Source organism: Actinomadura sp. NPDC048394 (assembly GCF_040651755.1).
Taxonomy (GTDB): Bacteria; Actinomycetota; Actinomycetes; order Streptosporangiales; family Streptosporangiaceae; genus Spirillospora; species Spirillospora montaniterrae.
This window is the reverse complement of record NZ_JBEZJL010000090.1, coordinates 1-44,828: the sequence shown is the minus strand read 5'-3', so window position 1 is coordinate 44,828 and position 44,828 is coordinate 1. Positions and strand designations below refer to the sequence as shown.

Here is a 44,828-nt window from a genome sequence, read left to right as displayed (position 1 = left end):
CTTGCCCCGGCGGGGGGCGCGGGCGCGTCCCCGGATCGCGTAATCCCGGCCGCGGACACGGGACGGGCCCGTTTCCGCGGACGTTCGGTGATCGCTTTCCGGCCCGGCCGGCGCGGGCGGCGCCGGCCGTGCGGGGGGCGGGGTCAGCGGCCCTTGCGGACGCCCTCGGCCAGTTCCCCGGTGAGGGCGCGGACGCCGGCGAGGCCGGCGGCGAGGTCCGGGGCGTCCAGCAGCCGCCGGACGAACGCCGAGCCGACGATCACGCCGTCGGCGAAGCCGGCGACCTCGGCGGCCTGGGCGCCGTTGCCCACCCCGAGCCCGAGCCCGATCGGCAGGTCCCGGCCGGACCGCCCGATGGTCTCCCGGGTGCGCTCGACGAGCCGCGGCGCGCCGGTGTCGACGGCGTTGCGGGCGCCGGTGACGCCCATCAGCGACGCGGCGTAGACGAACCCGCGGGACGCGCGGGTGATCGTCTCGATGCGCTCGTCGGTGGAGCTGAGCGCGACGAGGAACACCCGGTCGAGACCGTGCTCGTCGGCCGCCTCGATCCACGCGCCGCCCTCCTCGGGCGTGAGGTCGGGGGTGATCAGCCCGGCGCCGCCGGCGTTGGCGAGGTCGCGCGCGAACGCGCCGACGCCGTGCCGGTCGACGGGGTTCCAGTACGTCATCACCAGCGTCGGGGCTCCGGTGGCGGCGATCGCCTCGACGGTGCGGAACACGTCGGCGACGCGGACGCCCCCGACGAGGGCCCGGTGCACGGCGTCCTGGATGACGGGGCCGTCCATCATCGGGTCGGTGTAGGGCAGCCCGATCTCGATGACGTCGCAGCCGGCGTCGACCATGGTCTTGGCGGCCTCGATCGCGCCGTCGACGGTCGGGAACCCGGCCGGCAGGTAGCCGACGAGCGCGGCGCGGTTCTCGGCCTTGGCCTTGTCGTAGGCGTCCTTGGCGGTCACTGCGGGTCTCCTTCGGGCATCAGGCCGAAGAAGGACGCGGCCGTGTGCATGTCCTTGTCGCCGCGGCCGGACAGGCACACCGCGATCGTGGCGTCCGGGCCCAGTTCCTTGCCGACCTTGAGCGCGCCGGCGAGGGCGTGCGCGGACTCGATCGCCGGGATGATGCCCTCGGTGCGGCACAGCAGCGAGAACGCCTCCATCGCCTCGGCATCGGTGATCTCGCGGTACTCGGCGCGGCCGGAGTCGTGCAGCCAGGAGTGCTCGGGGCCGACTCCGGGGTAGTCGAGGCCCGCGGAGATCGAGTGGGTCTCCATGGTCTGGCCGTCGTCGTCCTGCAGCAGGTAGGTGCGCATGCCGTGGATGACGCCGAGCGAGCCGCCGACGAGGGTCGCGGCGTGCTTGCCGGACGCGACGCCGTCGCCGCCCGCCTCGAACCCGTACAGCCGGACGGACTCGTCCGGCACGAAGGCGTGGAACATGCCGATGGCGTTGGAGCCGCCGCCGACGCAGGCGACGACGGCGTCCGGCAGGGCGCCGGTCAGCTCGAGGCACTGCCGCCGCGCCTCCACGCCGATGATCCGCTGGAAGTCGCGGACCATCATCGGGAACGGGTGCGGGCCCATCACCGAGCCGATGCAGTAGTGGGTGTTCCCGACGCTGGCGACCCAGTCGCGGAACGCCTCGTTGCAGGCGTCCTTGAGGGTGCGGCTGCCGGTCCGCACGGGGACGACCTCGGCGCCGAGCATCCGCATCCGGGCGACGTTGAGGGCCTGCCGCTCGGTGTCGACCTCGCCCATGTAGACGGTGCAGTCGAGGCCGAGCAGCGCCGCGGCGGTGGCCGTGGCGACGCCGTGCTGGCCGGCGCCGGTCTCGGCGATCACCCGGGTCTTGCCCATCCGCTTGGTGAGCAGCGCCTGCCCGAGCACATTGTTGATCTTGTGGGAGCCGGTGTGGTTGAGGTCCTCGCGCTTCAGCAGCACCCGGGCGCCGCCCGCGTGCTCGCCGAACCGCTTCGCCTCGGTCAGCAGGCTCGGCCGGCCCGCGTAGTTCGCGAGCAGGTCGTCGAGCTCGGCGGTGAAGGCCGGGTCCTTCTTGGCGGTCTCGAACTCGCGGGTGAGCTCGTCCAGGGCCGCCATCAGCGCCTCGGGGGCGAACCGGCCGCCGAAGCGGCCGAAGTGGCCGGTGGCGTCGGGGACGGCGGCAGCGCGCGCCGCACTGTCGATGGTCATGGGAAAACGCGTCCTGTCAATGCGTAAGGGGCCTGTCGGTCATCAGAGGGATGCGCTGAGGCCCCGCCATCGCTCGTGGAGCGGCTCTGCGGGCATGACCGTAGCCTACCGAGTCCCCGCCGGCGCCGGTCAGCCGCTCTGCCGCAGCGCCGGGTGCGCTCCGGCGGCGACCAGGTCGGCGACCGCGGTCCGCGGGTCGCGGCCGATCACCAGGCTCTCCCCCACCAGCACGGCGTCGGCGCCGCTGGAGGCGTAGGCGAGCAGGTCGTGCGGGCCGCGCACGCCGGACTCGGCGATCTTCACGACGGGCTTGGGGATCGCGGGCGCGACCCGGGCGAACACGCCCCGGTCGACCTTCAGGGTGCGCAGGTCGCGCGCGTTCACGCCGATGACCTTGGCGCCCGCGTCCACCGCGCGGGCGGCCTCCTCCTCGGTGTGCACCTCGACGAGCGGGAGCAGCCCGATCGACTCGGCCCGCTCGACCAGCGAGACCAGCGCGTCCTGCTCCAGCGCGGCGACGATCAGCAGCGCCATGTCGGCGCCGTACGCGCGCGCCTCCCACAGCTGGTAGGAGGTGACGATGAAGTCCTTGCGCAGGACGGAGACGTCGACGTTGGCGCGGACGTCCGCGAGGTCCTGCAGGCTGCCGCCGAAGCGGCGCCGCTCGGTCAGCACGCTGATCACCTTGGCGCCGCCGGCCTCGTAGTCGCGGGCGAGGGCGGCGGGGTCGGCGATCGCGGCGAGCGCGCCCTTGGACGGGCTGCTGCGCTTGACCTCGGCGATGACCGAGACGCCGGGCCCGCGCAGCGCGGCGAGCGCGTCGCGGGGGGCCGGGGCGGCGGCGGCCTTCTCCTTCAGCGCGCCGAGCGGCACCTCCCGCTGCCGTTCGGCGAGATCGGCCCGGACGCCGTCGATGATCTCGTCCAAGACGCTCAAGTGGTAGGCCCCCTATTTCAGGTCGATCCGTGCACCGATCGTAGCCGCCCCCGCCGACGGTCCTCGCACCCGGGAGGGGTCCGGGACGTCCGCGGGGCGCGGCGGTCCGGGCGGCCGGCGGGGCCGTCCGCGGGTCAGGGCGCCAGGGCGTGCGCGAACGGCAGGTTCCGCACGACCCAGTACACGGCCACGACCCCGACGAAGCCGTACACCGCGACCGGCCGGAACAGCGCCGACCACATCGGCCGCCCCTTGAGGCTCAGCACCGTCCAGCGGACGTACAGGTAGCCGAAGACGGGCAGCAGCAGGAACAGCAGCGGGTTGAACCCGAACGCGGTGCCCACGTGCCCGTGCGCGAGGGCGTTGACCAGCCGCATCGCGCCGCAGCCGGGGCAGTAGTAGCCGGTCATGGCGAGGAAGGGGCAGGTCGGGTAGTGGCCGGGCTGGTTCGGGTCGACGACCGCGACCAGCACCGTCGCCGCCGCGGCACCGCCCAGGACGATCCCGTGCGGCATCAGCGCCCGCAGCGGCCCCTTCCGCACCGCACGGCTCGTCGTCTGCGGAGGCATTGGCACGGCTGCACGGCTCATCCCACCCACCCTAGGCGCACCCAAGGAGCTTGAACCTCAGCCAGGGCGCCCCAGCGCCCGATGCCGAGGGCTATGCATCCAACACGTATCCGACGCCGCGGACGGTGCGGATGGGGTTGTCGTGGCCGAGCTTGGCGCGGAGCTGGGCGACGTGGACGTCGACGGTGCGGCTGCCCGCGCCGGCGCCGGGACCCCAGGCGGCGTCGAGGAGCTGCTCGCGGGTGAAGACGCGGCCGGGGTTGGCCATGAGGAACTCAAGGAGGTCGAACTCGGTGACGGTGAGCGCGACGCGGTGCTCGCCGACGGCGGCGGTGCGGCGGTCCGGGTCGAGGGCGACGGGCCCGGCGCGCAGCGGGCCGGGGACCGGCAGGGGGCCGCGGCGGCGCAGGGCGTCGGCGACGGCGGCGACCAGCACGCGGGGCCCGAACGGGCGGTCCACGCGGTGCTCGCCGAGATGGCGGGCGAGTGCCGGGTCGAGGGGGCCGGTGACGGCGACGACGGGCGCGGGTCGGGCCGCCTCGGCGACGCGGCGGTACAGGTCGGCGGGCAGCGCGCTGGTGGACAGGTCGAGGACGACGACGTCGGGGCGGGCGCGCTCGGCGGCGGCGGGCGCGCGGCCGGGGTCGGTCTCGATCCGCACGTCGTAGCCCTCGCGGGCCAGGTAGCGGCGCTGGAGTTCGGCGACGGCGGGATCGTGCTCGGCGACCAGGACGAGGCCGTCGGCGGTCACGGCCGGCCGTTCCGGGGCGCGGCGCGCTCACCGGCCCTCGAGCCGTCCGGCTCCCCGTCCGCGTCGGCGGGAGTCTCCTGGGCCGCGTCCTGGGCCGTCGGGTCCTCGCCGCGGTCGAGGGACTTCCACAGGGCGGACGGGTCCTCCGCGGGGGCGGCGGCGGGCGTGCGCGCGGCGGGACGGGACGCCGGCGCGCCGGACCGTTCGTAGCGGGCGGACATGCCGGGCCAGCGGCCGCTGCGGACGGCGGCGATCAGGCCGCCGGCGACGAGCAGGACGCCGCCGGTCACCGACGCCATCCACCACAGGTTCACCGCGAGCGAGGGATGCGCGCCGATCTTCAGCAGGGCGCTCTTGTCCCCGGCGGCCGACAGCACGTGGGCGCGCTGGACGGCGGCGGCGGAGGCGTAGACGACGCCGGCGCCGAACAGGGCGATGAGGACGCCGACGGCGGACCGGACGCGGCCGCGGGTGGCGAACAGGGCGGCGAGGCCGGCGAGCCCGGCCCAGGCGAGCGCGGTCGCGGTGCCGCCGAGGTCGTGGCCGGTCAGGTGCTCGGAGAACGGGGTGATGGCGTCCTCGGCCTTGACGGTGGCCCAGGGGCGGCCGCCGGCGAGCAGGGCCAGGCCCGCGCCGGCGGCGCACAGCAGCGCGGTGAGGCCGCGCTCACGCCCGGGGGTCATGAGCGGGCGTCAGGGCGTTCCCCGACCACGGCGTCGAGCACGTCGGCGTCCCAGCAGGTGCGGTCGCCGGTGTGGCAGGCCGCGCCGACCTGGTCGACCTTGACCAGGATCGCGTCGGCGTCGCAGTCGAGCGCGACGGACTTGACCCACTGCTGGTGGCCGGAGGTCTCGCCCTTCACCCAGTACTCCCGCCGGCTGCGCGACCAGTAGGTGCAGCGGCCGGTGGTGAGGGTGCGGTGCAGGGCCTCGTCGTCCATCCAGCCGAGCATGAGCACCTCGCCGGTGTCGTACTGCTGGGCGATCGCGGGCACCAGGCCGTTCGCGTCGCGCTTCAGCCGCTCGGCGATCTTGGGGTCCAGGTTGGACGAGGGAACGGACATGACGTCCATTGTGCCGGGTGGCGCCCGGTACCCGCGACGGCCCCCGCGCGGGGGCGGCGCCGGACACGAAAGGGCCCGCCTCCCCTGGCGGGGGGAGACCGGGCCCAGACGTACGACTGCGGGTCTTACAGGGGGACGACCTGGTCGGCCTGCGGACCCCGGTTACCCTGCGTCACCTCGAACTGGACGCGCTGGTTCTCGTCCAGCGTGCGGTACCCGGAGGTCTGGATCGCCGAGTAGTGCACGAAGACGTCCGGCCCGCCGCCGTCCACGGCGATGAAGCCGAAGCCCTTCTCGGCGTTGAACCACTTCACGGTGCCCTGCTGGGGCATGTCTTTCTCCTTGCGGCAAAACACGGGCCCACACCTCGCGGGCCCGGCGCGGTCGCTGCGGAACGCTCTCGCCCCCGGTACGGTCCCGGAAAAGCCAAAACGCCCGCTGCCATCAGTCCGCGGGCGTCTGGACAAACGATCGAGAACCACGACTGCAACCGACCGCCCCACCGTATCACCGGTTCCGCGTAAAACGCAGGAGCGGGAAGGCCTGCGTTTCTCCTCTCGGCGAACCCTGCCGTTACCTGCCCGTTAAAGACTCCAACCGGTCTCGGTCAGGGTCTTGACAGAGTCCGTGGGCCCCGTGAGGCGGACCTTCGCGACGTCGGTACGGCCGAGCGCCCACAGGACCAACTCCCCGACGGGCCCGTGCACCCGCACGGGGCCGGAGCCGCCGCCGGGGCCGCTCCGGCCCCGCGCGCGGCCGCCGCCGGAGACCCGGGCGCTGCGCCCGTCGGGCCGGACCAGCGTTACCTCGACGTGAACTTTTCTTAGGACAAAGCGGGCAATTTTTATCCGTCGCCAGAGAAGTTCCTCGAGTTCACCGGACAGGTCCCTGGGCTCCCAGTCGGGCCCGGCCCGGCGGATGTCCTCATGGTGAACAAAGAACTCGACACCGTTGGCGATTTTGTCCACGCCCGGAACCGCGTACGGCGAGAACTTCGGCGGACCCTCCCGGAACCGTTCCACCAGGCGCTCGAACGGGACGGCCCGCGCGGTGCGGCGCCGGACGCGCTCGGTGTAGAAGGCCAGCGGGGACAGCAGTATTCCGGGCGCGGCGTCCGGGCGCCCCTCCCGGACGACCAGGTGCGCGGCCAGGTCGCGGGCGTCCCATCCGCCGCAGCGGGTGGGCGCGTCGGGACCCGCCTCGGCCAGGGCGCCGGCCAGCAGGCCGCGCTCCCGCCGGACGGGGTCGTCCTCGCCTTCGACGGCGCTGGGCGTGCTCATTGGATGATCGTAGGCCGCCCGGGGCGAGTCGGGAATAAGCGTCAGGGCGGCATGGTAGGGACTAGTCAGGCCCGCGAAACCCCCACATCCCCACACGCAGGGGGCATCACCGCGGGTCGCCGTGCCGTGATCGAGGAGTAACCGTGCCGCCTGCGTCCAGACGCGTGTCCCCCCATGTCCTGCGCGAGGGACTGCGGGTGCTGTGGGTCGCCGTCCGCGCCGAGCCGCGGGTGTTCACCGTCTCGGTGGTCGCCAGCGCGGTGTACGCGGCGATGACCGTGGCGACCGCCCAGGTGCTCGGCTGGGCGACCCAGACCGTCGTCCTGCCCGCGTTCCGGGAGGGGCGCACCACCGCCGGGGCGCTGTCCGGCGCCGCGGCGGCGATCATCGGCGTCGCGCTGCTGAAGGCGCTCGGCGTCGCCGGCCGCCGCTTCTACGCGGGCCTGATGCAGTACCGGATGCAGGCCGCCTACCGCCGGTCGGTGACCCGGCAGTACCTGCGGCTGCCGCTCGCCTGGCACCACCGGCACCCGACCGGGCAGCTGCTGTCGAACGCCAACGCCGACGTCGAGGCGGTGTGGGCGCCGATCGCGCCGCTGCCGATGGCGGTCGGCGTGGTGTTCATGCTGCTGATCGCGGCCGTGTCGATCCTGGTCACCGACGTCGCGGTCGCCGCCGTCGGGTTCCTGATCTTCCCGGCGATCGCGCTGATCAACGTCGTGTACCAGCGCCGGCTCGCGCCGGTCGCGACCCGGGCGCAGCAGCTGCGCGCCGAGGTCAGCGAGGTCGCGCACGAGAGCTTCGAGGGCGGCCTCGTCGTCAAGACCCTCGGCCGCGAGGAGGCGGAGACCGAGCGGTTCCGGGAGCGGGCGCACGAGCTGCGCGACGCCAACATCGCGGTCGGCCGGATCCGCGGGCTGTTCGACCCGGTGCTGGAGGCGCTGCCGAACCTCGGCGTGCTCGCCGTCCTGCTGATCGGGTCGGTGCGGCTGGAGTCCGGCGCGATGACGGCCGGCGACCTGGTCCACGTCGCCTACCTGTTCACGCTGCTGTCGTGGCCGATCCGCGCGCTCGGCTGGGTGCTGGCGGAGGTGCCGCGCAGCGTCGTCGGCTGGGAGCGGGTCCGCGGCGTCCTCGACGCGACGGGGTCGCTGCCGTTCGGCGACGCGGCGCTCGGCGAGGACAAGGCCGCCGCGCTGGAGGTCCGCGACGTCCGGTTCGCCTACGAGGGCGCCGACGGCGACCGCGAGGTCCTGCACGACGTGTCGTTCACCGTGTCCCCCGGCCGGACCGTCGCCCTGGTCGGGCCGACCGGGTCCGGCAAGTCCACGCTCACCTCGCTCCTGGTCCGGCTGGTCGACCCGGCCGACGGGTCCGTCCTGCTGGACGGCGTGGACCTGCGGGACGTCCGCAGGGGCGGCGTCGCGGAGACCGCCGCGCTCGTCCCGCAGCAGACGTTCCTGTTCGACGACACCGTCCGCGGGAACGTGACGCTCGGCCTGGACGTCCCCGACGAGCGCGTCTGGGAGGCGCTGCGGCTCGCGCAGGCCGACGGGTTCGTCGCGGCCCTCGCCGACGGGCTCGACACGAGGGTCGGCGAGCGGGGCGCGTCGCTGTCCGGCGGGCAGCGGCAGCGGCTCGCGCTGGCGCGCGCGCTGGTGCGGCGGCCCCGGCTGCTCGTCCTGGACGACGCGACGTCCAGCGTCGACCCGCAGGTCGAGGCGCGGATCCTGCAGAGCCTGCGGGAGGCCCAGTCCCTGCGCGACGACGACGGCGGGGGCGCGACCGTCGTGGTCGTCGCCTACCGCAAGGCCACGATCGCCCTGGCCGACGAGGTCGTGTACCTCGACCACGGCCGGGTCACCGGGCGCGGCTCCCACGCGGAGCTGCTGGAGACGTCCGAGGGGTACCGCAACCTCGTCAACGCCTACGAGCGGGCGGAAGCGGAACAGGAAGCGCTCGACGGCGGCGAGGAGGCCCTGGCGTGACGGTCATCGACGAGGCGGCGGCCACCGAGGGCGGCCTCAGCACCCTGCGGCGCGGCCTGCGGCTCAGCCCCGAGTTCCGGGCCGGGCTGGCGGGCACGCTGGTGCTGGCGCTGCTGTCCACAGCGGGCCGGGTGGTGGTGCCGATCGCCGTCCAGCAGACCATGGACAAGGGCCTGGACCGCGCCGGCGGCCCCGACATCGGCTTCATCCGCTCGGCCGTGCTGCTGTGCGCGGTCGCGGTGCTGCTGACGGCGCTGTGCGCGTACGCGATGAACGTCCGGCTGTACAAGACGTCCGAGGGCGGGCTCGCGGGACTGCGCGTCAAGGCGTTCCGGCACGTCCACGACCTGTCGATGCTGACGCAGAGCGGCGAGCGGCGCGGCTCGCTGGTGTCGCGGGTGACGACGGACGTCGACCAGATCAGCAACTTCATGCAGTCCGGCGGGCTGATGTTCATCGTGTCCATCGGGCAGCTGCTCGTCGCGAGCGTGCTGATGCTCGTCTACTCGTGGCAGCTCGCGCTGCTGGTGTGGGCGGCGTTCCTGCCGCTGGCGTTCGCGCTGCGCCGCTTCCAGCGGATCGTGTCCGCCCGGTACATGCAGGTCCGCGAGCGCATGGGCGACCTGCTCGCCGCGGTCAGCGAGTCGGTGGTGGGCGCCGCGGTCATCCGCGCGCACGCCTCCGAGGAGCGCACGGGGCGCCGCGTCGACGAGACCGTCGACGCGTTCCGCAGCACCCAGACGCGCGCGCAGGCGATGGTCGCGCTGACGTTCCCGGTCAGCGAGCTGGTCGCGGCCATCGCGACCGGCGGCGTGGTCGTCGTCGGGACGCTGCTCGGCATCGGCGGCCACCTCACGGCCGGTGAGCTGGTGGCGTTCCTGTTCTTGGTCACCCTGTTCGTCAGCCCGATGCAGACGGCGACGGAGGTCCTCAACGACGCGCAGAACGCGATCGCCGGGTGGCGCCGCGTCCTCGGCGTCCTCGACACCGTCCCGGACGTCGCCGACCCCGGCGACGCCGGCGAGACCCTGCCGCGCGGCCCGATCGAGGTGCGGTTCGAGTCCGTCGGGTTCGCCTACCCGGGCGGCCCGCCCGTCCTGCACGACGTGAACGCGACGATCGCGCCGCGCAGCCGCGTCGCGATCGTCGGGCAGACCGGGTCGGGCAAGACGACGTTCGCCAAGCTCCTCACCCGCCTCATGGACCCGGTGTCGGGGCGCGTCCTCGTCGACGGCGTGCCGCTGGACCGCGTTCGGTTCTCCTCGCTGCGCGAGCGGATCGTCATGGTGCCGCAGGACGGGTTCCTGTTCGACGCGTCCCTCGCCGACAACGTCCGCTACGGCCGCCCGGACGCCACCGACGAGGACCTCGTCCTCGCGCTGACGGAACTGGGCCTCGCCGACTGGCTCGACGGCCTCCCCCAGGGCCTCGCCACCCCGGTCGGGCAGCGCGGCGAGTCCCTGTCGGCGGGCGAGCGGCAGCTCGTCGCGCTGGCCCGCGCCTACATCGCCGACCCGGACCTGCTCGTCCTGGACGAGGCGACGTCCGCGGTCGACCCGGCCACGGAGGTCCGCATCCAGCGGGCCCTGGACGGGGTGACCCGCGGCCGCACCGCGATCTCCATCGCGCACCGCCTGTCCACCGCCGAGGCCGCCGACGAGGTGATCGTCTTCGACGCGGGCCGCATCGTCCAGCGCGGCCCGCACGCCGAACTGGTCGCCCGGCCCGGCGTCTACGCCGACCTCCACGCCTCCTGGATGGCCCAACGCGACATGTGACCCCCGCTGGGAAAACACAGCTAAAGCACTTGCCCGTTATCTGGTCTGGTGCGCATTCTGCTGGGGTGAGCAACGAGGTCGTGTTGGAATCGGCGGGCACGCTGCGGGGTCAGCTGCAGCGGGGGCTCGGGAGGGCCGCGCGGCGCGCGGCGGACAGGCCCGGCGCGGGCGAGTACGTCTATGACTGCATCCGCAGGGACCCGCGGTGGGATCGGCAATGCGAGGCGAGAGGCCTGTACTACGCCCGGTTGATGGTGGATCTCGAGTTGCCGGTGTGGCCGGTCGCGGAGCATCTCGCGGACCCGTCCGACCATGCGGACGGCGACGAGTGGCGGGTGCGGCTGGCGCTCGAGGTGCTGGGGCATCTGGTGCGGTTGAGCCGGCGGGAGGCGGCGGTGCCGCTGCGCCGGTACGCCGAGGAGGGCGCGCACTGGTTCGACGCGCTCGACGAGCTGGTGGAGCTGGGCGATCCGCGGTTGGCGGAGGGGCTGGACGAGCTGGTGGCCGCGCGGTGCGATGACGGTGACCTTGGGTTGCTGGTGGCGGGCGGTGCTAATCCGGTGCTGGAGAGCTGGGCGGTGCGGCAGCCGCGGATAGCGGAGGCGCTGGCGCGGCGGCGGGAGGCGGGGCGGCCGCGGCGGCCGGTCGGCGCGGTGCCGGGCGGGGCGGAGCGGACCGACGCGGAGTTGCTGGAGCTGGCGCGGCGCCGCGACGACGGCGCCATCGCGGCGATCTTCGAGCTGGGGCGGCGGCGGACGCCGGCGCTGCTGGACCTGGCGGAGGAGCTGCTGCCGCAGCGGCCGAGCAGGTTCGGCGGGGCGGTGTGCCGGGCGCTGCGGGAGTACGGGCCGGAGGCGCTGCCGTGGGCGCGGGCGTGGGCCGCGGAACGCGGCGGGTGCGCGTTCATGGGGATCAGCATGCTGGCGAGATACGGCACCCGGCAGGACGTCCCACTGCTGATGGAGGAGTTGCGGGAGGCGCTGGAGAAGCAGGACTGGCAGGGCGCCGCGGGCCCGATCGAGGGGCTCGGGAGGCTCCGCGCCGGCGAGGCCGTCCCGCTGTTGAAGACCGCTTGGACCGAATCACCCTACGCTTTCCTCAGACCCCGGATTGTGACCGCTTTGACCCGTACCGCCCCGCACACCGCCGAGGCGTACACGATCGAGGGCCTCTGGGACTGCCAGGAGGGCGTCCGGACGGAGGCCGCCCGGTTCGCGCCGCTGACCCAGGAGACCCGCATCCGGCTGCAGCGGCTGCACCACGACGACGCGGAGGATCCCGGCGTGCGGGCGGCGGCCGGCGCCCGCCTGGCCGCCTGAGCCCCGCCTGAGCCCCGGCTGAGCCCCGGCTGAGCCCCCGCCTGAGCCACGGCTGAACCCTTCCGGGCCGGCGCGCGTACCGCCCGTCGTACCGCGCATCTCACCCCGGGAGGACGGGCCATGGGCTCCACGCATCACCTCGGACGCGCAGCGGGGGTTCCCCGCGCCGGCCTGGCGCTGGCGGTCGCCGCCGTGCTGGCGCTGCCGCTGGCGGCCGGCTGCAGCGCCGCCGGGAAGTCCGGCGGGTCCGGCGACGCCGACCGGGCCGCGGCGCCGGCGAACCTCGACGAGCTGGCCGCGCGGACGGGCTGCACCCTCGCCGGCCGCCGCAAGGCGCAGCAGCTGCAGCAGGGCAACTGCCGCAACTCGCGCGGCCAGTACGTGCTGGTCAGCTTCGACAGCGACCAGGACATGACGTCGTGGCTGAACGAGGCGAAGCCGTGGGGCGGGACGTACCTGGTCGGGACGCGCTGGGTGGCGGTGAGCACGCCCGCCACCCTGCAGTCGCTCCGCAAGGACCTGGGCGGGCACATCCTGTCCGGCGAGATGCACGGGATGAGCCACTCCTGACCCGCGGGCGGCATAGGCGAGCGCGGCTCAGGCGAGCGCGGCGGCCCAGCGTTCCAGCGCGGGGCCGGTGCGCGCGAGGACGCGCCGGGCGGCGAGGCCGCGGGTGACGGTGCCGGGACGCAGCAGCGGGTGCCCGGGGCCGTCCACAACGACGCGGAGAGCCGCGACCGGGACGCCGTCGGGGAGCGCGGCGGCGACGTGCGCCGACTCCATGTCGACCGCGCGGGAGCCGTCCGCGCCCCACACCCGCCGCTCCCCCTCGCGGACGATCCGGTCCGCGGTGACGAGCGGCCCGACGTGGGCGCGCAGGCCGTCGCCGGCGAGGGCGGCGGCCAGCGTCCGCGCGCCGGGGCAGGGCACGGGCTTGCCGCCGCCGCGGATCTCGTCGGCCACCAGGACGTCGCCGGGCGCGAGCCGGTCGTCGAGCGCGCCGCCGAACCCGACGACGGCGACGGCCGCGCAGTCCGGCAGCCGGGCGGCGCGCCGCGCGCGGTAGCCGACGACCACGGCGGGCGCACGGGTGAGGCCGCGCGCGACGGCGCGGGCCTCTAGCCGCAGCGCCGCGCACACGACCAGGCTGGGCGCCTCGTCACCGGTCATCCGCCCAGTGCAGCACGGGCCGGGCCGGAGATCCAGCTCCGTGGTGCGCCGGGCGCTGCGCGGCCCTATGATTCGTTCATGCGTTCGATCAGCACGGCGGAGCGGCGGGCCCGGCTCGTCCGGCGGCACCGGCTGGCCGCGGCGGACCGCACCGGCGACGTCGCGGAGATCGCCCGGTCGCTGGTCGTGCTGCACGCCACCGACCCGGCCACGGTGTTCCTGTCCGTCGCGGCCCGCAGCGACACGGCCGGGCCGGCCGACGTGGAGCGCGCCCTCTACGAGGACCGGACGCTGCTGCGGATGCTGGCGATGCGCCGGACGATGTTCGTCGCGCCGGTCGACCTCGTCCCGGCGCTGCAGGCGTCCACCGCGACGGCGCTCGCCGCCAAGCAGCGCCGCCGGTACGGGACGCTGATCGAGCGCGGCAGCGACATCCCGGACGTCCCGGCCTGGTTCCGCCGGGTCGAGGACGCGACGCACCGGACGCTGCTGGAGCGCGGCGAGGCCACCGGCGCGCAGCTGAGCGCGGCCGTGCCGGAGCTGCGCACCCAGGTCGACCCCGCGCCCGGCAAGCCGTACTCGCGGCCGACGGGCGTGACGACGTGGGTGCTGGTGACGCTCGGCTGCGAGGGGCTGATCGTGCGGGGCCGCCCGAACGGCGGCTGGACGAGCAGCCAGTACCGGTGGGCGCCGATCGAGACGTGGCTGCCCGGCGGCATCGCGGCCGTCCCGGCGGACGAGGCGCGCGCCGAGGTCGTGCGGCGGTGGCTGCGCGCGTTCGGCCCCGCCCCCGTCGCCGACCTCAAGTGGTGGACGGGCTGGACGGCCGGGGAGGTCGGCAAGGCCCTCGCCCTCCTCGACACCGTGGAGGTCGACCTCGGCGGCGCGACCGGGATCGTCCTCGCCGACGACCTGGAGCCCGATCCCCCGGCGGAGCCGTCGGCGGCGCTGCTGCCCGCGCTCGACGCGACCCCGATGGGCTGGCAGGAGCGGAGCTGGTTCCTCGGCGGCCACGGCCCGCTGCTGTTCGACCGCAGCGGCAACATCGGCCCGTCCGTCTGGTGGGACGGGCGGATCATCGGCGGGTGGGCGCAGCGCAAGGACGGCGAGATCGCGGTGCGGCTGCTGGAGGACGCCGGCGCGGACGCGGAGGCGGCCGTCGCGCGGGAGGCCGAGCGGATCGGCGCCTGGTACGGCGACGTCCGCGCGATCCCGAGGTTCCGCACCCCGCTGGAGAAGGAACTCACCGCCTGACCGCCGCGCGCGACGAGGCGCGCGAGGAACGCGTCGGCCTCGGAGGGGCCGCTCGCGGCGCCCGCCGCCGGGGCCGCGGTCACCGGACGCGTCCCAGCCGGTAGGCGGCGCCGTCGCGCCACAGCAGCCAGCCGCCCGCCGCGAACACCGGTCCCTGCACGACCGTCCAGCGGATGCCGGCCGGGTGCTCGCGTCGGCTCTCCAGTGTCCTCGTGTCGATCACGCTGGAGGCGCCCGCGCTCGTGTAGGCGATCAGGCGGTCGCCCGCGGTGAGCCGCGTGCCGCCGTCCGCCTTCGTGCCGCGCCGCGCCCTCCCCACGTCGAGGGGGCTGAGGGACTTCCAGCCGTCGCGGGCGACGATCCGGAGCGTCCCGTCCACGAGCGAGGCGAAGTAGTCCGCGTTGGCCGCCGCCTGCCACTTCTGGTCGGGCCCGGTGCCGGGGACGGCCCGGCGCGCGCCGCCCTTGTCGGGCTTCCCGGTGAGCTTCAGCGGCCGGACGCCGGGTGGCAGCGGATGCTCCCGGACGATCGCGTCGGTCCGGACGTCGATCTCGCGGACGACGTCGTCGTTCGAGGTGTCCGCGACGAACAGCGTCGGGTACGCGAACGCCAGTGCCGAGCCCAGCACGCCCTTGCCGTGGTTGTCGACGGTGCGGCCGGTGTCGCCGCAGCCGGTCGCGACGAACGGCTGGTTCATCGGGTCGTCGCCGATGACCGCGCCACCGCCGGTGAGGACGGGATCGGCGGGCGTGGCACCCTGCGGGCCGATGACGCCGGTGCGGCCGCCGGTCGTGCGGCAGCTCAGCTTCCAGGAGCCCGGCGCGATCCAGGTGACGAAGCCGTTCCCGGCCGCCAGGCCGCCCTCGGCGCGGACGCCGAGGGGCTTCGGCCGGCCGCCCTTCGGCCCGGCGGTGTAGACGCGGCCGTCGGCGGTGCGGCCGACGACCGTGCCGTCGGCGCCGAGCGCGTCCGGGGTGAACCTCGCGCCGCCCGGAAGGGCCGCGGGGATCGTGACGATGGTCGAGGGGTCCACCAGGTTCCCCGGCGAGCGGACGCCCGCCGCCGCGTGCCGGCCGTCTCCGCCGTCTCCGCCGTGGACGCCGGTCAGGGCCACCGGGACCGCCACCGCGGCGGCGGTCCCCAGCACCGCCGCCAGCGCGACCGTCCGCCGCCGGGTCCGCGACCGGCGGAGCCGGCGGGCGTTCTCCGCGTGGGCTCCCGGATGCGGCCGGACGGTCTCCGCCCGCGCGCCGAACGCGTCCCTCAGCTTTTCCTCGATGTCGTTCATGTCGCCTCCTCGTCCTTCAGGCGCCTGCCGAGCGCCGCGATGGCGCGGGAGGCGTGGGCCTTCACCGTGCCCGGGGCGATGCCCAGGGTCGCGGCGGTCTCGCGCTCGCTCAGGTCGAGCCAGTAGCGCAGCACCAGCACCTCGCGCTGCCGGCCGGGCAGGTCCGCGACCGCGGCGAGCAGCGCGCGGACGTCCTCGTCCCGCACGACCTCGTGCTCGGCGGACCCGGCGTCCTGCGGCGCCGCGAGCTGCGCGTGCCTGCGCCGCGCCATCCGCAGGTGCCGCAGCCGGCTGCGGGACGCGTTGCACACGGTCGAGCGCAGGTAGGCGAGCGCGGCGTTCTGGTCGCGCAGGGCGCGGCGCCTGCGGTGCAGCCGGACGAACGCGTCCTGGACCACGTCCTCGGCGTCGTCGGCGCCGAGGAGGGTCGCGAGCCTGACCAGTCCCCAGAAATGGGCGGTGAACAGTTCCTCGTACCCGTCGCCGGGTCGCGCGAGCGGCACCGTGACGGCCCCTGTCGTCTGCTGGTGGATCACGGAGCAGAGACGAACGCGGGCGCGGAAGGTTTACCACGCTCGGGCGTTTTTGTTCCCGGAACCAAACCGAACAAAGCGGAGACCATTTCCGCTCCGCCCGCGACAAGGGCTCTGATCAGCCATGATGTGGGCATGCCCGCAGATCGCATGCTCCCCTCGCCCGAGGCGGCGGACGTGGTCGCGCTCGCCCGCGACATCGCCCGCCGCGAGCTGGCTCCGCGCGCCGCGCCCGCCGAGGAGGCCGGGACGTTCCCGCGCGAGATCTTCCGGATGCTGGGCCGCGCCGGGCTGCTCGGCCTGCCCTACCCGCCCGACCTCGGCGGCGGCGGACAGCCGTACGAGGTGTACCTCCAGGTGCTGGAGGAGATCGCGGCGGTGTGGGCGTCGGTCGCGGTCGGCGTCAGCGTGCACACGCTGTCGTGCTTCCCGCTGTACGCCTGCGGCACCGACGTGCAGCGCAAGCAGCTGCCCGAGCTGCTGGAGGGCGACCTGCTCGGCGGGTACGCGCTCGCCGAGGAGCACGCCGGGCCGGACGCGGCGGGTCTCAGCACGCTCGCGGTCCCGGACGGCGACGGCTACCGCATCACCGGCACCAAGACGTGGATCACGCACGGCGGCGAGGCCGACTTCTACGTGCTGTTCGCCCGCGCGTCCGGCGAGCCAGGCGGGCTGACCTGCTTCCTCGTGGAGGGCCGCATGGACGGCCTGGAGTTCGGGCCGCCGGAGCGGAAGATGGCGCTCACCGCGTCCACGACGGCGCGGCTGCACTTCGACGGCGCGTGGGTGCCCGAGGACTGGCGGATCGCCGACGAGGGCTGCGGCTACCCGATCGCGGCGGCGGCGCTGGACGCCGGGCGGCTCGGCATCGCCGCGTGCGCCGTAGGCCTCGCGCAGGGCGCGCTGGACCACGCCGTCCGGTACGCGGCGGGGCGCGGCCAGTTCGGCCGCCCGGTCATCGCCAACCAGGGGATCGCGTTCCTGCTCGCCGACATGGCCGCCGCCGTGGAGACGGCCCGCGCCGGGTACCTGGAGGCCGCCCGGCGCAAGGACCGCGGGCTGCCGTTCGCGCGGCAGGCGTCCATCGCCAAGCTCGCCGCGACCGACGCGGCGATGCGGGTGACGGCGGACGCGGTGCAGGTGCTCGGCGGCGACGGCTACACCCGCGACCATCCCGTGGAACGGTACATGCGGGAGGCGAAGGTGATGCAGATCTTCGAGGGCGCCAACCAGATCCAGCGGATGGTGATCGGCCGCCACCTCGCCCGCGACGCCGGCTACGCCTGCTGACCCGGCCGCTCCGTCACGCCCGCCGGCCCGTCACGCCCGCCGGTCCGTCACCCCCGCGGTCCGTCACGCCCGCCGGCCGGGCCGGACCGGGGTGCCGAGCCGCGCCCGCTGGTCGGCGCGGCTGCGGCGGGTCAGCGTGAGGACGAACCCGCCCGCGGCGGCGACGCAGGCGGCGAGCGCGGCGAGGAACGCCAGGCCGAGGTAGAAGCCGGCGGTGCCGTCCGGCGCCACCAGCAGCGGCCCGTCGGTGCCCCGGCAGGTCAGCACGGCCGTCCCGGTGACCGGTGCCGTCATCGAGGCGGTGTAGCGGTAGCCGGGGCGGTCGGCGGCGCTCCACGAGTTCTTGCGGGTCAGCCGGACGCGCTGACCGGCGCCGCCGTCCTCGACGGCGCACCCGAACGGCGCGGAGCCGTCCCGCCGCACATAGAGGAAGTAGGTGCGGCCCTCGGCGAGCCGCACGCCGATCCCGGCCGCCGCGTCGCCGGTCACGGCCGGTCCGGCGGCGGTGCCGGCGTCGTCCCGGGTCAGCGCCAGCGCGGTGAGCAGGCCCGCGGCCGCCAGCACGACCAGCGCGACGGGAACGGCGTACCAGCCCGCGGCGGGACGGACGGGCGGCGGGCTCCAGACCGGGGCCGGCGGCGCCGGCTCCTCCGGAGCGTTCACTCGCGGCCACATCCCGGTCCCCCCGATCCGAACGTCACCGTGCCGTGCCGCCACCCTTCCAGACCGCGGACCCGCACGTCAGGGACTTGGCGAGGGCGCGGAGGTGTCGTCCGGGCGCGAGCGGTTACCTTACTAGGTAGTAGCAATCTTGGAGGTCGCATGGCCCTCAGGGACCGCCTGCCCGCCTCGCCGATCCGGGTGCGCCGCCCGCGCGGGCTGCCCCGCCCGCCGCTGCCGCGGTACACGGTCGAGCGGGACCTGCCCGTGACGATGCCGGACGGCGTGACATTGCTCGCCGACCGCTACGTCCCGGCCGGGACGCGCCGCCCGCCGGCCACCATCCTGGTGCGCACGCCCTACGGGCGGCGCGGGCCCGCCGCACTGGCGAACGGCCTGCTGTTCGTCCCGTTCGGATTCCAGCTGGTCGTGCAGAGCGCGCGCGGGACGTTCGGGTCCGGGGGCGAGTTCGACCCGCTCGGCAGCGAGCGCGACGACGGCCTCGCCACCGTCGCGTGGCTGAAGGAGCAGCCGTGGTTCGGCGGGACGTTCGCGACCTACGGCGCCAGCTACCTCGGCTACTCCGCGTGGGCGATCGCCGCCGAGGCCGGGCCGGAGCTGAAGGCGATGTCGCTGCAGATCACCGCGTCGTCGTTCCGGGACGCCGCCTACGTCGGCGGATCGTTCGCGCTGGAGTCCACGCTCACGTGGACCGACCTCACCCACCGGCAGCAGCAGCCGCTCGGGCTGCTCGCCGCGACGCTGCTGTCGCGCCGCCGCGCCGTCCGCGCCGCCCGGTCCGGCCTGCCCCTCGGCGAGCTGGACGTGGCGACCGGCGGCGAGCAGATGCGGTTCTACCAGGACCTCCTCACCAACCACGGCACGGACGCCGGCTACTGGGACGGGCGCGACTTCAGCGGCACCGTCGGCGACGTCGAGGCGCCCGTCACCCTGCTCGGCGGCTGGTACGACGTGTTCCTGCCGTGGGAGATCAGGGACTACCTCGCGCTGCGCGCCGCCGGGCGGCGGCCGTACCTCACCATCGGCCCCTGGTGGCACACCGACGCCCGGCACGGGCTGGTGTCGTTCCGCGAGACGCTCGCCTGGTTCCGCGCGCACCTGCTCGGCGACCCGTCCGGGCTGCGCGCCGAACCCGTCCGGCTGTACGTCACCGGCGCCGGCGAGTGGCGGCACTACCGCGACTGGCCGCCGCCCGGCACGCGGCAGGAGCGCTGGCACCTGCATCCCGGCGGCGGTCTCGGCGAGGACGGCCCGCTCCCGTCGAAGCCGAGCGCCTACCGGTTCGATCCCGCCCGGCCGACGCCCGCGCTCGGCGGCCCGACGCTGCTCGGCAGCTCCCGCCCCGTCGACAACCGGCCGCTGGAGCGCCGCCCGGACGTGCTGGTGTTCACCTCGCCGCCGCTCGCCGAGCCGCTCGACGTGATCGGCCCGGTCGGCGCCGACCTGTTCGTCCGGTCCGACCGCGAGCACACCGACTTCGTCGTCCGGCTCTGCGACGTCGCCCCGGACGGGACCTCCCGGAACGTCTGCGAGGGCGGGCTGCGGCTCCCGGCGTTCGCCGAGAAGCCGGTCGGGACGGCGGGCGTCCGCCGCATCGCCGTCGACCTGTGGCCGACCGGGCACCGCTTCGCGCGCGGCCACCGCGTCCGGGTGCACGTGGCCAGCGGCGCCCACCCGAAGGTCGCGGCGAACCCCGGGACCGGCGAGCCGCTCGCCACCGCCCGCCGGATGGTCCCGGCGGACCAGGAGGTCTTCCACGACCCGGACCACCCGTCCGCGATCATCCTGCCGATCGCCGGCGCGTCGCCCGAGTCCGCGACCCCGGCCCCCGGCGAGGAGCCCGCCTAGGGGGTCACAGCAGCCCGGCGACCACCTTGGCGAAGCGGGTCTCGCTGCCCGGGGCGTGTTCGAGGTAGAGGGCCGGCTCGGTGAGTTCGAGCTCGATCAGCAACGGGTCGCCGCCGGGGCCCGGGACCAGGTCGACGCGGGCGTAGAGCAGGTCGCCGCCGCCCGGGACGGCGGCGAGGACGCGGTGGGCGAGGTCCAGCTCGACGGTGGTCGCGGTGGTCGCGGTGACCTTGCCGCGGGTCTCGCCGAGGCCGGCGAGGCCCTCGATGCCGGCGCGGGGGTTGAGGACACGCGCCTTGCGGCCCGCGTGGCTGTACTCGCCGCCGATGAACACCAGGGCGGTCTCGCCCGCGGCGTCGACGGCGTCCAGGTACGGCTGGAGCATCACCGTGCGGCCGGCGTCGCGCAGGGCGCGCAGGTGGGCGCGGGCGGCGTCCTCCTCGCCGGCGCCCCAGCGGGCGGTGTCGCGGGAGCCGGACGACACCGACGGCTTGAGCACGAACTCCGGCCAGTCGGCGGGGATGCTGTCGGGGTCCCAGCGGGTCGGGACGATCGGGACGCCCGCGGCCTCCAGGTCGCGCAGATAGACCTTGTCGGTGTTCCAGCGCAGCACGTCCGCCGGGTTGAGGACGCGCGGGAGGCTCTCCGCCCAGGCGAGGAACGCGTCCCGCCGGTCGGTGTAGTCCCAGGTGGAGCGGATGACGACGAGGTCGTAGGCGGACCAGTCGACGGCCGGGTCGTCCCAGACGGCGATATCGGCGGCGACGCCGAGGCCGGCGAGGGCGGCGGCCAGCATCCGCGCGTCGTCGCTGCCTTCGGGCAGCCGGTCGCAGGTGGCGAGGGCGCACCGGGGTGAAGCGGTCACGGGGGGGGTTCCTTCTCGCGGCGGGGGGTGCCGGGTTCGGCGGACGGGGGTCAGCGGACGGGGTTGCCCGCGGCGCGGAGCGCGTCCTTCACTTCGGAGATCTTCATCTCGCCGAAGTGGAAGACGCTCGCGGCGAGCACCGCGTCGGCGCCGGCGGCGACGGCCGGGGCGAAGTGGCCGACGGCGCCCGCCCCGCCGCTGGCGATGACGGGCACGGTGACGGTCTCCCGGACGCGGCGCAGCATCTCCAGGTCGAAGCCCGTCTTGGTGCCGTCGGCGTCCATCGAGTTCAGCAGGATCTCGCCGACGCCGAGCTCCTGCCCGCGCCGCGCCCACTCGACCGCGTCGATGCCGGTGCCCTTGCGGCCGCCGTGCGTCGTCACCTCAAACCCGGACTCGGTGCCCTCGGCCCGGCGGGCGTCCACCGACAGGACGACGCACTGCGAGCCGAACCGGTGCGCGGCCTCTCGCAGGAACTCCGGGCGCGCGATCGCCGCCGTGTTGATCGACACCTTGTCGGCGCCCGCGCGCAGCAGCCGGTCGACGTCGTCGACGGTGCGGACGCCGCCGCCGACCGTCAGCGGGATGAACACCTGCTCGGCGGTGCGGCGCACCACGTCGTAGGTGGTGGAGCGGTCGCCGCTGGACGCGGTGATGTCGAGGAACGTCAGCTCGTCGGCGCCCTCGGCGTCGTAGCGGCGGGCCAGCTCGACGGGGTCGCCGGCGTCCCGCAGGTTCTGGAAGTTGACGCCCTTGACGACGCGCCCGGCGTCGACGTCCAGGCACGGAATGACCCGTACGGCAACGGTCACTTTACGGCCTCCAGGGCCTCCTGCAGCGTGAACGCCTGCGCGTACAGCGCCTTGCCGACGATGGCGCCCTCGACGCCGACCTCCACCAGCTTGGCGAGTTCGCGCAGGTCGTCCAGGGACGAGACGCCGCCGGACGCGACGACCGGCTTGTCGGTGCGGGAGCAGACCTCGCGCAGCAGCTCGGTGTTGGGGCCGCGGAGCGTGCCGTCCTTGGTGACGTCCGTGACGACGTAACGCGGGCAGCCGTCGGCCTCCAGCCGGGCGAGGACCTCCCACAGGTCGCCGCCCTCGCGCGTCCAGCCGCGCGCCGCGAGCGTCGTGCCGCGCACGTCCAGACCGACCGCGATCTTGTCGCCGTGCGACGCGATGATCTTGCGGCACCAGTCCGGGTTCTCCAGCGCGGCGGTGCCGATGTTCACCCGCGCGCAGCCGGTGGACAGCGCCGCCTCCAGCGACGCGTCGTCGCGGATGCCGCCCGACAGCTCCACCTTCACGTCCAGCCGGCCGGTCACCTCGGCGAGCAGCTCCCGGTTGGAGCCGCGCCCGAACGCCGCGTCCAGGTCGACCAGATGGATCCACTCCGCACCCGCGTCCTGCCAGGCCAGCGCGGCGTCGAGGGGCGCGCCGTAGGAGGTCTCGGTGCCGGCCTCGCCCTGCACCAGGCGGACCGCCCGGCCGTCGGCGACGTCAACGGCGGGAAGGAGCGTCAGAGTCATGCGGAAAACCCTATCGATACAGGTGGAGACCTCGGACCAGGGGGACGGCCGTTCAGAAACGCTCCGGCCCGAATGGCGGGTGCTCGCCGGCGAACAGAAGCCGCGCCACCGAACCGCGGAGTTCGGCGGTCGCACGGACGATCTCCTCGTGGACGGCGATCTTCTCGTCCAGCAGCCCGAGCACCTCACCCAGCGCCCGCTGCTCGCCGATCGGCGGTACCGCCACCGGCATCTCCGCAAGTGTCCTGATGCTCAGGTTGGGGATCACCGACCCGGTGGACGAGGCCCTGAGCCACAGCCGCACCGCCGGTTGCTCGAAGTAGTGGACGAGATAGCAGGGCAGGACCGCGGGTCCCGGGCGCAGCCGCAAGCAGCCGCTGCCGACGAGCCAGCCGGCGTTCTCCGCGGCCGCCACGGCGCTGCGACCAAGGTCACCAGTGCGCGCGCAGACGACGTCGTCTGGCCGCAGCTGGTAGCGATCCATCCCGGCATCGCCGGGGAGAACGATACGGGTGAGGCCGTCGCGCACGATCCGGCCCCGCGCGATGTTCCCGATCATGACGATCGGCGTGCCGTCCGGAGACTCCCGCCCGGTTCGTTTCGAGAGTCCCGCCTGGATGCGGCACACCTCGGCGAGCGGCACGGTGTCCCAGCCCGGAGGGGTGGGGACGAGCAGGCCATCCGTCATCGTCCACCGCCGAGCAGCCGGTCGACGGCCTCGTCGAGGTCGGCCAAACGCACATGCAGCCGGGCCAGGTCGGCCCGGAGCCGCTCCACGTCGCCTTTCGCGGCGTTCATATCGGCCTCGACCGCGGTGGAGGTCATGTAGGTCGGCGGAGACAGCGAATGACCGCGCGCCCGGAGTTCGTCAAGGCCGACGCCGCGGGCGAAGCCCGGCTCGTCTCGGAACCGGCCCTCCCGCCACGCGCGGTAGGTTCCGCTTATCTTGCCGACGTCGTCGTCGGTGAGCGTCCGCACCGCACGCGACCGTTTGTCTCCGAGTTCTCCGGCATCGATCAGCAGGATCCTGCCGTTCCCGGCCCCGTCCTTCCGGAGTATCCACAGACTGACCGGGATGCCCGTAGACGCGAAGAGCCGCGGGGGCAGGGCGACGACACAGTCGACCACGCCGTCCTCGATCATCGCGGCGCGAATCATGTGTTCGGACCGGTGTCGCGAGAACGTGGCCCCATTCGCGGTGACCAGGGCCGCCCGGCCGCGGTCGGACAGCATCGCGAGCACCGATTGGAGCCACGCGAAGCTCACGTTGCGCGCCGGTGGCTCACCGTAGCGCCAGTGAAGCCCGCCGAGGTCCGCGGGTGCCAGCGTGAGAGTGAAGGGCGGATTGGTGACAATCGCGTCGAATCGCCTGCCCTCGGGTCGCGCTCCCACCTCAGCCAACGCGTCGGAGCGAACATCGGCCCGGACTCCGTGGACCAGAAGGTTCATCGCCGCGAGCCGCCGCCCTCGCTCGGTGAGCGAGGCTCCTGACACGTCCGGTGGCGGCGCGGTCGGTGGAGCGTTCCCCCGCGCGTGCCTGATGACTCCGGCGAGCATCCCGCCCGTGCCGCAGCAGGGGTCGTGGACGCGCTCCCCCACAGCGGGGTCGACCATCTCGACCATGGTCCGGACGACCGAGCGGGGTGTGTGGAACTCCCCGCCGCGGTGCCCCTCCAGGACCGCGATCCGTCCGAGCACCGCCTCGTACACCCCTGCCATCTCGGACGGGCCCCACCACGGGTTTCCGCGGTCATCCTCCGCCGGCGGTTCCATGTCGTAAAGAATCTCGGCGACCGCCGCCAGCGCCTTGCCGCCGCCGACGTCCCGGAGAACGGGAGGGTCGTCGAGCCGCATCGCCGTTCTGCGGGAGACGCCCGCCCACGCGGAGAGGAAGAGATCTCCCGCCCCCGATGGAGGAACGCTTCTCACAGCGTCCCGGAACCATTCGAAGCCGCGCGGATCGACGGCACGGCAGCACACGAGCGCGAGCACCGACTCGGTGAAGTCGCCCAGATCGGCGAAGCCGCGTACACCGTCGAACACCTTCCAGATCCGGGCCGCGGCATCAGCCCGCTCCGTCACCGGAGGCTTCCTGGCCTCCTGCTCGGCAACCGCGGTACCGGCAGCCCCTCGGAAACGGTCGCCGAACGTCGTGCCGGGCCGCTCGCCGGGACGCAACGCGTTGACCGGTATCCTTCGGCAGTCCAGCCATGCGGCGACCTCGGCGGCGTCGAAGAGTTCGCCGCTCGTGCCCTCCAGAGGATCCGGGAAGTCGTGGTGGCGCCGCTTCCAGTTGGACGCGGCAGGACGCTGGACGCCCGCTCTGCGCGCGATATCGGCCAGTGAGACTCGCTTCGCGTTCATCCGGTTCGCGCCCTTCAGAAACTGGCCTCGGCGCGACCGGCGCACACGTCCTCGCGACGCGCGAGCACCTCGGGGACGCGGTCCAGCCTTGCCGCGTGCGCCGCGCACTCCGGGGAGAGGTAACCGAGAAGCCGGAAGACCCGTTCATGGTCCTTCTCTAGGGCTCGGCGGTGAATCGGCTCGTGGTGCATAACTCGGTTGCGGAACTTGAGGACCTCGTACATTTCGGCGTGCAACTCCCTACGCGGCCCCGAGTACCCGGGGAAGGCGCGGTGCAGGGCCGGCACCCAGAAATACCGGTCGGCGCTCCGGCTGAGAAGCGAGACCCAGAACCCAAAGGTGAGTTCGGCGACGACCGCGTCGGCGCTCGGACGCAGGATGCCGTGCCGCTCCAACTTCTCCTCGGCTCGTGCTATGCTGCGCCGCCCCTCTTCCGTGAGCCGTGCGGGCGTCCACCAGTCCGAACGCCGGAACCGCCGGCAGAGTTCGGCATGGGCGGCGTTCCGGAGCGTCACCTCAAGGCACTGGAGCGGGCCGTAGAACGCGGCGGACACCTCGATATTCCAGCAGTACAGCCGCATCGCCGCCGACCGGTCACCTTGGGCCGCGGCCAGGTAGGGCGCCAGCCTCGCGGGCGAAAAGGCGGCATGCGTCCAGCCGAACTCATCCATGATCAATCGGCCTCCCGCCTGTTCGGACGCCCGGTCCGGCGAATCCCCTGTGATAGCCTGAGCACGTAAGCGTTGGGTACGCCTCTGCTCAGCACGCCGCCCAGGGCACAGGAATCTCGCATCGGCGGTCGCCTCTCACAGAGGCGACCGCCGATCCCTTTTCTCAGGCTTCACTGTAGGCCGCGGCGGCGCGGAGCGCCACCGCATTGCCGATATTCTTTTTGTTAACCCATCCTCCAGGTCCGACTCTGGGCACGGTGATGACTCGGAAGCGTTAACAGATCACTGCTAGTGCCAGCAGCGCGGTCAGGAGAGGGTGGACAGCCAGTTGCGCAGGAGCCGCGCCCCCGCGTCGCCGGACTTCTCCGGGTGGAACTGGGTCGCGCACAGCGGGCCGTTCTCGACCGCCGCGACGAACCGGTCGCCGTGCTCGGCCCAGGTGACCAGCGGCGGCTCGATGGTGCCGGTCGGGTCGGGCTCCAGCTCCCAGCGGCGCGCCGCGTAGGAGTGGACGAAGTAGAACCGGGCGTCCGCGAGCCCCTCGAACAGGACGGAGCCCTCCGGGGCGTCCACGGTGTTCCAGCCCATGTGCGGGACGACCGGCGCCTCCAGCCCGTCGACCGTGCCGGGCCACTCGTCGCAGCCCTCGGTGGTGACGCCGTGCTCGATGCCCTTGGAGAACAGGATCTGCATGCCGACGCAGATGCCGAGGACGGGCCGGCCCCCGGCGAGGCGGCGGCCGATGATCTGCTCGCCGCGCACCTCCCGCAGCCCCTTCATGCAGGCGGCGAACGCGCCGACGCCCGGCACGACCAGGCCGTCGGCGGCGAGCGCCGCGTCCCGGTCGGCGGTGACGGTGACGTCCGCGCCCGCGCGGGCCACGGCGCGCTCGGCGGAGCGCAGGTTGCCCGACCCGTAGTCGAGCACGACGACGTTCGGGCTCACAGCCACATCACTCCCCCGGCGAACGCCAGCCCCGCGAGGAACAGCACGATCAGCGCGGCGGCCTTCAGGCCCTGCTTGATGAAGCTGTACACGCCGGCGAGCAGGAACAGCGCGACCGCGAAGACGGCGATGTTGAAGAAGGTGAAGTGGAGACCGCCGATATCCACGGCTACAGCGCTCCCTTGGTGGACGGGATGCCGTGCACCTTCGGGTCGAACGCCACGGCGTCGCGCAGCGCGCGCGCCAGCGCCTTGAACTGCGCCTCGACGATGTGGTGCGCGTTGCGCCCGTACGGAACGTGGACGTGCAGCGCGATCTGCGCGTTCGACACGAACGACTCGAAGACGTGCCGCGTCATCGTGGTGTCGTACTCGGGGCCGATCATCGGCGCCATGCCGTCCGGCTCCACGTGCACCAGGTAGGGGCGGCCCGACACGTCCACGGTGACCTGCGCGAGCGCCTCGTCCAGCGGGATGGACGCGTCGGCGAAGCGGCGGATGCCGGCCTTGTCGCCGAGCGCCTCGCGGAACGCCTGGCCGAGCGCGATCGCGGTGTCCTCGATCGTGTGGTGGCTGTCGATGTGCAGGTCGCCGGCCGTCTTGACGGTCAGGTCGAACGACCCGTGCTTGCCGAGCTGCGCCAGCATGTGGTCGAAGAACCCGACGCCGGTCGCCACGTCGACCCGGCCGGTCCCGTCCAGGTCGATCTCGACGAGGACCTGCGTCTCCTTGGTCCCGCGCTCGACTCGTCCCTTGCGCGTCACACGCTCTCCTTCAGTACGTCCTTGAGGGCCGTGCGGAAGGCGGCCATCTCGTCGGGGGTGCCGACGCTCACCCGCAGCCACTCGGGCGGGCCGACCTCGCGGATCAGCACGCCGTGCTCCAGCAGCCCCTCCCAGATCCGCCGGCGGTCCGGGAACGTCCCGAACAGCACGAAGTTGGCGTCGGAGTCGGCCACCCGGAACCCCTCGGCGCGCAGCCAGGCGACCAGGTCGTCGCGCTCGCGGCGCAGCGCCTCGACGGTGCCGAGCAGCTCCTCGCCGTGCGCGAGGGCGGTGCGCGCCACCGCCTGGGTGACGGCCGACAGGTGGTACGGCAGCCGGACCAGCAGCAGCGCGTCGATCACGGCGGGGTCGGCGGCGAGGTAGCCGAGCCGGGTGCCCGCCATCGCGAACGCCTTCGACATCGTCCGGGTGACGATGAGCCGGGGGTGGCCGTCCAGCAGCGTCAGCGCCGACGGCGTGCCGGCCCGGCGGAACTCGCCGTAGGCCTCGTCGACGACGACCATGCCGGGCGCGGCCTCCAGCACGGCCTCGATCGCCGCCAGCGGCAGCGCGGTGCCGGTCGGGTTGTTCGGCGAGGTGAGGAACACGATGTCGGGCCGGTACTCCTCGACGGCCGCGATCGCGCGGGCCGGCTCCAGGCCGAAGTCCTCGTCGCGGAACGCGTCGATCCAGCGGGTCCCGGACACCCCGGTGATGATCGGGTGCATCGAGTACGACGGCTCGAAGCCGAGCGCGCTGCGGCCCGGCCCGCCGAACGCCTGCAGGATCTGCTGGATGATCTCGTTGGAGCCGTTCGCCGCCCACACCCGCCCGGCGGTGAGGCCGACGCCGGGGGTGTCGGCGTTCAGGAACGCGGCGAGGTCCTCGCGGAGCGCGACCGCGTCGCGGTCGGGGTAGCGGTTCAGCGACCCGGCGACGTCCATGACGGCCTCGCCGAGCGCCTTCACCAGCCGCTCGGACGGCGGGTACGGGTTCTCGTTGGTGTTCAGCGCGTATGGCACGTCCAGCTGCGGGGCGCCATAGGGCTCCCGGCCGCGCAGGTCGTCCCGCAGCGGCAGGTCGTTGAGCGAGGTCACGAAGGGATCTCCCAGTCGAAGCGGGCCTTCAGGGCGGCCCCGTGCGCGGGCAGGTCCTCGGCCTCCGCGAGCGCGACGACGCGCCCGGTGGCCTCGGCGAGGGCGTCGCGGTCGTACTCCACGACATGGACGCCGCGCAGGAACGACTGCACCGACAGCCCGGACGAGTGGCACGCGCACCCGCCGGTCGGCAGCACGTGGTTGGACCCGGCGAGGTAGTCGCCGAGCGACACCGGCGCGTACGGGCCGACGAAGATCGCGCCGGCGTTGCGGACGCGGGCGGCGACGGCGGGCGCGTCGGCGGTCTGGATCTCCAGGTGCTCGGCGGCGTAGGCGTCGACGACCTTCAGGCCGTCGTCGATCCCGTCCACCAGCACGATGCCGGACTGCCGCCCGGCCAGCGCCTCGGTGATCCGCTCGGTGTGCTTGGTGCGCGCGACCTGCGCCTTCAGCTCCCGCTCGACCTCGTCGGCGAGCCGCACCGAGTCGGTGACCAGCACGGCGGCGGCGAGCGTGTCGTGCTCGGCCTGGCTGATCAGGTCGGCGGCGACGTCGACCGCGTCGGCGGTGTCGTCGGCGAGGATCGCGATCTCCGTCGGGCCGGCCTCGGCGTCGATGCCGATCACGCCCTTGAGCAGCCGCTTCGCGGCGGCGACGTACACGTTGCCGGGCCCGGTGACGAGGTCGGCGCGCGGGCACTCGTCGGTGCCGTAGGCGAACATCGCGATCGCCTGCGCGCCGCCGACGGCGTACACCTCCTCGACGCCGAGCAGCGCGCACGCCGCCAGGATCGTCGGGTGCGGCAGGCCGCCGTGCTCCTTCTGCGCGGGCGAGGTGACCGCGAGGGACGCGACACCCGCCTCCTGCGCCGGGACGACGTTCATCACCACGCTGGACGGGTACACGGCGCGGCCGCCCGGCACGTACAGGCCGACGCGGCCCACCGGGATCCACCGCTCGGTGACGGTGCCGCCGGGCACGACCCGCGTGGTCGTGTCGGTGCGGCGCTGGTCGCGGTGCACGGCGCGGGCGCGGCGGATGCTCTCCTCCAGCGCCTCGCGGACGGCGGCGTCGAGCCCCGCGAGGGCCTGGTGGACGGCCCTGACCGGGACCCGGGAGCTCTCCAGCTCGACCCCGTCGAACGCCTTGGTGTACTCCCGTACCGCCTGCGAGCCCCTATGGCGCACGTCCTCGCAGATCGGCCGCACCTTGTCCAGGGCGGCCTCGACGTCGAGCTCGGCGCGGGGCAGCACGGAGCGCGGGTCGCCGGGAAGCGAGCCGCGCAGGTCGATACGGGAAATCACGCGCCCAGTCTACGGAGTGCCCCCGGTCCCCCGCGCACCGTCTCACGTGCCGAGACGCCCGTGTCGCCGGGGTCCGGGGACGTGCCGCGGGTCACACCCGCAGCGTCCCGTCCAGCACGGTGACGGCCGCCCCGGAGATGATCACGCGGCCGTCGCGCAGCGCGGTCCGGACCCGGCCGCCGCGCTCGGAGGCCTGGTAGCCGGTCAGGTCGCCGCGGCCGAGGCGCTCCGCCCAGAACGGGGCGAGCGCGCAGTGCGCCGACCCGGTCACCGGGTCCTCGCCGTCGCCGAGCAGGACCCGCGCGCCGAAGAACCGGGACACGAAGTCGTACCCGCCGTCCGGCCCCTCCGCCCGCGCGGTGGTGATCACTCCGCGGGCGTCGATCTCGCCGAGCGCCGCCATGTCGGGCGCCAGGGCTCGGACTGCCTTCTCGTCCGCGAGCTCGACGACCAGGTCGTTCTGGACGTTGCGGCCCGTCCAGCCGATCTCGGTGCCGAGCGCCGCGGCCAGCCCCGCGGGAGGCACGACGGGCTCGGGCGGGCAGGACGGGAAGTCCATCGCCAGCCCGCCGTCCCCGTCCCGGGTGACGGTGAGGACGCCGCTCTCCAGCGTCCGGAAGCGGATGGGCCGGCCTGCGGGGACCGTCCCGGTGTCGTAGAGGGCGTGGGCGGCGCCCATGGTGGCGTGCCCGCAGAGCGCCACCTCGACCAGCGGCGTGAACCAGCGCAGTTCGAAGTCCGCGCCGGGCTCGTCGACGGGGCGGACGAACGCGGTCTCGGAGTGCTTCATCTCGGCCGCGACCCGCTGCATCCACGCCGCGTCGGCGGGGCCGTCCAGCAGGCAGACGCCGGCGGGGTTGCCGGCGAACGGGCGGTCGGTGAAGGCGTCCACGACGAGGATCCTCATGCCGCCGACGCTACCCGCGGCGGCTCCGGCGGCGGTACGGCCAATCGGACGCAAGTGGCCCGGCGGCCCCGGACTGGACGTCGGCGTGACACACGCTTCACACTGTGAAAAATCACCCCTTACCAAGATCATCGGCCGGGGCGTACGCTGGCGCCGAGGGCGTCCCCGGCCGGCGCGGGAAAGAGGCGACATGACGGAGCGGCTCCCCCTGTTCCCGCTGGGCACCGTGCTGTTCCCCGGCCTGGTGCTCCCGCTGCACCTGTTCGAGGAGCGGTACCGGCTGCTCATCGGCGACCTGCTGGAACGGCCCGAGCCGCGCGGCTTCGGCGTGGTCGGCATCGAGCTCGGCCACGAGGTCGGCGAGGACGCGGCGCGCCGCCTCGCCGGCATCGGCTGCCTGGCGGAGCTGCGCGAGGCGAGGCGCCACCCGGACGGCCGCTACGACATCGTCACCACCGGGACGCGCCGCTTCCGCGTCAAGGAGCTGGACCGGTCCCGCCCCTACCTGCAGGGCGAGGTCGAGTTCCTCCCGGAGGAGCCCGGCGCCGAGCCCGGGCCCGCCGCCCGGCGGGTGCGGCGGCTGTTCCGGCTGTACCGGGAGCGGCTGTCGGCCACCGGCGCCGGCCCGGTCGACGACCCGGACCTGCCGGACGACCCGGTCGCCCTGTCCTACCTGATCGCGGCGTCGGTCGTGCTGGACGGGCACGAGAAGCAGCGGCTGCTGGAGTGCGAGGACGCGGCGCTGCGGCTGGCGGCCGAGCGCGAGCTGCTGGTCCGCGAGAACCGGATCCTGGACGCGCTCCCGATGATCCCCGCCGGCCAGTTCCTCGACGGCTCGTTCACCCTGAACTGACCGGGAAGTCGGAGGGGTCGCCCCCTCAGCAGGACACCGAGCGCGCCCTGGCGCGGGGCCGCCGGAGATCACGGCAGACTGTCCCCATGAGCAAGCGGGCAGGGGGCGGGAAGGCGGGCGGCCAGGGGACGCCCGCCACGGTCGCCGCGGCCAAGGCCGGGATCGAGTTCACCGTGCACGCCTACGAGCCGGACCCGGACGCCGAGTCCTACGGCGAGGCGGCCGCGGACGCGCTCGGCGTCCCGTACGACCGGATCTTCAAGACGCTGCTGGCGGAGGTGGACGGGCGGCTGACCGTCGGGATCGTCCCGGTGTCGGGGTCGCTGGACCTGAAGGCGCTGGCCGCGGCGGCGGGCGGCAAGAAGGCGGCGATGGCGCACCCGCGCGACGCCGAGCGCGCCACCGGCTACGTCGTCGGCGGGATCAGCCCGCTCGGGCAGCGGCGCCGGCTGCCGACGGTAATCGACGCGTCGGTGTCAGCGCTCGCGACCGTCTACGTCTCGGCCGGTCGGCGCGGACTCCAGATCGAGCTCGCCCCCGCCGACCTCGTCGCCCTCACCGGCGCCACCGTCGCGGCGATCGCCCGGGGGTAGCCGGCGGACGACGACCTCCAGCAGCGCGTACGCGGCGACCGCGGCCACCGGCCAGAACACCAGCACGCCCTTGGCGCGCAGGTCGGCGACGCCGGTGACGGTGGCGCCGTCGCGGCCGTGCCGGACGACGTCCTGGTAGTGGCCGAGCCCGATCAGGTGGCCGGTCCGCCAGGCGAGCAGGGACGCGGCGGCGCCGCCGGCGGCGAGCCCGAGGATCAGCGCGATGTCGTTGCGGCGGCCGCGCAGGGCGTAGCCGGCGATGCCGCAGAGCAGGCCCGCCGCGAGGCCGATCAGCGCGAACCGGCCGTCGACCCCGACCGGGCCCTCGCCTTCCGGATCGGCGATCAGCGCCTCACCTTGGATGATCACATATGTGACCTTGGGGATGGTGTTCCCCCACAGCAGCCCCGCGAGCGGCCCGAGCAGCGTCACGATGGCGGTGGTGACCAGCCAGGTCGTCAACTGCCTGCCGGTCGGTGGCCGCACTGCGTACGCTCCTCGGTGGAAGTGTCCTCTGACAGCGAAAGCCTAGCCTGCCCAGGTCAGCCGATCGACAATCGAATGGTGTCCGATTCCCGTCTTGATTCACGCCCGCGACCGCCCCGGTTACTGGGATAATGTGCCCGACATGTCCGGATTCAGTCCCGCGTTCGAACGCCTCGGCGCCGCCCTGGCGGCCGTCGTCCTGCAGCAGCAGGAGACGCTCGCCGAGTTCCTCCCGCGCGAGGACTGGAGCGCCGACCTCACCGCCCGCACCTACGCCAGCGGCGGCGTGACCGTCCGCGTCTCGCTGCTCGGCTCCTACGCCGCGCGCGAGCGCACCTGGCTGTGGGGGTGGGCGAACCCGCAGTTCGGCGACGCCCATCCCGCGGTCGTCCCGACGCTGGTGATCCGCACGCTCGGCGAGCGGCTCGGCATCACCGAGTTCACCACGCCCGAGGTCGACCTGTCCTGGTACGACGGGCCGGCCGGGCACGGCGGCGAGCTGATCGCGATGGCGGCGGGCGGGGTGCTGCGCGGCGCCGGCTACATCGGCGCCGGCTACGACGGCGGCTCGGCGTACCTGCACGTCGACGACCCGCAGGTGCCGGCGGCCGGCTGGGACCCGATCCCGGTGCCGCGGCTGCTGACCGGGGCGGCGAGCCTGTTCCCGCACGAGCCGCGGCTCACCCTCGCCGGGCTGCTGTCGCACCACCGGGTCGCCTACCGGCAGAGCGACGAGCTGACGGAGATGCGGCTGCCCGGCGGCGGCACCGCCCGCGCGCTGTTCGACGGCCTCGGCCGCTTCGTCGACTGGCAGGCCGACCTCGCGCCCGCGGCGCCCGCCGCGCTCGGCCGCTGACCCCGGCACCGGGGCGGGGCGAGCGATGCCCGCGTCCCGACCGGTAACGGTACTGATTCGGGGCCGGCACCGGCCTCGGTAGCGTCGCCTTCATGATCTACCGATTCGGAGTCCAGCTCGCGCCGTCGGCGTCCCGCCTCGACGAGCTGCTGTCCCTCGCCCGCCTCGCCGACCGCGACGGCCTCGACCTGCTCGGCGTCCAGGACCACCCGTACGCCGCCGACCTCGCCGACACCTTCGCCGTCATCGCCGCGGCCCTCGCCGGCACCGAGCGGCTGCGGGTGTTCCCGGACGTGGCGAGCCTGCCGCTGCGCGGCCCCGCGATGCTCGGCAAGCAGGCCGCCACCCTCGACCTGCTGAGCGGCGGCCGCTTCGAGCTGGCGCTCGGCGCCGGGGCGTACTGGCCCGCGATCGCCGCGATGGGCGGCCCGCACCGCACGAACCCGCAGGCCCTGCACGCCCTGGAGGAGGCCATCGAGATCATCCGGGCGATGTGGCGGCCCGGCGAGACCGTCCGGGTCACCGGCGAGCACTACACCGTCAACGGGGTCCACGCCGGGCCCGCGCCCGCGCACCCGGTCGGGATCTGGATCGGCTCCGTCGGCCCGAAGGCGCTGGCCCTCACCGGCCGCGCCGGCGACGGATGGGCCGCCCCCATCCCGCACTACCTCCCGTACGAGGCGTGGCGCGAGGCGCAGGACACCATCACCCGCGCCGCCCGCGACGCCGGCCGCGACCCGTCCGCGATCACCCGGATGGCGCAGCTCGTCGGCGACGTCACCGACGCGCCCGGCACCGTCCGGCTCCAGGGCGAGGAACCGATCCGCACCGACGCGGCCGGCTGGGCCCGCGTCATCGCCGGCCTCGCCACCGAGACCGGCTTCGACACCTTCGTGTACTGGCCCGAGAACCCCGGCGAGGTCCAGCTGCGCCGCTGGACGCAGGAGGTGGTCCCCGCCGCCCGCGCCCTCCTCGGCGCGTGACCGCGGCGGTCGGCTAGCCGAGGCAGGACGGGCCGAGGAGCTGCTTCAGATCCCCCATCAGCGCCGGCGACGGCGCGACGCGCAGCCGGTCGTCCAGCCGGACGACCGTGGTGCGCGGCCCGTTCTGCAGGTGCAGGTGCACCTCCGACGTGCCCGGATGGGTGATCAGCACCTCCTTCAGCCGCGACACCGTCGGCGGCGTGCAGCGGCCGAGCGGCAGCGTCACCGACAGCGGGCCGGTGCCCTCGGTGATGGTCAGGTCCGGCTGGGTGACCTCCATCGCGATGATCTTCGCGACGTCCTCGCGGCGGTCCAGCTTGCCCTTGACGATCAGGATCGCGTCCTCGGCGAGCAGCGTGGAGCACAGCTGGTACGACGACGGGAAGCACAGCACCTCGATGGAGCCGGCGAGGTCCTCCAGCTGGAACATCGCCCACGAGTTGCCCTGCTTGGTGACCTTGCGCTGCAGGCCCGACAGCAGCCCCGCGATGATCACGATCTGGCCGTCCGGCCGCTCGCCCTCGTTCAGCGCCGCGATCGTGCAGTCGGCCTCCCGCTCCAGGATGTGCTCGACGCCCAGCAGCGGATGGTCGGAGACGTACAGGCCGAGCATCTCCCGCTCGAAGGCCAGCAGCGTGGTCTTGTCCCACTCCTCGCCCTCGGGGATCGCGACGGCGAACGCGTCCTCGCCGCCCTCGTCCTCCAGCGCGCCGAACAGCGAGTCCTGCCCGACGGCCTCCTTGCGCTTGATGTCGATGACCGAGTCGATCGCCTGCTCGTGCACCATCAGCAGCGCCTTGCGCTGGTGCCCGAGCTCGTCGAACGCGCCCGCCTTGATCAGCGACTCCACGACCCGCTTGTTGCAGACCTGCGAGGGGACCTTGTTGAGGAAGTCGTTGAAGTCGGTGTAGGCGCCCTTCTCCTTGCGCGCCGCGACGATCCCGTCCACCACGTTGTGGCCGACGTTGCGGACCGCCGACAGGCCGAAGCGGATCTCGGTGTCGCCGAGCGGGGTGAAGTCGGCCTCGGAGGTGTTGACGTCCGGCGGCAGGACCTTCAGGCCCATGCGGCGGCACTCCGACAGGTAGAGCGCGCTCTTGTCCTTGTCGTCGCCGACGGACGTCAGCAGGCCCGCCATGTACTCGGCCGGGTAGTTCGCCTTGAGGTACGCGGTCCAGTAGGAGACCAGGCCGTACGCGGCGGAGTGCGCCTTGTTGAACGCGTAGTCGGAGAACGGGACGAGGATGTCCCACAGCGTCTTGACGGCCTCCTTGGAGAAGCCGTTGTCGAGCATGCCCTTCTCGAACCCGACGTACTGGGCGTCCAGCTCGGCCTTCTTCTTCTTGCCCATGACGCGGCGGAGCAGGTCCGCTTTGCCGAGCGTGTAGCCCGCCACCTTCTGCGCGATCGCCATGACCTGCTCCTGGTAGACGATCAGGCCGTAGGTGGTGTCGAGGATCTCCTTGAGCGGCTCCTCCAGCTCCGGGTGGATCGGGGTGATCTCCTGCTGGCCGTTCTTGCGCAGCGCGTAGTTGGTGTGGGAGTTCGCGCCCATCGGGCCCGGCCGGTACAGGGCGCCGACGGCGGAGATGTCCTCGAAGTTGTCCGGCTTCATCAGCCGCAGCAGCGAGCGCATCGGGCCGCCGTCGAACTGGAACACCCCGAGCGTGTCGCCGCGGGCGAGCAGGTCGTAGGTCTTCTGGTCGTCCAGCGGGAGCGCGAGCAGGTCGACGTCGACGCCCTTGTTCTTCTTGATCCCCTTGAGCGCGTCGTCGATGATCGTCAGGTTCCGCAGGCCCAGGAAGTCCATCTTCAGCAGGCCGAGCGTCTCGCAGGTCGGGTAGTCGAACTGCGTGATGATCGCGCCGTCGGCGTCCCGGCGCATGATCGGCACGTGGTCGGTGATCGTCTCACCGGACATGATGATCCCGGCGGCGTGCACGCCGGTCTGCCGGATCAGCCCCTCCAGGCCCTGCGCCAGATCCATGATCTGCTTGACGTCGGTCTCTTCCTCGTACAGCTTGCGCAGCTCGCCGGCCTCGCCGTAGCGCGGGTGCTTGTCGTCGAAGATGCCCGACAGCGGGATGTCCTTGCCCATGACGGCGGGCGGGAACGCCTTGGAGATCCGGTCGCCGAGCGCGTACGGGAAGCCGAGCACGCGGCCGGCGTCCTTGATGGCGGCCTTCGCCTTGATGGTGCCGAACGTCGCGATGAAGGAGACCTTGTCGGCGCCCCACTTCTCCGTCGTGTACTTGATGACCTCGGCGCGCCGGTCTTCAGGGAAGTCGATGTCGATGTCGGGCATGGACGCGCGCTCGGGGTTCAGGAACCGCTCGAAGATCAGCCCGTGCGGGATCGGGTCGAGGTCGGTGATGCCCATCGCGTAGGCGATCAGCGAGCCCGCCGCGGAGCCTCGTCCAGGCCCGACCAGGATGCCGTTCTGCTTGGCCCACATGATGAAGTCGGCGACGACGAGGAAGTAGGACGGGTACCCCTTGCCGAGGATGACGCCCATCTCGTACTCGGCCTGCTCCCTGTACCCCTCGGGCAGGCCGTCGGGGAAGCGCCGCTCCAGGCCCGCCCAGACCTCCTTGCGGAACCAGCTCTCCTCCGTCTCGCCCTCGGGGACGGGGAAGCGCGGGCTGAGGTCGCGGTGCTCGAACATCCCCGCCGGGTCGACCTTCTCGGCGAGCAGCAGCGTGTTGCGGCAGCCCTCGGCCCAGATGTCGGACGAGTCGATGGCGCGCATCTCGTCGGCGGTCTTGAGGTAGTAGCCGGACCCGTCGAACCGGAACCGGTCGGGGTCGGCGAGCTGCTTGCCGACCTGCACGCACAGCAGCGCGTCGTGCGCGGTCGCCTCGGACTCGTGGGTGTAGTGGGAGTCGTTGGTGACGAGCGGCGGGATGTTCAGCTTCTTGCTGATCTCGATGAGGCCGTCGCGGACGCGGCGCTCGATGTCGAGCCCGTGGTCCATCAGCTCGAGGTAGTAGTTGTCCTTGCCGAGGATGTCCTGGAAGGTGGCGGCGGCCTTGAGCGCCTCGTCGAACTGGCCGAGCCGCAGCCGGGTCTGGATCTTGCCGGACGGGCAGCCCGTCGTGCCCATCACGCCCTCGGCGTGCTCGGCGAGCAGCTCCTCGTCCATGCGGGCGTACTTGAAGACGAAGCCCTCGGTGTAGGCGCGGCTCGACAGCTTGAACAGGTTGTGCAGACCGGCCTTGTTGCGCGCCCACAGCGTCATGTGGTTGATCAGGCCGCCGCCGGACACGTCGTCGCGCTTCTGGCTCGGCTCGCCCCACTGGACCTTCTTCTTGTGGAAGCGGGACTCGGGCGCCATGTAGGCCTCGATGCCGATGATCGGGGTGACGCCGGCGGCGGTGGCCTGCTTGTGGAAGTCGTAGGCGCCGTGCATGTTGCCGTGGTCGGTCATCGCGATCGCCGGCATCTTCTGCCGCCCGACCTCCTCGAACATCTGCTTCAACCGGGCGGCTCCGTCGAGCATGGAGTACTCGGTATGAACATGCAGGTGAACGAAAGAGTCGGCCATGCCCGATGCGCCTCCTGATGCTCGCATGCGACCGCCCACGTGCGTGGCCCGCACGTGGTCGGGTGATCGGTCCCGGGGGAAGATCGCCGTCCCGGCCGGGTCGCCGGGATGACGCGGTCCTGAGAGCCTAACCCCGTCCGGGGGGCGTCCGCTCCCCGACGCGCCCACCGTCTCGCGCGTCACATCCGGCACTTCCCGCACCATTCCGTGGACGTCTCACGACGCGAGACGGACGTCCGGGATTTGACTGGGGCCGGGCGTCCCGCCGTACCATCGTCGCGTGGAACGTCGCCATTTCAGGTTTACGAAGCCGGCTCCGGGCGAGCCGGTCGCGACGACCTAGAGCGACGACCCTGGAGCCGGCTGAAGGCAGAGACCCACTCGGGCCTCTGCCTTTTTCCATGGACGCGGCCCCGGGCACGGATCCCCTGCGCGGTGCGCCGCCGCGAGAGAGGGAGACCGACATGCACGACCGCGTCATCGACGCCACCGGCGCCTCCGGGCCGTCCTGCCCCGCCTGCGGAACCGCCGAGCCCGCCGCCCCGCTGCTGCGCGTGCCGCTGCCGTCCGTCGAGGACCTCGGCACCGTGGCGGAGGCGCGCGCGGCGATCGACGGGCTGGACGCGGCGCTGGCCGTGCTGCTGGAGCGCCGCGCCGAGGTCGCCGCCCTCGTCCAGCGACTCAAGCCCGTCGGCGGGTTCGCGGGCCGCAACCCCGACCGGGAGCGGGCGATCGTCGACGCGATGGCCGAGCACGCCCCCTCCCTCGGCCGCGACCGGCTCGCGAAGATCATGAACGCGGTGATCGAGGCCGGCCTGGACGCCGCCGGGCGCTGACCGGCGGACGTCCGGGCCGCCGCTCGGGAGCGCGTGCGGGCCGCCGCTCGGGGGCGCGCCCGGGCCGCCGTCAGGACTCGGCGGAGACGATCTCCAGGGCGTGCGCCAGGTCGTCCGGGTAGGGGCTCTCGAACTGGACCCAGTCGCCCCGCGTCGGGTGCTCGAAGCCCAGCCGGACGGCGTGCAGCCACTGCCGCCGCAGGCCGAGCCGCTCCGCGAGCGTCGGGTCGGCGCCGTACGCCATGTCCCCGACGCACGGGTGCCGGATCGCGGACATGTGCACGCGGATCTGGTGCGTCCGGCCCGTCTCGAGGTCGATGTCCAGCAGCGTGGCCGCCCGGAACGCCTCGACGGTGTCGTAGTGCGTCACCGACGGCTTGCCGCCCGCCACCACCGCGAACCGCCCGTCGCCCGACGGGTGCCGGTCGATCGGCGCGTCCACCGTCCCGCGGAACGGGTCGGGATGGCCCTGCACGAGCGCCTGGTAGCGCTTGTCGATCCGGCGCTCCTTGAACGCCCGCTTGAGCCGCGAGTAGGCGACCTCGCTCTTGGCCACCGCCATCGCGCCGGTCGTATTGGCGTCCAGCCGGTGGACGATCCCCTGCCGCTCCGACGCGCCGCTCGTCGCGATCGTGTGCCCGGCGCCGAGGAGCCCGCCGAGGACGGTCGGGCCCGTCCAGCCCGTCGTCGGATGGGCGGCGACCCCGATCGGCTTGTTCACCACGACGATGTCGTCGTCCTCGTACAGGATCCCCATCCCGGGGACGGCCTCGGCGACCGGCGCGGGCGCCGACGGCGGGGGCGGCAGCGTCACCTCCAGCCAGGCGCCCGCCTGCAGCCGCTCGGACTTGGTCGCCACCTCCCGGCCGTCCAGCAGGACGTCGCCGGCGGCGATGATGTCGGCGGCCCCGCCCCGCGACAGGCCGAACAGGCGGGCGAGCGCGGCGTCGACCCGCTCGCCCTCCAGGCCGTCCGGGACGTGAAGGCTGCGCACCTCACCGCCCATCAGGGCTTCTCCTCGCGCGCCGGGACGTCCGCGTCGCCGGCCGCCGGGGAGTCCGCCGCGTCCGGGGCGGGCGGTCCGTCCCGCGGGGGCCCGGCGGGCCCGGCGGGCGCGGCGGGCGCGGCGGGCGCGGCGTCCTTCGCGGAAGGCGCATCGGCGGCCGGCCGCCCGGCGGAGGGCCCGTCCGGTTCCTCGTCCGCGCCGCCGTCCGCGTCGGTGTCCGCGTTGTCGTCCGCGTCCTTGTCCGCCAGGCGCGTCCCGTCGATCTGGAGGCCGCGCGCGGCCAGCACGACGGCCAGGATCCCGCCGCAGACGATCGCCGAGTCCGCCAGGTTGAACACCGGGTAGTGCGGGAACTCGATCCAGTCGACGACATGGCCCTTCAGCGGCGCCGGGGCCCGGAACAGCCGGTCGAGCAGGTTGCCGATCGCGCCGCCGAGCAGCAGCCCGAGGCAGACCGCCCAGGGCAGGCTGCGCAGGTTGCGGGCGGTGCGCAGGATCGCCACCACCACGCCGCAGGCGATCACGGTGAAGACGATCGTGTAGCCGGTGCCGATCGAGAACGCGGCGCCGCTGTTGCGGGTCTCGCGCAGTTTCAGCAGCCCGCCGAGCAGCCGGACCGGCGCCCGGTCCTGCAGCGTGGCCACCACGATGGTCTTGGACACGATGTCGGCGGCGAGCGCGGCCAGGGCCACGGCGATCAGCACGCCGACGCGGCGCGGCCGGGGAGATCCCGTGGATTCCCCGGCCCCTCCGTCAGGGTTCGTTTGGTCGCTCAGCGACGTTCCTCGCGTTGTTTGCATGTCACACACAGGGTCGCACGCGGGAAGACCTGGAGGCGCGCCTTGCCGATCGGCTCGACGCACGACTCGCAGATCCCGTACGTGCCGGCTTCCATTCGCTGGACGGCCCGCTCGATCTGGGCCAGCAGGTCCTGTGAATTGTATGCGAGGGCCAGCTCGTGCTCGCGCTCGTACGTCTTGGCGCCCGCGTCGGCCTGGTCGTCGCCCGCGCCCTCGTTGATGTCGCCCTCGGCGATCTGCACCGCGGACGCCGCGATCTCCTCGCGCAGCGCGACGATCTGCTCCTCCAGCCCGGCCCGCACCTCGGCCAGCTCCGTGGCCGTCCAGTGGCCCTCGCCCTCGCGGACGGGCAGCTCCGCCGCCTTCGCCGCGGCGCCGGTGCCCTTGGCCGCGCCCGCGCGGCCGGACTTGGCCGCGGCGGCCTTCGCGGCGCCGCGCTTGGCGGCGGGCTTGGCCGCCCGGGAGCCGCCGGCGGACCTGGTCGCGGGCGCCGTGCCCGCCGCGCCCTTGGCCGCGGGCGCCTTCGCGGGGGCCTGCCGCGCGCTCCGGCCCTTCTTGCCTGCGGCCGCCGTCCTCGCGGACGACCCCGCCTCGGCGGACGGCGCCGCCTTTCCAGAGGGCACCGCGCCCTTCCCCGCGCCGGCCATGGTGGCCTCCTCAGCGCTGATCGCCTCGACAGGCAGTGCGGGCAGCATAAGTCCCCTTTCGCGGGCCGGGTAAACACCCTGGGTCGGTTACCGACCGCTTATGCCCGGGGCCCGCTCACAAGGAAACTCCAGCGAATAGCAGGAGATCGCAAAGGAACCTCACAGCCGGGGTCAGGCACCGGCGAGGCCCTTGCGGGGGCCGGCAATCGGGAAGAGGGCGGGCGCCGGGTGCGTTAGAGTCGGGGCAGCAGTCTTTTTGGCAGGCCGTGATGGGGACACCTGCCGCCGTACGCAGCGATGAGCGACCCGGGGACGGTGCGAGCCCGGGGGCGAGCGCGGCGGCCAGATCACCCCGGAGCCGCCGGAAGAACCGTCCCGGACGCGTCGCCGCGCCCGCGGGCCCAGTAGACCCGGCAGCCGAGACTCGAACGAAGCGGGCCGCGCATGTCCGGGCGACCGGGCCGGCGCGGTCAAGGAGGGTGGTACCGCGGGTCCCCGCTCGGCCGGTCCGGGCAGGCGTCTCGTCCCTCCGGTCCACGTGCACGCGTTACGTCGATCCGGAGGTCCGCCCAAGTGAGCCGTAGTTTCCGGCCGCTGCCCGCGCAGGTCGATCTGCCCGCCATGGAGCGGGACATGCTGCGCCGCTGGCGGGAGAGCAAGGTCTTCGAGCGGTCCCTGGAGCGCACCGCGTCGGGGACCCCCTGGGTCTTCTACGAGGGCCCGCCCACCGCGAACGGCATGCCCGGCGTCCACCACGTCGAGGCGCGCGTGTTCAAGGACATCTTCCCGCGCTTCAAGACGATGAAGGGCTACCACGTCCCCCGCAAGGCGGGCTGGGACTGCCACGGCCTGCCCGTCGAGGTCGCCGTGGAGAAGGAGCTCGGCCTCACCGGCAAGAAGGACATCGAGGAGTACGGCGTCGCGGAGTTCAACGACCGCTGCCGCGAATCGGTCCTGCGCCACGTGGACGCGTTCGAAGAGATGACCGAGCGCATGGGGTACTGGGTCAACACCGACCAGGCGTACCGGACGATGGACCCCGAGTACGTCGAGGCCGTGTGGTGGTCGCTGAAGCAGGTCTTCGACAAGGGGCTGCTGTTCCGCGACTTCCGCATCACCCCGTACTGCCCGCGCTGCGGCACCGGCCTGTCCGACCACGAGCTGGGCCAGCCCGGCGGGTACGAGATGGTGTCGAGCCCGTCGGTGTACGTGCGGATGCCGGTCACGTCCGGTCCGCTCGCCGAGATGGGCGCCGCGCTGCTGATCTGGACGACGACGCCGTGGACGCTGGTGTCCAACACCGCCGTGGCCGTCCACCCGGACGTCACCTACGTCGCCGCCCGCCCCGCCGGGTCCGACGAGATCCTCGTGGTGGCGGAGCCGCTCGTCGACCAGGTCCTCGGCGAGGGCGCCGAGCGCCTCGCGACCTACGAGGGCCGCGAACTGGAGCGCACCACGTACCAGCGGCCGTTCGAGCTGGTCGACATCCCGGACGCGCACTACGTCGTGCTGGGCGACTACGTGACCGTCGAGGACGGCACGGGCCTCGTCCACCAGGCGCCCGCGTTCGGCGCGGACGACATGACCGTCTGCAAGAACTACGGCATGCCGATCGTCAACCCGATCGGGCCAGACGGCCGGTTCCTGCGCGAGGTGCCCCTCGTCGGGAACAAGTTCTTCAAGGACGCCGACGAGCCGCTCACCGACGACCTGCGCGCGCGCGGGCTGCTGTACCGCGGCGGCCACTTCGAGCACAGCTACCCGCACTGCTGGCGCTGCCACACGCCGCTGCTGTACTACGCGCTCCCCGCCTGGTACATCCGCACCACGCAGATCAAGGACCGGCTGCTCGAGGAGAACGAGAGGACGAACTGGTTCCCCGAGACCGTCAAGACGGGCCGGTACGGCGAGTGGCTGCGCAACAACGTCGACTGGTCGCTGTCCCGTAGCCGCTACTGGGGCACGCCCCTGCCGCTGTGGGTGTGCGGCGACGACGAGGACCACATCACCTGCGTCGGCTCCCTCACGGAGCTGGGTGAACTCGCCGGAAGCGACATGTCCTCGCTCGACCCGCACCGCCCCTACGTGGACGACGTCACGATCCCGTGCCCGCAGTGCGGCACCGAGGCGCGCCGCGTGCCCGACGTCATCGACGCCTGGTACGACTCGGGCTCCATGCCGTTCGCCCAGTGGGGCGCGCCGCACCGCAACAACGACGTCTTCGAGGACACCTTCCCCGCCCAGTACATCTGCGAGGCGCAGGATCAGACCCGCGGCTGGTTCTACTCGATGATGGCCGTCTCGACGCTGGTGTTCGACAAGTCGTCGTACGAGAACGTCCTGTGCCTCGGCCTCATCCTCGCCGAGGACGGCCGCAAGATGAGCAAGCACCTCGGCAACGTGCTGCGGCCCATCCCGCTGATGGACCAGCACGGCGCCGACGCGCTGCGCTGGTTCATGCTCGCCAGCGGCCTGCCCTGGGCGTCCCGCCGGGTCGGCAACGCCGCCCTGGAGGAGATCGTCCGGAAGGTCCTGCTGACCTACTGGAACACCGCGTCCTTCTTCGTCCTGTACGCCAACGCCGCGCAGGCGCAGGGCAAGGCGTGGACGCCGGACCGGCTCGGTGAGGCGCCCGCGCCCGCCGACCGCCCGCTGCTGGACCGCTGGGCGCTCGCCGAGCTGCACCGCACCGTCCGCGAGGTGGACGCGTCGCTGGAGCAGTTCGACACCGCCCGCGCCGGCCGCCGCCTCGCCGAGTTCGTCGACGACCTGTCCAACTGGTACGTCCGGCGGTCCCGCCGCCGCTTCTGGGAGGGCCCCGAGACGCCCGAGGGTTCCGCCGCGTTCGCGACGCTCTACGAGTGCCTGGAGACCCTCACCCGGCTGATGGCGCCGATGGTCCCGTTCATCACCGACCACGTCTGGGACGTGATCCGGCCCGAGGGCGGTCCCGAGTCGGTGCACCTCGCCGACTGGCCCACCGTGGACGAGGACCTGCTCGACGCCGACCTCACCGCCCAGATGGCCCTCGTCCGGCGGCTCGTCGAGCTCGGCCGGTCCGCGCGGGCCGCGAGCAGCGTCCGCACCCGCCAGCCGCTCGGCCGCGCCCTCGTCGGCGCCGCCGGCTGGACGGCGCTGCCCGAGCAGCTGCGCGCCCAGATCGCCGAGGAGCTGAACGTCCAGGCGTTCGAGGAGCTGTCGTCCATCGGCGGCGACCTCGTCGAGTACGAGGTCAAGCCGAACTTCCGGGAGCTCGGCAAGCGGTACGCCAAGGACACCCCGAAGGTCGCCAAGGCCGTCACCTCCGCCGACCCGGCCGCGCTCGTGCACGCGCTGCGCGACGCCGGCACCGCCGAGGTCGAGGCCGAGGGGGTCGGCGCGGTGCGCCTGTCCCCCGGCGACGTCATCGTCACCGAGCGGCCGCGCAGCGGCTGGGCCGTCGAGAGCGCCGCCGGCGAGACGGTCGCGCTCGACCTCACCGTCACCGCCGAGCTGCGCCGCGCCGGGCTCGTCCGGGAGGCCGTCCGGCTCGTCCAGGAGGCCCGCAAGGCCGCCGGGCTGGAGGTCACCGACCGGATCGAGCTGTGGTGGCAGGCCGCGGGCGACGACCTCGCCGAGGCGCTGCGCGCCCACGGCGCCGAGGTCGGCGCCGAGGTCCTCGCCACGTCCGTCACCGAGGGCCGTCCGGAGGGCCTCACCGCCGGCCGCGACGACGAGCTCGGCCTGACGTACTGGCTCCGCAAGGCGTAGCCGTCCAGGGGGCGACCCCCTGGAACCCCCGTCGTCGGGCAGGCCCGCTGCGCTCGCTGCACTCGCTCCGCGGGCCTGCCCGTGGCGGTGGCCGGGG

At 73.7% G+C, this 44,828-nt stretch carries 43 protein-coding genes; 13 read left to right on the top strand and 30 right to left on the bottom strand.

Annotation, left to right across the window (positions count from 1 at the left end):
* Positions 1-143 precede the first annotated feature (143 nt).
* From trpA to AB0C78_RS43005, 9 genes are all read right to left on the bottom strand, one after another.
* Positions 144-956: a tryptophan synthase subunit alpha gene (gene trpA / locus AB0C78_RS43045; RefSeq protein ID WP_360759877.1), complete on the bottom strand. Its 813-nt coding sequence runs from the start codon at positions 954-956 to the stop codon at positions 144-146.
* On the bottom strand, positions 953-2,185 hold the full coding sequence (gene trpB, locus AB0C78_RS43040; protein WP_360759874.1) for a tryptophan synthase subunit beta: 1,233 nt from the start codon (positions 2,183-2,185) through the stop codon (positions 953-955). The genes trpA and trpB overlap by 4 nt, the downstream gene beginning before the upstream one ends.
* Positions 2,186-2,314: 129 nt before the next feature.
* Positions 2,315-3,121: an indole-3-glycerol phosphate synthase TrpC gene (gene trpC / locus AB0C78_RS43035; RefSeq protein ID WP_360759871.1), complete on the bottom strand. Its 807-nt coding sequence runs from the start codon at positions 3,119-3,121 to the stop codon at positions 2,315-2,317.
* A gap of 134 nt (positions 3,122-3,255) precedes the next feature.
* Positions 3,256-3,663, bottom strand: a complete 408-nt coding sequence (locus AB0C78_RS43030) for a DUF2752 domain-containing protein (protein WP_360759869.1) — start codon at positions 3,661-3,663, stop codon at positions 3,256-3,258.
* 118 nt (positions 3,664-3,781) lie between these two features.
* Positions 3,782-4,441 (bottom strand): response regulator transcription factor, encoded by a 660-nt coding sequence (locus tag AB0C78_RS43025; protein WP_151545185.1) that lies wholly within the window; start codon positions 4,439-4,441, stop codon positions 3,782-3,784.
* Complete coding sequence (locus tag AB0C78_RS43020) at positions 4,438-5,124, bottom strand: Trp biosynthesis-associated membrane protein (RefSeq protein WP_360759865.1); 687 nt, start codon at positions 5,122-5,124, stop codon at positions 4,438-4,440. Before AB0C78_RS43020 ends, AB0C78_RS43025 begins: the two co-directional genes overlap by 4 nt.
* Positions 5,121-5,504 carry a phosphoribosyl-AMP cyclohydrolase gene (gene hisI / locus AB0C78_RS43015; RefSeq protein ID WP_190862352.1) on the bottom strand — a complete coding sequence of 128 codons (384 nt, stop codon included), beginning with the start codon at positions 5,502-5,504 and terminating at the stop codon, positions 5,121-5,123. The genes AB0C78_RS43020 and hisI overlap by 4 nt, the downstream gene beginning before the upstream one ends.
* Before the next feature lie 125 nt (positions 5,505-5,629).
* Positions 5,630-5,836 (bottom strand): cold-shock protein, encoded by a 207-nt coding sequence (locus tag AB0C78_RS43010; protein ID WP_026405868.1) that lies wholly within the window; start codon positions 5,834-5,836, stop codon positions 5,630-5,632.
* Between the two features lie 252 nt (positions 5,837-6,088).
* The gene (locus AB0C78_RS43005; RefSeq protein ID WP_360759860.1) at positions 6,089-6,784 is read right to left on the bottom strand and encodes a TIGR03085 family metal-binding protein; all 696 of its coding nucleotides are present in this window, start codon (positions 6,782-6,784) and stop codon (positions 6,089-6,091) included.
* A 164-nt stretch (positions 6,785-6,948) separates the two neighbouring features.
* Here AB0C78_RS43005 and AB0C78_RS43000 point away from each other — a divergent pair, with 164 nt between their 5' ends.
* The 4 genes from AB0C78_RS43000 to AB0C78_RS42985 all read left to right on the top strand — a co-directional run bounded on the left by AB0C78_RS43000 (position 6,949) and on the right by AB0C78_RS42985 (position 12,439).
* The gene (locus tag AB0C78_RS43000; protein WP_360759857.1) at positions 6,949-8,772 is read left to right on the top strand and encodes an ABC transporter ATP-binding protein; all 1,824 of its coding nucleotides are present in this window, start codon (positions 6,949-6,951) and stop codon (positions 8,770-8,772) included.
* Positions 8,769-10,550, top strand: coding sequence for an ABC transporter ATP-binding protein (locus AB0C78_RS42995; protein WP_360759854.1), 1,782 nt, complete (start codon positions 8,769-8,771; stop codon positions 10,548-10,550). Before AB0C78_RS43000 ends, AB0C78_RS42995 begins: the two co-directional genes overlap by 4 nt.
* A gap of 251 nt (positions 10,551-10,801) precedes the next feature.
* Entirely contained in the window at positions 10,802-11,869 is a 1,068-nt protein-coding gene (locus tag AB0C78_RS42990) for a hypothetical protein (protein WP_360759851.1), read from the top strand.
* Positions 11,870-11,989: 120 nt separating this feature from the next.
* On the top strand, positions 11,990-12,439 hold the full coding sequence (locus tag AB0C78_RS42985; protein WP_360759848.1) for a hypothetical protein: 450 nt from the start codon (positions 11,990-11,992) through the stop codon (positions 12,437-12,439).
* Positions 12,440-12,466: 27 nt separating this feature from the next.
* Here the strand turns inward: AB0C78_RS42985 and AB0C78_RS42980 are convergent, their stop codons facing one another.
* Positions 12,467-13,039 carry a hypothetical protein gene (locus tag AB0C78_RS42980; protein WP_360759845.1) on the bottom strand — a complete coding sequence of 191 codons (573 nt, stop codon included), beginning with the start codon at positions 13,037-13,039 and terminating at the stop codon, positions 12,467-12,469.
* A 78-nt stretch (positions 13,040-13,117) separates the two neighbouring features.
* On the opposite strand from AB0C78_RS42980, the gene AB0C78_RS42975 reads away from it, so the two are divergent.
* A complete protein-coding gene (locus tag AB0C78_RS42975) occupies positions 13,118-14,293 on the top strand; it encodes a winged helix DNA-binding domain-containing protein (RefSeq protein ID WP_151547300.1) in 1,176 nt (391 codons plus the stop codon).
* 79 nt (positions 14,294-14,372) lie between these two features.
* Here the strand turns inward: AB0C78_RS42975 and AB0C78_RS42970 are convergent, their stop codons facing one another.
* Together AB0C78_RS42970 and AB0C78_RS42965 are read right to left on the bottom strand one after the other, a co-directional pair.
* Positions 14,373-15,581 carry a hypothetical protein gene (locus AB0C78_RS42970; RefSeq protein ID WP_360759842.1) on the bottom strand — a complete coding sequence of 403 codons (1,209 nt, stop codon included), beginning with the start codon at positions 15,579-15,581 and terminating at the stop codon, positions 14,373-14,375.
* Positions 15,578-16,117 (bottom strand): sigma-70 family RNA polymerase sigma factor, encoded by a 540-nt coding sequence (locus tag AB0C78_RS42965; protein ID WP_360759840.1) that lies wholly within the window; start codon positions 16,115-16,117, stop codon positions 15,578-15,580. Before AB0C78_RS42965 ends, AB0C78_RS42970 begins: the two co-directional genes overlap by 4 nt.
* Before the next feature lie 132 nt (positions 16,118-16,249).
* Between AB0C78_RS42965 and AB0C78_RS42960 the strand changes: the two genes are divergently transcribed.
* On the top strand, positions 16,250-17,404 hold the full coding sequence (locus AB0C78_RS42960) for an acyl-CoA dehydrogenase family protein (RefSeq protein ID WP_360759837.1): 1,155 nt from the start codon (positions 16,250-16,252) through the stop codon (positions 17,402-17,404).
* A gap of 63 nt (positions 17,405-17,467) precedes the next feature.
* Here AB0C78_RS42960 and AB0C78_RS42955 read toward each other — a convergent pair whose 3' ends face one another.
* Positions 17,468-18,067 (bottom strand): hypothetical protein, encoded by a 600-nt coding sequence (locus AB0C78_RS42955; RefSeq protein WP_360759834.1) that lies wholly within the window; start codon positions 18,065-18,067, stop codon positions 17,468-17,470.
* Positions 18,068-18,226: 159 nt separating this feature from the next.
* Here AB0C78_RS42955 and AB0C78_RS42950 point away from each other — a divergent pair, with 159 nt between their 5' ends.
* Entirely contained in the window at positions 18,227-19,933 is a 1,707-nt protein-coding gene (locus AB0C78_RS42950; RefSeq protein ID WP_360759831.1) for a CocE/NonD family hydrolase, read from the top strand.
* 4 nt (positions 19,934-19,937) lie between these two features.
* Here AB0C78_RS42950 and AB0C78_RS42945 read toward each other — a convergent pair whose 3' ends face one another.
* From AB0C78_RS42945 to AB0C78_RS42890, 12 genes are all read right to left on the bottom strand, one after another.
* Positions 19,938-20,798, bottom strand: coding sequence for a hypothetical protein (locus AB0C78_RS42945; RefSeq protein WP_360759828.1), 861 nt, complete (start codon positions 20,796-20,798; stop codon positions 19,938-19,940).
* Between the two features lie 50 nt (positions 20,799-20,848).
* The gene (gene hisF / locus AB0C78_RS42940) at positions 20,849-21,610 is read right to left on the bottom strand and encodes an imidazole glycerol phosphate synthase subunit HisF (RefSeq protein ID WP_360759825.1); all 762 of its coding nucleotides are present in this window, start codon (positions 21,608-21,610) and stop codon (positions 20,849-20,851) included.
* Positions 21,607-22,326, bottom strand: a complete 720-nt coding sequence (gene priA, locus AB0C78_RS42935) for a bifunctional 1-(5-phosphoribosyl)-5-((5-phosphoribosylamino)methylideneamino)imidazole-4-carboxamide isomerase/phosphoribosylanthranilate isomerase PriA (RefSeq protein ID WP_360759822.1) — start codon at positions 22,324-22,326, stop codon at positions 21,607-21,609. Before priA ends, hisF begins: the two co-directional genes overlap by 4 nt.
* A gap of 52 nt (positions 22,327-22,378) precedes the next feature.
* Positions 22,379-22,969, bottom strand: coding sequence for a restriction endonuclease subunit S (locus tag AB0C78_RS42930; protein WP_360759819.1), 591 nt, complete (start codon positions 22,967-22,969; stop codon positions 22,379-22,381).
* Between the two features lie 41 nt (positions 22,970-23,010).
* Positions 23,011-24,690 carry an N-6 DNA methylase gene (locus AB0C78_RS42925; protein WP_360759816.1) on the bottom strand — a complete coding sequence of 560 codons (1,680 nt, stop codon included), beginning with the start codon at positions 24,688-24,690 and terminating at the stop codon, positions 23,011-23,013.
* Between the two features lie 14 nt (positions 24,691-24,704).
* A complete protein-coding gene (locus tag AB0C78_RS42920) occupies positions 24,705-25,361 on the bottom strand; it encodes a hypothetical protein (RefSeq protein WP_360759813.1) in 657 nt (218 codons plus the stop codon).
* A gap of 306 nt (positions 25,362-25,667) precedes the next feature.
* Positions 25,668-26,306 carry an imidazole glycerol phosphate synthase subunit HisH gene (hisH, locus tag AB0C78_RS42915; protein ID WP_360759810.1) on the bottom strand — a complete coding sequence of 213 codons (639 nt, stop codon included), beginning with the start codon at positions 26,304-26,306 and terminating at the stop codon, positions 25,668-25,670.
* On the bottom strand, positions 26,303-26,473 hold the full coding sequence (locus AB0C78_RS42910) for a hypothetical protein (RefSeq protein WP_360759807.1): 171 nt from the start codon (positions 26,471-26,473) through the stop codon (positions 26,303-26,305). Before AB0C78_RS42910 ends, hisH begins: the two co-directional genes overlap by 4 nt.
* Positions 26,474-26,475: 2 nt before the next feature.
* Positions 26,476-27,069 (bottom strand): imidazoleglycerol-phosphate dehydratase HisB, encoded by a 594-nt coding sequence (gene hisB, locus AB0C78_RS42905; protein WP_151544994.1) that lies wholly within the window; start codon positions 27,067-27,069, stop codon positions 26,476-26,478.
* Positions 27,066-28,166: a histidinol-phosphate transaminase gene (locus tag AB0C78_RS42900; RefSeq protein WP_360759804.1), complete on the bottom strand. Its 1,101-nt coding sequence runs from the start codon at positions 28,164-28,166 to the stop codon at positions 27,066-27,068. Before AB0C78_RS42900 ends, hisB begins: the two co-directional genes overlap by 4 nt.
* Positions 28,163-29,470 carry a histidinol dehydrogenase gene (hisD, locus tag AB0C78_RS42895; RefSeq protein WP_360759801.1) on the bottom strand — a complete coding sequence of 436 codons (1,308 nt, stop codon included), beginning with the start codon at positions 29,468-29,470 and terminating at the stop codon, positions 28,163-28,165. Before hisD ends, AB0C78_RS42900 begins: the two co-directional genes overlap by 4 nt.
* 91 nt (positions 29,471-29,561) lie before the next feature.
* Positions 29,562-30,377, bottom strand: coding sequence for a PhzF family phenazine biosynthesis protein (locus AB0C78_RS42890; protein ID WP_360759798.1), 816 nt, complete (start codon positions 30,375-30,377; stop codon positions 29,562-29,564).
* 190 nt (positions 30,378-30,567) lie between these two features.
* Between AB0C78_RS42890 and AB0C78_RS42885 the strand changes: the two genes are divergently transcribed.
* Together AB0C78_RS42885 and ybaK are read left to right on the top strand one after the other, a co-directional pair.
* Positions 30,568-31,230: an LON peptidase substrate-binding domain-containing protein gene (locus AB0C78_RS42885; RefSeq protein WP_151544990.1), complete on the top strand. Its 663-nt coding sequence runs from the start codon at positions 30,568-30,570 to the stop codon at positions 31,228-31,230.
* An 86-nt stretch (positions 31,231-31,316) separates the two neighbouring features.
* Entirely contained in the window at positions 31,317-31,823 is a 507-nt protein-coding gene (gene ybaK, locus AB0C78_RS42880) for a Cys-tRNA(Pro) deacylase (RefSeq protein ID WP_360759795.1), read from the top strand.
* Here ybaK and AB0C78_RS42875 read toward each other — a convergent pair.
* Positions 31,707-32,309, bottom strand: coding sequence for a hypothetical protein (locus AB0C78_RS42875; protein ID WP_360759792.1), 603 nt, complete (start codon positions 32,307-32,309; stop codon positions 31,707-31,709). The two genes, ybaK and AB0C78_RS42875, sit on opposite strands and share 117 nt — an antisense overlap.
* Before the next feature lie 142 nt (positions 32,310-32,451).
* Between AB0C78_RS42875 and AB0C78_RS42870 the strand changes: the two genes are divergently transcribed.
* Complete coding sequence (locus AB0C78_RS42870) at positions 32,452-33,165, top strand: DUF6882 domain-containing protein (RefSeq protein ID WP_151544988.1); 714 nt, start codon at positions 32,452-32,454, stop codon at positions 33,163-33,165.
* Between the two features lie 92 nt (positions 33,166-33,257).
* Positions 33,258-34,148, top strand: a complete 891-nt coding sequence (locus AB0C78_RS42865) for an LLM class flavin-dependent oxidoreductase (RefSeq protein ID WP_360759789.1) — start codon at positions 33,258-33,260, stop codon at positions 34,146-34,148.
* 13 nt (positions 34,149-34,161) lie between these two features.
* Here AB0C78_RS42865 and dnaE read toward each other — a convergent pair whose 3' ends face one another.
* Positions 34,162-37,692 carry a DNA polymerase III subunit alpha gene (gene dnaE, locus AB0C78_RS42860; protein WP_360759786.1) on the bottom strand — a complete coding sequence of 1,177 codons (3,531 nt, stop codon included), beginning with the start codon at positions 37,690-37,692 and terminating at the stop codon, positions 34,162-34,164.
* A gap of 464 nt (positions 37,693-38,156) precedes the next feature.
* Here dnaE and AB0C78_RS42855 point away from each other — a divergent pair, with 464 nt between their 5' ends.
* Positions 38,157-38,528: a chorismate mutase gene (locus tag AB0C78_RS42855; RefSeq protein WP_151544985.1), complete on the top strand. Its 372-nt coding sequence runs from the start codon at positions 38,157-38,159 to the stop codon at positions 38,526-38,528.
* Between the two features lie 70 nt (positions 38,529-38,598).
* On the opposite strand, the gene AB0C78_RS42850 is transcribed toward AB0C78_RS42855, so the two are convergent.
* The 3 genes from AB0C78_RS42850 to AB0C78_RS42840 all read right to left on the bottom strand — a co-directional run bounded on the left by AB0C78_RS42850 (position 38,599) and on the right by AB0C78_RS42840 (position 40,687).
* Complete coding sequence (locus tag AB0C78_RS42850; protein WP_360759782.1) at positions 38,599-39,534, bottom strand: RluA family pseudouridine synthase; 936 nt, start codon at positions 39,532-39,534, stop codon at positions 38,599-38,601.
* Positions 39,534-40,238, bottom strand: a complete 705-nt coding sequence (lspA, locus tag AB0C78_RS42845) for a signal peptidase II (RefSeq protein WP_360759779.1) — start codon at positions 40,236-40,238, stop codon at positions 39,534-39,536. Before lspA ends, AB0C78_RS42850 begins: the two co-directional genes overlap by 1 nt.
* A gap of 68 nt (positions 40,239-40,306) precedes the next feature.
* Complete coding sequence (locus tag AB0C78_RS42840; protein ID WP_151545000.1) at positions 40,307-40,687, bottom strand: TraR/DksA family transcriptional regulator; 381 nt, start codon at positions 40,685-40,687, stop codon at positions 40,307-40,309.
* A gap of 867 nt (positions 40,688-41,554) precedes the next feature.
* On the opposite strand from AB0C78_RS42840, the gene ileS reads away from it, so the two are divergent.
* Positions 41,555-44,731, top strand: a complete 3,177-nt coding sequence (gene ileS, locus AB0C78_RS42835) for an isoleucine--tRNA ligase (protein ID WP_360759776.1) — start codon at positions 41,555-41,557, stop codon at positions 44,729-44,731.
* Positions 44,732-44,828 lie beyond the last annotated feature (97 nt).

What these genes read in the sequence shown, in the direction of transcription:
- trpB (WP_360759874.1), bottom strand. Translation starts at nt 2,185, where the DNA reads ATGACCATCGACAGTGCGGCGCGCGCTGCCGCCGTCCCCGACGCCACC.
- AB0C78_RS43020 (WP_360759865.1), bottom strand. Translation starts at nt 5,124, where the DNA reads ATGACCCCCGGGCGTGAGCGCGGCCTCACCGCGCTGCTGTGCGCCGCC.
- hisI (WP_190862352.1), bottom strand. Translation starts at nt 5,504, where the DNA reads ATGTCCGTTCCCTCGTCCAACCTGGACCCCAAGATCGCCGAGCGGCTG.
- AB0C78_RS43010 (WP_026405868.1), bottom strand. Translation starts at nt 5,836, where the DNA reads ATGCCCCAGCAGGGCACCGTGAAGTGGTTCAACGCCGAGAAGGGCTTC.
- AB0C78_RS43005 (WP_360759860.1), bottom strand. Translation starts at nt 6,784, where the DNA reads ATGAGCACGCCCAGCGCCGTCGAAGGCGAGGACGACCCCGTCCGGCGG.
- AB0C78_RS42990 (WP_360759851.1), top strand. Translation starts at nt 10,802, where the DNA reads ATGGTGGATCTCGAGTTGCCGGTGTGGCCGGTCGCGGAGCATCTCGCG.
- AB0C78_RS42985 (WP_360759848.1), top strand. Translation starts at nt 11,990, where the DNA reads ATGGGCTCCACGCATCACCTCGGACGCGCAGCGGGGGTTCCCCGCGCC.
- AB0C78_RS42980 (WP_360759845.1), bottom strand. Translation starts at nt 13,039, where the DNA reads ATGACCGGTGACGAGGCGCCCAGCCTGGTCGTGTGCGCGGCGCTGCGG.
- AB0C78_RS42975 (WP_151547300.1), top strand. Translation starts at nt 13,118, where the DNA reads ATGCGTTCGATCAGCACGGCGGAGCGGCGGGCCCGGCTCGTCCGGCGG.
- AB0C78_RS42970 (WP_360759842.1), bottom strand. Translation starts at nt 15,581, where the DNA reads ATGAACGACATCGAGGAAAAGCTGAGGGACGCGTTCGGCGCGCGGGCG.
- AB0C78_RS42960 (WP_360759837.1), top strand. Translation starts at nt 16,250, where the DNA reads ATGCCCGCAGATCGCATGCTCCCCTCGCCCGAGGCGGCGGACGTGGTC.
- AB0C78_RS42950 (WP_360759831.1), top strand. Translation starts at nt 18,227, where the DNA reads ATGGCCCTCAGGGACCGCCTGCCCGCCTCGCCGATCCGGGTGCGCCGC.
- priA (WP_360759822.1), bottom strand. Translation starts at nt 22,326, where the DNA reads ATGACTCTGACGCTCCTTCCCGCCGTTGACGTCGCCGACGGCCGGGCG.
- AB0C78_RS42925 (WP_360759816.1), bottom strand. Translation starts at nt 24,690, where the DNA reads ATGAACGCGAAGCGAGTCTCACTGGCCGATATCGCGCGCAGAGCGGGC.
- AB0C78_RS42920 (WP_360759813.1), bottom strand. Translation starts at nt 25,361, where the DNA reads ATGGATGAGTTCGGCTGGACGCATGCCGCCTTTTCGCCCGCGAGGCTG.
- AB0C78_RS42890 (WP_360759798.1), bottom strand. Translation starts at nt 30,377, where the DNA reads ATGAGGATCCTCGTCGTGGACGCCTTCACCGACCGCCCGTTCGCCGGC.
- AB0C78_RS42885 (WP_151544990.1), top strand. Translation starts at nt 30,568, where the DNA reads ATGACGGAGCGGCTCCCCCTGTTCCCGCTGGGCACCGTGCTGTTCCCC.
- ybaK (WP_360759795.1), top strand. Translation starts at nt 31,317, where the DNA reads ATGAGCAAGCGGGCAGGGGGCGGGAAGGCGGGCGGCCAGGGGACGCCC.
- AB0C78_RS42870 (WP_151544988.1), top strand. Translation starts at nt 32,452, where the DNA reads ATGTCCGGATTCAGTCCCGCGTTCGAACGCCTCGGCGCCGCCCTGGCG.
- AB0C78_RS42865 (WP_360759789.1), top strand. Translation starts at nt 33,258, where the DNA reads ATGATCTACCGATTCGGAGTCCAGCTCGCGCCGTCGGCGTCCCGCCTC.
- dnaE (WP_360759786.1), bottom strand. Translation starts at nt 37,692, where the DNA reads ATGGCCGACTCTTTCGTTCACCTGCATGTTCATACCGAGTACTCCATG.
- AB0C78_RS42855 (WP_151544985.1), top strand. Translation starts at nt 38,157, where the DNA reads ATGCACGACCGCGTCATCGACGCCACCGGCGCCTCCGGGCCGTCCTGC.
- AB0C78_RS42850 (WP_360759782.1), bottom strand. Translation starts at nt 39,534, where the DNA reads ATGGGCGGTGAGGTGCGCAGCCTTCACGTCCCGGACGGCCTGGAGGGC.